49 protein-coding genes and 2 pseudogenes (1 of these 51 running past the window's edge) are annotated in these 57,671 nt (G+C 39.1%); 30 read left to right on the forward strand and 21 right to left on the reverse strand.

Annotated features, from left to right (window positions below; all coding sequences use genetic code 11):
* A pseudogene (locus tag ACWIX0_RS05185) lies at window positions 1-1,098 on the forward strand (hypothetical protein); the annotation flags it as partial.
* 174 nt (window positions 1,099-1,272) lie between these two features.
* Here the strand turns inward: ACWIX0_RS05185 and ACWIX0_RS05190 are convergent.
* The 3 genes from ACWIX0_RS05190 to rpsT all read right to left on the reverse strand — a co-directional run bounded on the left by ACWIX0_RS05190 (window position 1,273) and on the right by rpsT (window position 2,959).
* Entirely contained in the window at window positions 1,273-1,449 is a 177-nt protein-coding gene (locus ACWIX0_RS05190; RefSeq protein ID WP_454172546.1) for a hypothetical protein, read from the reverse strand.
* A gap of 112 nt (window positions 1,450-1,561) precedes the next feature.
* Complete coding sequence (prfA, locus tag ACWIX0_RS05195; protein ID WP_454172548.1) at window positions 1,562-2,623, reverse strand: peptide chain release factor 1; 1,062 nt, start codon at window positions 2,621-2,623, stop codon at window positions 1,562-1,564.
* Window positions 2,624-2,692: 69 nt separating this feature from the next.
* Window positions 2,693-2,959 carry a 30S ribosomal protein S20 gene (rpsT, locus tag ACWIX0_RS05200; RefSeq protein WP_454172550.1) on the reverse strand — a complete coding sequence of 89 codons (267 nt, stop codon included), beginning with the start codon at window positions 2,957-2,959 and terminating at the stop codon, window positions 2,693-2,695.
* Window positions 2,960-3,186: 227 nt separating this feature from the next.
* On the opposite strand from rpsT, the gene glmM reads away from it, so the two are divergent.
* The 9 genes from glmM (at window position 3,187) to ACWIX0_RS05245 (ending at window position 10,657) form a co-directional block, all read left to right on the forward strand.
* A complete protein-coding gene (gene glmM, locus ACWIX0_RS05205; protein WP_454172628.1) occupies window positions 3,187-4,581 on the forward strand; it encodes a phosphoglucosamine mutase in 1,395 nt (464 codons plus the stop codon).
* The gene (gene lspA / locus ACWIX0_RS05210) at window positions 4,578-5,120 is read left to right on the forward strand and encodes a signal peptidase II (RefSeq protein ID WP_454172551.1); all 543 of its coding nucleotides are present in this window, start codon (window positions 4,578-4,580) and stop codon (window positions 5,118-5,120) included. Before glmM ends, lspA begins: the two co-directional genes overlap by 4 nt.
* A gap of 5 nt (window positions 5,121-5,125) precedes the next feature.
* Window positions 5,126-6,343, forward strand: a complete 1,218-nt coding sequence (locus ACWIX0_RS05215) for a GDP-L-fucose synthase family protein (protein ID WP_454172552.1) — start codon at window positions 5,126-5,128, stop codon at window positions 6,341-6,343.
* Window positions 6,340-6,933 (forward strand): dTDP-4-dehydrorhamnose 3,5-epimerase family protein, encoded by a 594-nt coding sequence (locus tag ACWIX0_RS05220; protein WP_454172553.1) that lies wholly within the window; start codon window positions 6,340-6,342, stop codon window positions 6,931-6,933. The genes ACWIX0_RS05215 and ACWIX0_RS05220 overlap by 4 nt, the downstream gene beginning before the upstream one ends.
* Before the next feature lie 39 nt (window positions 6,934-6,972).
* Window positions 6,973-7,389 (forward strand): hypothetical protein, encoded by a 417-nt coding sequence (locus ACWIX0_RS05225; RefSeq protein ID WP_454172555.1) that lies wholly within the window; start codon window positions 6,973-6,975, stop codon window positions 7,387-7,389.
* The gene (locus ACWIX0_RS05230) at window positions 7,386-7,985 is read left to right on the forward strand and encodes a class I SAM-dependent methyltransferase (RefSeq protein ID WP_454172557.1); all 600 of its coding nucleotides are present in this window, start codon (window positions 7,386-7,388) and stop codon (window positions 7,983-7,985) included. The genes ACWIX0_RS05225 and ACWIX0_RS05230 overlap by 4 nt, the downstream gene beginning before the upstream one ends.
* A 50-nt stretch (window positions 7,986-8,035) precedes the next feature.
* Window positions 8,036-9,130, forward strand: coding sequence for a DegT/DnrJ/EryC1/StrS family aminotransferase (locus tag ACWIX0_RS05235; protein WP_454172559.1), 1,095 nt, complete (start codon window positions 8,036-8,038; stop codon window positions 9,128-9,130).
* A 108-nt stretch (window positions 9,131-9,238) separates the two neighbouring features.
* On the forward strand, window positions 9,239-9,472 hold the full coding sequence (locus tag ACWIX0_RS05240; RefSeq protein WP_454172561.1) for an antitoxin: 234 nt from the start codon (window positions 9,239-9,241) through the stop codon (window positions 9,470-9,472).
* A 9-nt stretch (window positions 9,473-9,481) separates the two neighbouring features.
* On the forward strand, window positions 9,482-10,657 hold the full coding sequence (locus ACWIX0_RS05245; RefSeq protein ID WP_454172563.1) for a glycosyltransferase family 10 domain-containing protein: 1,176 nt from the start codon (window positions 9,482-9,484) through the stop codon (window positions 10,655-10,657).
* A 31-nt stretch (window positions 10,658-10,688) separates the two neighbouring features.
* Here ACWIX0_RS05245 and gmd read toward each other — a convergent pair whose 3' ends face one another.
* Together gmd and ACWIX0_RS05255 are read right to left on the reverse strand one after the other, a co-directional pair.
* On the reverse strand, window positions 10,689-11,798 hold the full coding sequence (gmd, locus tag ACWIX0_RS05250; RefSeq protein ID WP_454172565.1) for a GDP-mannose 4,6-dehydratase: 1,110 nt from the start codon (window positions 11,796-11,798) through the stop codon (window positions 10,689-10,691).
* Between the two features lie 124 nt (window positions 11,799-11,922).
* A complete protein-coding gene (locus ACWIX0_RS05255) occupies window positions 11,923-13,401 on the reverse strand; it encodes a mannose-1-phosphate guanylyltransferase/mannose-6-phosphate isomerase (RefSeq protein WP_454172567.1) in 1,479 nt (492 codons plus the stop codon).
* A 417-nt stretch (window positions 13,402-13,818) separates the two neighbouring features.
* Here ACWIX0_RS05255 and purD point away from each other — a divergent pair, with 417 nt between their 5' ends.
* The 7 genes from purD (at window position 13,819) to ACWIX0_RS05290 (ending at window position 25,568) form a co-directional block, all read left to right on the forward strand.
* A complete protein-coding gene (gene purD, locus ACWIX0_RS05260) occupies window positions 13,819-15,219 on the forward strand; it encodes a phosphoribosylamine--glycine ligase (protein ID WP_454172568.1) in 1,401 nt (466 codons plus the stop codon).
* A 153-nt stretch (window positions 15,220-15,372) separates the two neighbouring features.
* A complete protein-coding gene (locus tag ACWIX0_RS05265; RefSeq protein ID WP_454172570.1) occupies window positions 15,373-15,849 on the forward strand; it encodes an RDD family protein in 477 nt (158 codons plus the stop codon).
* Window positions 15,850-15,869: 20 nt separating this feature from the next.
* Complete coding sequence (locus ACWIX0_RS05270; protein ID WP_454172572.1) at window positions 15,870-18,704, forward strand: LPS-assembly protein LptD; 2,835 nt, start codon at window positions 15,870-15,872, stop codon at window positions 18,702-18,704.
* Window positions 18,705-18,804: 100 nt separating this feature from the next.
* Window positions 18,805-19,887, forward strand: a complete 1,083-nt coding sequence (locus tag ACWIX0_RS05275) for a hypothetical protein (RefSeq protein ID WP_454172573.1) — start codon at window positions 18,805-18,807, stop codon at window positions 19,885-19,887.
* Between the two features lie 78 nt (window positions 19,888-19,965).
* Window positions 19,966-20,742: a flagellar biosynthetic protein FliR gene (gene fliR, locus ACWIX0_RS05280; RefSeq protein WP_454172575.1), complete on the forward strand. Its 777-nt coding sequence runs from the start codon at window positions 19,966-19,968 to the stop codon at window positions 20,740-20,742.
* 228 nt (window positions 20,743-20,970) lie between these two features.
* Entirely contained in the window at window positions 20,971-22,962 is a 1,992-nt protein-coding gene (locus ACWIX0_RS05285; RefSeq protein WP_454172577.1) for a methyl-accepting chemotaxis protein, read from the forward strand.
* Between the two features lie 614 nt (window positions 22,963-23,576).
* A complete protein-coding gene (locus tag ACWIX0_RS05290; RefSeq protein ID WP_454172578.1) occupies window positions 23,577-25,568 on the forward strand; it encodes a methyl-accepting chemotaxis protein in 1,992 nt (663 codons plus the stop codon).
* Between the two features lie 68 nt (window positions 25,569-25,636).
* Here ACWIX0_RS05290 and ACWIX0_RS05295 read toward each other — a convergent pair whose 3' ends face one another.
* The 3 genes and pseudogenes from ACWIX0_RS05295 to groES form a co-directional block, all read right to left on the reverse strand.
* Window positions 25,637-25,771, reverse strand: coding sequence for a hypothetical protein (locus ACWIX0_RS05295; RefSeq protein WP_454172580.1), 135 nt, complete (start codon window positions 25,769-25,771; stop codon window positions 25,637-25,639).
* Window positions 25,772-26,419: 648 nt separating this feature from the next.
* On the reverse strand, window positions 26,420-28,060 hold the full coding sequence (groL, locus tag ACWIX0_RS05300) for a chaperonin GroEL (protein ID WP_454172581.1): 1,641 nt from the start codon (window positions 28,058-28,060) through the stop codon (window positions 26,420-26,422).
* A gap of 30 nt (window positions 28,061-28,090) precedes the next feature.
* Window positions 28,091-28,357: pseudogene (groES, locus tag ACWIX0_RS05305) on the reverse strand (co-chaperone GroES); the annotation flags it as partial.
* Window positions 28,358-28,720: 363 nt separating this feature from the next.
* Here groES and ACWIX0_RS05310 point away from each other — a divergent pair.
* The 8 genes from ACWIX0_RS05310 to ACWIX0_RS05345 all read left to right on the forward strand — a co-directional run bounded on the left by ACWIX0_RS05310 (window position 28,721) and on the right by ACWIX0_RS05345 (window position 36,642).
* On the forward strand, window positions 28,721-29,863 hold the full coding sequence (locus ACWIX0_RS05310; RefSeq protein WP_454172583.1) for an Mrp/NBP35 family ATP-binding protein: 1,143 nt from the start codon (window positions 28,721-28,723) through the stop codon (window positions 29,861-29,863).
* A 345-nt stretch (window positions 29,864-30,208) separates the two neighbouring features.
* Window positions 30,209-31,282 (forward strand): ribonucleotide-diphosphate reductase subunit beta, encoded by a 1,074-nt coding sequence (locus ACWIX0_RS05315; RefSeq protein WP_454172584.1) that lies wholly within the window; start codon window positions 30,209-30,211, stop codon window positions 31,280-31,282.
* The gene (locus ACWIX0_RS05320) at window positions 31,272-32,003 is read left to right on the forward strand and encodes a carbon-nitrogen hydrolase family protein (RefSeq protein ID WP_454172586.1); all 732 of its coding nucleotides are present in this window, start codon (window positions 31,272-31,274) and stop codon (window positions 32,001-32,003) included. Before ACWIX0_RS05315 ends, ACWIX0_RS05320 begins: the two co-directional genes overlap by 11 nt.
* Before the next feature lie 35 nt (window positions 32,004-32,038).
* Window positions 32,039-32,686, forward strand: a complete 648-nt coding sequence (locus ACWIX0_RS05325) for a protein-L-isoaspartate(D-aspartate) O-methyltransferase (RefSeq protein WP_454172630.1) — start codon at window positions 32,039-32,041, stop codon at window positions 32,684-32,686.
* A 157-nt stretch (window positions 32,687-32,843) separates the two neighbouring features.
* The gene (locus tag ACWIX0_RS05330; protein ID WP_454172588.1) at window positions 32,844-33,623 is read left to right on the forward strand and encodes a hypothetical protein; all 780 of its coding nucleotides are present in this window, start codon (window positions 32,844-32,846) and stop codon (window positions 33,621-33,623) included.
* Between the two features lie 38 nt (window positions 33,624-33,661).
* Complete coding sequence (locus tag ACWIX0_RS05335; RefSeq protein ID WP_454172590.1) at window positions 33,662-34,792, forward strand: hypothetical protein; 1,131 nt, start codon at window positions 33,662-33,664, stop codon at window positions 34,790-34,792.
* Window positions 34,793-34,800: 8 nt separating this feature from the next.
* Window positions 34,801-35,817, forward strand: coding sequence for an LptF/LptG family permease (locus tag ACWIX0_RS05340; protein WP_454172591.1), 1,017 nt, complete (start codon window positions 34,801-34,803; stop codon window positions 35,815-35,817).
* A 24-nt stretch (window positions 35,818-35,841) separates the two neighbouring features.
* A complete protein-coding gene (locus ACWIX0_RS05345) occupies window positions 35,842-36,642 on the forward strand; it encodes a tRNA pseudouridine(38-40) synthase TruA (protein WP_454172593.1) in 801 nt (266 codons plus the stop codon).
* A gap of 121 nt (window positions 36,643-36,763) precedes the next feature.
* Here ACWIX0_RS05345 and ACWIX0_RS05350 read toward each other — a convergent pair whose 3' ends face one another.
* From ACWIX0_RS05350 to ACWIX0_RS05360, 3 genes are all read right to left on the reverse strand, one after another.
* Entirely contained in the window at window positions 36,764-38,182 is a 1,419-nt protein-coding gene (locus ACWIX0_RS05350) for an SAM-dependent methyltransferase (RefSeq protein WP_454172595.1), read from the reverse strand.
* 102 nt (window positions 38,183-38,284) lie between these two features.
* On the reverse strand, window positions 38,285-39,331 hold the full coding sequence (locus ACWIX0_RS05355) for a microcin C ABC transporter permease YejB (protein WP_454172596.1): 1,047 nt from the start codon (window positions 39,329-39,331) through the stop codon (window positions 38,285-38,287).
* A gap of 277 nt (window positions 39,332-39,608) precedes the next feature.
* Window positions 39,609-39,776, reverse strand: a complete 168-nt coding sequence (locus ACWIX0_RS05360) for a hypothetical protein (protein ID WP_454172597.1) — start codon at window positions 39,774-39,776, stop codon at window positions 39,609-39,611.
* A 143-nt stretch (window positions 39,777-39,919) separates the two neighbouring features.
* Here ACWIX0_RS05360 and ACWIX0_RS05365 point away from each other — a divergent pair, with 143 nt between their 5' ends.
* The 5 genes from ACWIX0_RS05365 (at window position 39,920) to ACWIX0_RS05385 (ending at window position 46,527) form a co-directional block, all read left to right on the forward strand.
* Window positions 39,920-40,084, forward strand: a complete 165-nt coding sequence (locus ACWIX0_RS05365; protein WP_454172599.1) for a hypothetical protein — start codon at window positions 39,920-39,922, stop codon at window positions 40,082-40,084.
* A 26-nt stretch (window positions 40,085-40,110) separates the two neighbouring features.
* Complete coding sequence (locus ACWIX0_RS05370; protein WP_454172600.1) at window positions 40,111-42,462, forward strand: TonB-dependent receptor domain-containing protein; 2,352 nt, start codon at window positions 40,111-40,113, stop codon at window positions 42,460-42,462.
* Between the two features lie 693 nt (window positions 42,463-43,155).
* Window positions 43,156-43,836: a homeostatic response regulator transcription factor HsrA gene (gene hsrA, locus ACWIX0_RS05375; protein ID WP_454172602.1), complete on the forward strand. Its 681-nt coding sequence runs from the start codon at window positions 43,156-43,158 to the stop codon at window positions 43,834-43,836.
* A gap of 235 nt (window positions 43,837-44,071) precedes the next feature.
* Complete coding sequence (locus tag ACWIX0_RS05380; protein ID WP_454172604.1) at window positions 44,072-44,491, forward strand: META domain-containing protein; 420 nt, start codon at window positions 44,072-44,074, stop codon at window positions 44,489-44,491.
* 197 nt (window positions 44,492-44,688) lie between these two features.
* Entirely contained in the window at window positions 44,689-46,527 is a 1,839-nt protein-coding gene (locus ACWIX0_RS05385) for an acetolactate synthase large subunit (RefSeq protein ID WP_454172606.1), read from the forward strand.
* 219 nt (window positions 46,528-46,746) lie between these two features.
* Here the strand turns inward: ACWIX0_RS05385 and ACWIX0_RS05390 are convergent, their stop codons facing one another.
* From ACWIX0_RS05390 to ACWIX0_RS05435, 10 genes are all read right to left on the reverse strand, one after another.
* Window positions 46,747-47,097 carry a WYL domain-containing protein gene (locus ACWIX0_RS05390; RefSeq protein ID WP_454172608.1) on the reverse strand — a complete coding sequence of 117 codons (351 nt, stop codon included), beginning with the start codon at window positions 47,095-47,097 and terminating at the stop codon, window positions 46,747-46,749.
* An 80-nt stretch (window positions 47,098-47,177) separates the two neighbouring features.
* Window positions 47,178-48,287, reverse strand: coding sequence for a M24 family metallopeptidase (locus ACWIX0_RS05395; RefSeq protein ID WP_454172609.1), 1,110 nt, complete (start codon window positions 48,285-48,287; stop codon window positions 47,178-47,180).
* A 41-nt stretch (window positions 48,288-48,328) separates the two neighbouring features.
* Window positions 48,329-48,823: a type II 3-dehydroquinate dehydratase gene (gene aroQ / locus ACWIX0_RS05400; RefSeq protein WP_454172611.1), complete on the reverse strand. Its 495-nt coding sequence runs from the start codon at window positions 48,821-48,823 to the stop codon at window positions 48,329-48,331.
* A gap of 82 nt (window positions 48,824-48,905) precedes the next feature.
* A complete protein-coding gene (locus tag ACWIX0_RS05405; protein ID WP_454172613.1) occupies window positions 48,906-49,652 on the reverse strand; it encodes a disulfide bond formation protein B in 747 nt (248 codons plus the stop codon).
* An 11-nt stretch (window positions 49,653-49,663) separates the two neighbouring features.
* On the reverse strand, window positions 49,664-50,467 hold the full coding sequence (locus ACWIX0_RS05410; RefSeq protein WP_454172615.1) for a thiol:disulfide interchange protein DsbA/DsbL: 804 nt from the start codon (window positions 50,465-50,467) through the stop codon (window positions 49,664-49,666).
* 154 nt (window positions 50,468-50,621) lie between these two features.
* Window positions 50,622-51,491, reverse strand: coding sequence for a serine O-acetyltransferase (cysE, locus tag ACWIX0_RS05415; RefSeq protein ID WP_454172631.1), 870 nt, complete (start codon window positions 51,489-51,491; stop codon window positions 50,622-50,624).
* Window positions 51,492-51,813: 322 nt separating this feature from the next.
* Window positions 51,814-53,667, reverse strand: coding sequence for an arginine decarboxylase (gene speA / locus ACWIX0_RS05420; protein ID WP_454172617.1), 1,854 nt, complete (start codon window positions 53,665-53,667; stop codon window positions 51,814-51,816).
* Window positions 53,668-53,822: 155 nt separating this feature from the next.
* On the reverse strand, window positions 53,823-54,716 hold the full coding sequence (locus tag ACWIX0_RS05425; protein ID WP_454172619.1) for a DUF2156 domain-containing protein: 894 nt from the start codon (window positions 54,714-54,716) through the stop codon (window positions 53,823-53,825).
* A gap of 45 nt (window positions 54,717-54,761) precedes the next feature.
* Window positions 54,762-55,964 (reverse strand): prephenate dehydratase, encoded by a 1,203-nt coding sequence (gene pheA, locus ACWIX0_RS05430; RefSeq protein WP_454172621.1) that lies wholly within the window; start codon window positions 55,962-55,964, stop codon window positions 54,762-54,764.
* 22 nt (window positions 55,965-55,986) lie between these two features.
* On the reverse strand, window positions 55,987-57,671 hold the 3' end of the coding sequence (locus tag ACWIX0_RS05435) for a type ISP restriction/modification enzyme (protein ID WP_454172622.1). It continues 2,650 nt past the right edge of the window; only the last 1,685 of its 4,335 coding nucleotides appear in the window; the start codon falls outside the window, past its right edge; its stop codon occupies window positions 55,987-55,989.

Raw genomic sequence — 57,671 nt, forward strand, 5'->3', positions numbered from 1 at the left:
GCCTATGCGTTAGCCGATGGCAAAAATAAGCTAAATATCCTTGCATATCGTGCAAGTGCGAGTGAGAGCTGGGATAGTGTGGTGGCACAGGGGAATCCTTGCCCGACAGCACAAGAATTAGGGGCGACAAATTCTTTTTTCAAATTATCTACATACAATAAAAGTTGCACAAACGCCACAGCCGCAAATGATACGAAGTTCAATCAACTAAAAGTCCCCTATGCTGATGAGTTTATGGGTGGAATCGCACAAAATATCAAAGATTTTGCGTTAAGTGTGAAATATATCTATCGCAAGGGCAAAGATGAGGTGCGCAGAACCACAAGAAGCGTTTTAGGATTAGAAGCGGATTCTACACGCACGGACGATTATTATGTCTATACAAATGGTGGGGCAAGCACGACAAATATCGTAACGCTAGCCTTGCAACACACAAAACCCATAATGACTTATGGCATAGCACATTTTTATTTACTTGCTTTAGACTACACGAAAGTAAATCGCAATTATGCTGATTATAATGCTTCGATGACTACACCTGAACTTGAAAATGAGCTAATCAGCTATCAGGGTAAAATAATGCGATACGCGGATAAACCTGCGGATAATTTTATCCGTCCTTTTACTTTGCGACTAAATACCACGCATACTTTTCAAATCAAACGCACAAAGATTTTGCTAAATAATCTTTTTCGCTGGCGCAGTGCATATCATACCGCTGTGAGTGTAAGCGGGACAAATGACTGCAAAGCTAACCCTACGGCTAATGGGTGCAATCAACGAGATGGAATCGATAGTAATGGCGATGGGATAATACAAGATGGTAAAAGAATCGATACTTTTAAGAAATTTAACATTGCTTATGCGTTTAATTGGGATATGCGATTAGGATTTGAAGTGGATATTTACAAGGGAAATACGCTGTATATGAATGTAGATATTTATAATGTGCTAAATAATAAAAATATCACCGTTTATAATGCCATAGCCACGAGCGGACCCACAAATGGGCAAGTTGCTACAAGTGCTAGTCAAGTTACAGTGCCAATCTATGAGCTGGGGCGACAATTTTGGCTACAAGTGGGGTATAAGTTTTAAAAAAGTTGTCATTGCGAGTAAGTGAAACGAGCGTGGCAATGACAAAAAACCATTGTCATACTGAGCGTAAGCGAAGTATCTCAAAACTTCAAAATGTAAAAGAGATATTTCGCTTACGCTCAATATGGTAAAGAAAACTCCGTCATTACGAGTGAGTGAAACGAGCGTGGCAATCTATGTTTTTGGATACTTTGGGCTAACGCGCTCAATATGACGAGGATTAAGATTTTGGATACTTTGGGTGTTGCCTTTAAATATGACAAATGTTTTTAGCATAGCAAACCCACCCCTAGCCACTTCTGCAAAGTGAGGGGAAATACTCGTCATTGCGAGATTTTTGCGCTTTGTCAAAAGTTGCAGATTTGTGGCAATCCACGCTTTTATCGTTATTACTAGATTTATGCGTCTGTGTTGTTTGTAAAATCGTATTAGATTTTGGGCTATTTTTGTAGCATATTAGCCTCTATTCTCCGCTCATTGCTTCGCTTTGGGCGTGGGTGATAAGCGGGTCGATTACAGAATCTAAATTGCCAGAGAGCATAATCTCTTCCAAACTATACAAAGTAAGGTTAATTCTATGGTCGGTTAGGCGGTTTTGCGGGTAGTTATAAGTGCGGATTCGCTCGCTCCTATCGCCACTACCCACTTGCTCTTTGCGGTTTGCGCCCTCCGCCTTTGCTTTGTTTTCTAGTTCCATTTCATAGATTCGCGCTTTTAAAATCTTTAACGCCTTATCTTTGTTTTTGTGCTGGGATTTTTCATCTTGCATAGAGACAGAAATGCCTGTGGGGATATGCGTTACGCGCACCGCTGAATCGGTGGTATTGACACTTTGCCCGCCGTGCCCACCGCTGCGAAACACATCGATTTTTAAGTCATTTGGGTTGATATTCACCTCCACATCATCGACTTCGGGCATTATGGCAATCGTTACGGCGGAGGTGTGGATACGCCCTTGAGATTCTGTCTCTGGGACGCGCTGGACGCGGTGCGTCCCGCCCTCAAATTTAAGCCGCGAATACACGCCATCGCCCTTGATAAGCGCGATGACTTCTTTGTAGCCACCCACGCTATTTTCGCTTGAGCTTATGATTTCGACTTTCCACTTGCGTAAATCCGCGTAGCGACAATACGCCTTAAACAAGTCGCCCACGAAGATTCCCGCTTCATCGCCCCCCGTGCCTGCGCGGATTTCTAAAAATACATTTTTATTGCCATTGGGGTCTTTGGGGATTAAGAGGATTTTGATTTGGGATTCTAGTTGCTCTTTGGTGCTTTCTAGCGATTTTAGCTCCTCTTTGGCAAGTTCGCCTAATTCTTTATCGTCCAAAAGTGCCTTGTTTTCGTCAATTTGGTGCAAAATCTCAATGTAGCGTTTCGCGCTTTGGGCGATTTCCTCTAAGTCGCTTTGCTCTTTGCTAAGTTCAGTTAGAAGTTTGACATCGCTTATGTTTGCAGAATCCGCTAACTTTTGGCTTATTTCCTCATAGCGATTGATGATGGGTTTTAGCTTGCTAAGTAGCATTTAGAATGTCTCTAAAGTAGATTCTGCGTTTTTGCACATCTGCGCTTTTAGCGATAAAAGTTGGAGGGCTTACGCGCTAAGTTTTTTAATTGCGCTATTTAGTCGGCTTACTTTTCTAGCGGCGGTATTTTTTTTCAAAATGCCTTTTGAGACAAATTTATGTAGCTCTTTGTTTGCTACTTTGAAGGCTTCTTGCGCTTTTGTGATGTCTTTGCTAGCTATGCCCTCTCGCACAGATTTTATGATATTTTTGATTCTAGTGCGATAGTAGCGATTGCGCAAGGTGCGTGTTTGTGTTTGACGGATTCGTTTTTCTGCGGATTTATGGTTTGCCATAATATTGTCCTTTTGGAGTGAAAATTAAGTCGCGTATTTTACAGCAGTTTTGATTAAAATGAGTTTAATTGCCTAAAAAACATTTTAAAAATCGTAGCAAAAATAGTGTAAGATTCTAAAGACAAATCACAAAAACACATAGCAATAAACAAAAAGGCAAAATCTAAGGAGCAAAAGTGGCAAAAATGACAAAGCAAGCAAATACTCTTAAAAACGATTCAAACGATATGGCTAGCAATGAGATTTTTCATAAAAAGGTATTTGGCACTGATGGCGTGAGGGGCGAAGCAGGAGGAGTCATCACACCTAGTCTTTGTCTGCGACTTGGGATAGCAGCGGGGCTATATTTTCATAATCAAAATTCCAAAGATTCTAAAGGGGAGTGCAAAATCCCTCTAAGCAATAAAATCCTAGTGGGAAAAGATACGCGCCGAAGTGGCTATATGATAGAAAATGCGCTAGTTAGCGCGCTAACTTCTGTGGGATATGATGTCATACAAGTAGGTCCTATGCCTACGCCTGCGGTTGCCTTTCTCACGGCTGATATGCGCTGTGATGCGGGGATAATGATTTCTGCAAGCCACAACCCTTATGAAGACAATGGAATCAAATTTTTTGATAGATTTGGGCATAAGCTAGATGAGAGGGCAGAATCTAAGATTGAAGAAATTTTCCATTCTCCAAACCTTGTAAATAATGCTTATAAAAAAGGCAAGCAAATCGGTAGCTCAAAGCGCATAGATGATGTCATCGGGCGATATATCGTGCATATAAAAAATGCCTTTCCAAAAGAGCTAACCCTGCAAGGGCTTAGAATCGTGCTAGATTGCGCTAATGGAGCGGCATACAAAGTCGCACCTACGATTTTCCGTGAGCTAGGCGCAGATGTCATCGTGCTAAATAATGAGCCAAATGGATTTAACATTAACGAGCAATGCGGGGCTATGCACCCACAAAATCTAGCAAAGGCGATTTTGCAATATCGTGGGGATATTGGCTTTGGGCTTGATGGCGATGCTGATAGGCTAGTGGTAGTCGATGACAAAGGAGGCATCATCGATGGGGACAACCTAATCGGTGCGCTTGCGTTTTATTTGCACTCTATAAACGAGCTAAATAGCCCTACGATAATCGCAACGCAAATGAGCAATCTAGCCCTAGAAGAATACTTAAAATCCCATAATATCGAGCTGAAGCGGTGCGGGGTAGGGGATAAATATGTGTTTGATGCGATGAAAAAATATCACACAAATTTTGGCGGGGAGCAAAGCGGGCATATTATTTTTAGTGATTATTCCACCACAGGAGATGGGCTACTAAGCGCGATACAAGTAATGGCACTTATTTTGCGCTCAAAAGGAAAATCTCACAAAATCTTGCGCCCCTTTGAGCTATATCCACAAAAATTGCTAAATATCAAAGTCGCTTCAAAACCACCGCTAGAATCATTAAATGGCTATAAACAATTATGTGAAAAAATCACAAAGGCAAATTTGCGTCCTCTTATCCGCTACTCTGGCACAGAAAATAAATTGCGCGTGCTACTAGAGGGCAAAAGCGTAGAATCAATAGACAATCTAAGCAATGAAGTAGAGAGTTTTTTCAAAGGAGCATTAGGGTGAAAAATCCTCAAAATACGACTTTTTTTTCATATATCCCACCAAAATCTCCGCATAAAAGCCCGATAAAAAGCAAAATCTATGCGTTTTTTAAGATTGTGTTGATTATTGCGGTGGTTATTTGTATTGATCAATTTGTAAAGGGGATTATTTTAGATGGATTTCGCTTTAGTAGTGAAGTGATTTCTATCGTGCTAGTGCATAATGATGGTGTGGCGTTTTCTATGCTAGCAAATCTAGGCGAATACCTAAAATGGCTTCAAGTGGGATTTTTGCTAGCGATTTTGTTATACTTGCTTTGCAATAGTGAGGCGATGAGGAGGTATTTTTTAGGATTAGGGTTGATAATGGGCGGGGGGATTTCAAATGTGATTGATAGGTTTATACACGGCGCGGTGGTGGATTTTGTGCATTGGCATTATGGATTTGAGTTTGCGATATTTAATGTCGCTGATGTCTGTATAGACGCGGGCGTAGCCGTGCTGATAGTCCAATGGCTATGGCTAGATAAAAAACAAAATCAACAAAATTCTATAAGGTAGGCAAAATGAATCTCAATTCACGCATTTTTGTAGCGGGGCATAGGGGATTAGTCGGCAGTGCGATTGTGAGAGAATTGCAAAGCAAAGGCTATACAAATCTCATCACAGCGGACAAAGGCAAGTTAGATTTGCGCGATTTTAGCGCGGTAGAGGCGTTTTTCAAAGCGCAAAATATTGAAACTATCTTTCTTTGTGCGGCAAAAGTGGGCGGGATTCTCGCAAATAGCACATATCGCGCGGATTTTATCTATGAAAATTTGGTGATTCAAAATAATGTCATTTTTAACGCACATCGATTTGGTGTCAAAAAACTGCTATTTTTAGGCTCATCGTGCATTTATCCACGCAATGCGCCCCAGCCGATTGGCGAATCCGCCTTGCTTACAAGTGAGTTAGAATACACAAATGAGCCTTATGCGATTGCCAAAATTGCGGGGCTGAAACTTGCCGAATCTTTTGCGCTTCAATATGGTTGCAATTTTATCGCTGTGATGCCGACAAATCTCTACGGCGAAAATGATAATTTTGACTTGCGCGATTCACATTGTCTCCCTGCGCTAATTCGCAAAATCTTTTTGGCAAAGTGCTTGGAGCGTGGCGAAATAACGCGCGTTAAGGCAAATCTTGGCGAAAATTACGAAGCGATTTTACGCGAATATAGCATAAGCGCAGAATCTGTGAATATTTGGGGCAGTGGCAATGTGCGCCGTGAGTTTATCCACAGCGAAGATATGGCTAGGGCGTGTGTGTTTCTAATGGAGCGCGTGGATTTTAGCGATTTGGCAAGGGAGCGCGAAAAAAGTGGCAAAGAAATTCGCAATACACACATAAATATCGGCAGTGGCGAGGACATAAGCATACGCGATTTAGCTGAACTGATTAAAAAAATCATCGGTTTTAGCGGGGAACTTGCCTTTGACAAAAGCAAACCCGATGGGACTAGGCAAAAACTACTAGACATTTCAAAGCTAAAAAATTTAGGCTTCACGCCCCAAATCAGCCTAAAATCAGGCATAAAAGCTGTGTATGAATCTTATGTAGCACAAAATGATATTTTAGATTCTCACTCTGTTATCGGGGTGGGGGGGGAACTCTCTAAATTTAAGAGTATATTTACTCAAACTTTTCCCACAAAAGATTTTACCGCAAATCACTTCGCATTCACAAAATCTACTAGATTCTATCCCAAATCTTGCTCCATTAGTGGCATAAAGGTGGCGTGATGATAGAGTTTAGTATTGTAGAATCCACCAAAATCAAAGGCGTGTATATCATCACACCAAGCATTGCTAGTGATAATCGTGGTAATATCTACACTTCGTTTTTACAAGAGCAAATTGACGCGCTTCTCCCAAAAGGGCTACATTTCAAGCACGATAAATTCTCGCACTCTACCCAAAATGTCCTGCGCGGAATCCACGGCGATAGCAAGTCGTATAAATTCGTATCTTGCGTGTATGGCGAGATTTTGCAAGTGGTGGTGGATTGCCGTAAGGATAGCCAGACATATTTGGCGTATGAGAAATTTTACATTAGCGCAAATACCACGAGCACAGATTCTAGCAAAAACGCGCAAAAATTTATTTTAATCCCGCCAAATATGGGCAATGCGTATTTTGTGCGAAGCAAAGAGGCGATTTATCACTACAAGTTAGCTTATGAGGGCGAGTATATAGACGCGCCTAAGCAGTTTTCACTCCCCTATAATGACGCAAAAATCGGCATTGATTGGGAGCTAAATGGCGTTACGCCCGTGCTTTCATCGCGGGATTTGCAAAGTGTAAATCGTGGCACAAGTGAGGGCGCAAAATAGGCGTAGATTTAGAATTTAAATTTTAAAAAAGGAGCAACAATGCGAGAAATAAAAGAAGGCGATTTAGTGTTAGCAAGGCATATTAGTGAGGCTGATTGCGTGGATTCTAAAAATGGTGGGCTAAACTTTTTTTCAAATGATGAGGAGTTTATCCAAGTGGGATTTTGGGGCTATGATAGTGGCAAAAAGCTCCTAGCACATATTCACAATGAGGTCGAGCGCAAGGTGTATTGGACGCAAGAAGTGCTATTTATCAAAAAAGGTCGCATAAAAGCGCGAATCTATGACACAAAAGAAAACTTTGTCGAGGAATTTGAAGCGGTGGCTGGAGATATTTTGATAATGCTTCGCGGGGCGCACGGCTATGACATACTTGAGAATGGCACACAAGTGCTAGAAGTAAAAAATGGTCCTTATGTGGGCGCAGAGCTTGATAGGAGGAGGATAGAGCAATGAAACTCCACCTTGGGTGTTGGCATAGAAATATTCCTGATTTTATCAATGTGGATTTATGCGATATGCCACATATTCACTACAAAAGTAGCATTGATGATTTATCGATGTTTGAAGATGAAAGCGCGGGGCTGATTTATAGCTCGCATAGCTTTGAGTATTTTGATAGATTTGAGGCAGTAAATGTCATTAAAGAATGGCATCGAGTGCTTAAAAAAGGCGGGACATTGCGCCTTGCCGTGCCAGACTTTGACAAACTTATCGAAGTGTATCATCTCACGGGCGATTTGACAAAGATTTTAGGACCGCTCTATGGCAGAATGAGCGTGAAAAATGCCAACGCGCAAAATCCTAATCGCAACGATTCTAATGCAAAAGATTCTGTCGGGGGGGATTTAATGATATATCATAAAACCGTGTGGAATTTTACGCTTTTAAGCGAATTTCTACAATCTAATGGCTTTAGCGATGTGCGGCGATATGATTGGCGAACAACAATTCACAAGGATTATGATGACCACTCACAAGCCTATTATCCGCATTTGGATAAAGAAAATGGGATTTTAATCTCACTTAATGTCGAAGCGACAAAAATCTAAGCAACATAACGCAAAAAGGGTTTAAATTTTAAAATGCAAAGGAGAGTGAAATGGAATTTATTATGCAAATGCGTCCGTGGTTTGGCGCGGAGGAAAAGCGTGCGTTAAGCGAATATATGGACGAAGATGGCTTTTTGACAGAATTTAAACGCACAGAGAAATTTGAGCAAATGATAGCCGATTTCACGGGTGCAAAGCATTGTATCGTGGTAAATAACGGCACGATAAGCCTAACCCTTGGGGCATTAGCACTTGGCATTGAGGCGGGTGATGAAGTCATCGTGCCAAATTACACGATGATAGCCACGCCAAATTCGGTGAAAATGATAGGCGCAAAGCCCGTGTTTGTCGATGTGGAGCGCGAAACTTTGTGTATGGATATAGAGCGGGCAAAGGAGGCTATCACGCCACGCACAAAGGCGATAATGCTAGTGAGTGCAAATGGACGCTATCCAAAAGCGGGGATTGAAGCCTTTGTAAATCTCTGCAAAGAGCGTAGTCTCGCTCTTATCGAGGATAGCGCACAATCGCTTGGCTCATTTTATCCAAATGGCAAACATATCGGCACGATGGGAGCGATTGGGAGCTTTTCTTTCTCCGCACCTAAAATTATCTCCACAGGGCAGGGCGGTGCGCTTATCACAAATGACGATAATCTAGCTTCTAAAATCCGCAAACTTAAAGATTTCGGGCGTAGCGGTGGAGGCAATGACATACACGACACCATAGGCTATAATTTTAAATTTACCGAACTTCAAGCCTGTGTGGGAATCGAGCAGATGAAAAAGCTAGAATCTAGAATTGCGCGTAAAAAAGAGATTTATAGGCTTTATGAAAAGGGGTTGCAAAATATCAAAGGCATAGAGCTTTTTAAGCAGGATTTAAGTTGCACGGTGCCGTGGTTTTATGATAGCTTGTGTGAGAGGCGAGAGGAACTCCAAGAGTTTCTAAAACGCAACAATATCGGCACGCGCATAATGTATCCGCCCATAAATAAACAAGTCGCCTACCAAGTAAATGGCGAACACAAAGTCTCAAACTTAGTAGGACAAAAAGGGCTATGGTTACCCTCAGCCACGCAACTAAGCAATGATGAAGTAGGGTATATCTGCGAGAAAATAGGGGAGTTTTATGGTGGGAAATAATTGCATTAAAGCAAAATATAATGATATTTTATATATAATTTCGCAATTCGCATTATTTAAGTATGTCAAACGATAAAAAAATGAGCAAAAACAATATGAGGAGTTTCTATGAAAAAAGAATATGACTTTTCTAAATCAACGCCAAATCCGTATTTTGAGGCGATTTCTGCGCAAAATAGCACAGCACAAAAAGTGCGAAAAAATCAGATTTCAATCAATCTAAATGTGGAAACGATTGATTACTTTAAAAATATGGTAAACAAGCAGGGCGTGTCCTATCAGACGCTAATGAATATTTTTCTTAATCAATGTGTTTCAAAAAAGTTAGAGATAAAAATTTAAGGAAATTCTATGAAATCTAAAAAGCAAATCGAATTAGCAATAACGGATTGGAGTGATAATTTTATTTTTTATAAATCAAATTTTCGTAGTAATTGGATTATTAAATTATTGCAAAAATATTTGGGCGATAAATATGAGTTTAAGTGGAGTGATAACCCAAAATATTTAATTTATGGCATATTTTGGGATTCGCATTTATATTATAGCAAGGATTGTGTGCGGATTTGTGTCGCTTGGGAAAACATAGCGATAGATTGGAATCTCGCGGATTATGGCATCAGCACTTATCTTATGGATTTTGGTGAGCGTTGTTTGTCGTATCCGTATTATTTTTTATATAAAGATGATTTAAGATTCGCGCTAAAAAAGCATTTGATTTGCGACAAAAAAGAAAAATTTTGCTCATTTATGGTAACAAATGGCAATGCCGATAAAATCCGCGATGAATTTTTTGAAGCGTTATGCGAATATAAAAAAGTCGATTCTGGTGGCAGGTGGAAAAACAATATCGGCGGGACTATCGGCGATAGTTGGGGCGATTTTAGCACAAGCAAAAGAGAGTGGCAAAAGGGATATAAATTTAACCTTTGCTTTGAAAATTCATCTCAAAAAGGCTATGTAACCGAAAAGTTGATTCAAGCCTTTGCGGCGGGGTGTGTGCCGATTTATTGGGGCGATGAGAGTTTGTGTGATGAAAAATACGCAAGATTTCGCCCTATTTTTAATCCCAAAGCCTTTATCAATGTGCATAATTTTGATAGTATCGAATCCGCGATACGCGAGATAGAGCGCATTGATAACGATGATAGTGCGTTTGAAGCGATGCGAAAAGAGCCTATTTTCCGTGCGGAATGTTTGGAGGAATTTTTGGGCGTGAAATTTGCAAACTGGGGGAGGCAAAATGATATTTGGAGTGCGGAAAATATCGAGCAAACCACACAAACCATTATCTATAAAAGTGAAAAAATGTTTGTTGATTTTTTTGATAATATTTTCACAAAAGAGGAAAAACAAATCAAATATGGGCAAAGATTAAACGGCTATTTTAATGAGCGCAAAGCACAGGCAAAAAAGAACAAACAAAACGAAAGCCTTAGAGAAAAACGGCGCAAAATCGAAAGAATAATTGAATATCCTTTTAAATTATTGCGTAATTACATTCGTGATAAATTCATTTCACGCTAATGTGCTAAGTTGCTAACTCTGAACGAAGATTTTACTCAAAATATCGCAAAATTTTATAGCCATTGTCTTGCAAAAATTTATCTTTTTGCATTAGCTTCAAATCACTTTGCATCATATCTTTGATAAGCGAATCTAAATCATATTTGGGCTTCCAGCCGAGCTTCTCACGCGCTTTGGTAGAGTCGCCTAGCAATAAATCCACTTCTGTGGGGCGAAAATATCCGCTATCTACTTCGACTACGACTTTGCCTTTTTCTAGCTTGTAATCGCCACGACACGCCTTTATGATGCCTTTTTCATTTACGCCTTCACCGATAAATTCGATTTCGATACCAACAATTTCAAATGCCTTTCGCACAAACTCACGCACTTCGGTAGTAACGCCTGTGGCGATGACAAAGTCCTCTGCCACCTCTTGTTGCAAAATCAAATACATAGCCTCGATATAGTCCTTTGCGTGTCCCCAATCGCGCTTTGAGCTTAGATTCCCAAGATAGAGTTTTTCTTGCAAGCCAAGCGCGATTTTTGCCACTGCGCGTGTGATTTTACGCGTTACGAATGTCTCGCCACGAATGGGGCTTTCGTGGTTAAACAAAATGCCATTGCTTGCAAAAATATTATACGCCTCGCGGTAGTTTATCGTAATCCAATACGCATAGAGCTTCGCGCACGCATACGGGGAGCGCGGATAAAATGGCGTTTTTTCATTTTGCGGACAGCCTTGAATAAGCCCATAAAGCTCACTTGTGGAGGCTTGATAGATTTTAGTTTTGTCTGTCAATCCTAAAAGCCGCACCGCTTCTAAAATCCGCAAAGTTCCTATGCCATCGGCGTTTGCGGTGTATTCTGGCGTCTCAAAGGATACGGCTACATGGCTCATCGCAGCAAGGTTATAAATCTCATCGGGTTGCACTTCTTGGATAATGCGGGTAAGATTCATAGAATCCGTCAAATCGCCATAATGCAGGAAAAAATTGCAATTTTGCTCGTGGTAGTCTTGATAAATATGGTCGATTCTATCGGTGTTAAAGAGCGAAGCTCTGCGCTTAATGCCGTGAATCTCATAGCCCTTATTGAGTAAAAATTCCGCCAAATACGCGCCGTCTTGCCCTGTAATCCCTGTGATAAGTGCTTTTTTCATCTATGCTCCTTTTTAAATTTTAAAATTTAAAGCCAAATTCAAGCCCATTTAAGATTTTGCACGCGCTTTATCAAACTAATCTTTTCACAAAGCCACGCATTTTGCAAACTTCTATTTTTTCGCTCTAGCCCCGCGCAAAGTCATCTTCTATCCGCACGATGTCATCTTCGCCCGTGTATTGCCCCACTTGGATTTCTACGATGACAAGGGGGATTTTGCCCTCGTTTGCGAGGCGATGAACCTGCCCCATTTGTATGTATGCGCTTTCATTTGCCCGCACTAGCTGGGTTTTGCCCTCTATGGTTACGGTTGCACTCCCGCTTAGCACTATCCAATGCTCGCTTCGGTGGTAGTGCTTTTGCAGGCTTAGACGCTTGTTTGGCTTGACTTCGATTCGTTTGAGTTTGTAGCCATTTGCGACTTCTAGGACGGTGTAGTTGCCCCAAGGGCGCGTTATGGTGTGGTAGCACTCATCGTTATTTTGCATTTTTTGCGTGATTTGGGCGATTTGCTTTACTTGTTGGGATTCCCCTCTTTTGCAAAGCAAAAGTGTGTCAGGCGAATCTATGGCGATGAGATTTTCTACGCCCACTGCGCAAACGCGCTTGTTTTGGCTACTGCTTACAAAGAGATTTGCCTTTGATTGCAATAAAATAGAATCCTGCGGGGCGACATTGGCATTTTCATCGGCATTTGTCTTTGCGAGTTCATCATAGAGGCTATCAAAGCTCCCCAAATCGCTCCAGCCCATATCTACGCTTACGCATTTTAGGGCTTTGCATTTTTCCATTAGCGCGTAGTCGATGCTATCTGTGGGGATTGCGCTCATATCAGCGATTTTTATCGTGCGAGATTGCGCGTTTTCATCGCCTTGTTTGTTTTTATTATTTGCCCCCCCCCCCCTAATTTGGTTTGTGTTACTTTGTAGCGTGTGGTTTAGTGCTTTTTGGCATTCTTGCAAAATCTTTGGGGCGTGAATTTTCATCTGCTCTAAAAACGCGCTGATTTTGAAGCAAAAAATCCCCGCGTTAAAGAAAAATTCTCCAGATTCTATAAATTCCTTTGCCTGCTTGTAGCTTGGCTTTTCATAAAATCCTTTCACTTCATCATTTGCGCCAGCGTGGATATAGCCAAAGCCCGTTTCTATTGCTTTTGGCGTAATGCCAAAGCACACGAGAAAATCTTGCTGTGCGTAGTCTTTAGCTTTTTGAATGGCTTGTTTGTAGGCATTTTCATCGCGGATTAAGTGGTCGCTTGGCGTGATTAGCACGATTTGGTCTTGGGAAATGCTAGTTTCTAGTAGGCTAAGGATTGATAGCGTTATCGCAGGGGCAGTGTTGCAACTTTTTGATTCTACGAGGAAATGCGCATTTGGCGTGATTTTTTCGCCCTCACAGAGATTTTCATAAAGATTTTGGGCTAAAAAATACTGCTCATTATTTACCGCGATAATCGTGTGTTGGCAGATTTTGGCATTGCGCTTGAGGGTGAGCTCATAGAGGCTTTGCTTCTCAAAAAGGGGCAAAAATTGTTTAGGGAAATTGCCACGCGAGAGCGGATAAAGCCTCGTCCCACTACCACCACAAAGGATAAGATTTGTCATTATTTGCCTTTTTCTAAACTTGTTTTTTATGTTTTTGTAATCAATAAAACGCAAGATTTTACCAAAATCTAATGAACTTAGATATGTTTGTAGTCCAAAATTAAACCAAACAAGCCTATAATTAGACAATCAAAATAAAATGGCAAATGAAATGATTTTGTATGCGCCTAGATAATTCGTGTTTCTTTTTTGGTGAGTCCGTTAATCAAAGTATTTTAGGTTTTGGTAGCGGTTTTTGTGTGTCGGTATTCGCGTTTGGAGCTTTTTTAAGTGAGTGTCTGCCGCCTGATAAAATCCTCCGACCTTATTTGTAGCTTGTATAAAGTGGGCTGCGCAAAGTTTAAGTAACGATTATTTGGGTGCGTTTTATATTTTGCATAAAAACTACAACATAAAATCAACCACAAAAGGCTAAAAATGTCAAATATAGATTCTACAAATCCTGCGAATGTATCTACTTCATCTAATCCCGCGAAGCAAACAAATCCCACAAAACAAACAACCAAAAATCCACATAAAAAATCTAGCTTAAAATCTATTCTCATAGTCGGCAATGGTGGCAGAGAATATGCGCTAGGAGAGCATTTGGCAAAAGATTCTCGTGTGGGAAAAATCTATTTTGCGCAAGGAAATGCAGGCACGCAAAATCTAGGGCAAAATTTGGATTTAAAAGATAATTTACAAATTGTGAATTTTTGTGAAAAAGAGCAAATCGATTGGGTTATCATCGGCGGGGAAAATGCTCTAGTAGCGGGGCTAAGCGATGATTTACGCTCGCGGGGTATAAAGGCTTTTGGACCTAGCAAGGAGGCTGCAAAGTTAGAGGGCTCAAAAGCGTTTATGAAAGATTTTTTAAGCGAGTTTGGAATCCCAACTGCGCGATATATCCAAACAAACGAAGTGCAAAAAGCACTAGATTTTGCACGCACGCTAAATCCACCAATCGTAATCAAAGCTAGCGGGCTATGCGCGGGCAAAGGCGTGATAATCGCTCAAAGCTATGATGAGGCAAGGCACACGATAGAATCTATGCTAAGCGGGGAAAGCTTTGGAGAGGCTGGCAAATGCGTGGTGGTGGAGGAATATTTAGAGGGCTATGAATTATCTGTATTTGGGATTTGTGATGGGGAGGATTTTATCTTGCTGCCGCCTTGTCAAGATCATAAACAGCTTTATGATGATGACAAAGGGGTAAATACAGGCGGTATGGGCGCATACACGCCCACGCCACTTTGTGATGAAAATCTAATGCAAAAAATCGCTAAAAAAATCTTTGCCCCCACGCTAGAAGGTATGCAAAAAAGAGGCACGCCTTTTTGTGGCGTGCTTTTTGCAGGCATAATGGTAGTAAAGCAAAGTGGAAAGCTAGAGCCATATCTGTTAGAATTTAATGTCCGCTTTGGAGATCCAGAATGTGAAGTGCTTATGCCATTGCTAGAAACGCCATTGCTTGATATTTGCCAAGCTATAGAATCAAAAAATTTGAAAAACTTGCAAGTAAAATTTAGCGACAAACATTGTGTAGCTGTCGTGCTAGCAAGCCATAATTATCCCTTTGGAAATAGCACTCCACACCCTATCAAAATCCTGCCATTTGATACAAATCTAGGAAGCGTGTGCTATGCAGGTGTAAGCCAAGAAGCAACTTCTACCCAAATGCTAGCAAGCGGGGGACGCGTAGCCCTAGCCATAGGCATAGCAGATACTTTAAGCAAAGCCCAACAAAATGCGTATAAAATCGCAGAATCTATCAAATTTAAAGGCGCAATCTATCGCAAAGACATAGCCAATAAGGCGTTAAAAGGCATTGCAAAATAGCGATAAGCACGAAATCTAGTAGATTTTGCAACATAAAAAAAACCAAATCAACAACCAAAAACACGCAAAAGCAAAATCTACAATCTAATAGATTTTGTAAAATCAACATTTTTGCAACAAAAAAACCCACAAAAACCACCACAAAGGACAATAATGAACGATGAGCAAATCCAAGATATACTTGATAGAGAGGATATACAGCTAGCAAGCATTGATAAGCGTTTTATAGCGTTTTTGCTAGATAGTTTGATAGTTAGTTTGGTAGTGTGCTTGCTAAATTTTGATAATTTGGAGCGAGTTAGCCAAAGTATGCAAACAAAGGATATAGAGCAAGTCATACTTGCGATGGGTTCTATGCTATGGCAGATAATCGTGCTAGATATTATGTATCAGTGGATTTTTGTGGCGTGGTATGGAGCGAGTGTGGGCAAAATCTTATGTAAAATCGAAGTGGTAAGCATAGATTTGCTAGATTCGCCGAGCGTGGCAAAGTCGCTTTTGAGGGCGATTTTGCGTGAGATTTCGCAGGCTGTGTATTATATCCCCTTTGTGTTTGCGCTAGGCGATAGCTTTAAGCGCACGCTTTATGATAGACTTTGCCAAAGTATCGTTATCCAAAAAAAGCAATAGATTTTGTAGCGTGGCGTTTGATGATGGGATTTTGTGCGTTTGGTAGTAGGGGGTTTTGTAGTAGGTGGTGCGGGCTTAGATTGTTTATTTTGTGTGGTGTTTTTTTTGTAGCAAACGCGCTAGCAGATAGCTTTGATACGACAAATATGCGAGGGCTTAATATGGAAGATGATAGCCTAGCCCAAAGCCTAAAATCCCAAAGAAATGCGCAATGGGAAATAAAAAACGCTACCCAAGAAAAAACACAGCAAATAACGCAAGCTAAACCACAGCGCACAAAAAAATCTAAAAAATCCAAAACAGCATATACAAAGCCACAACGATACCCAAAGCTAATCAAATCCAAAAAAAAGCAAAAAATGTTTAATGAGGATTTTAGCGATTTGGGAGAATCTAGGCTAGATTTTGGAGAGGTTGCGCTAGAAAATACAAAAAATGCGACAAACCAAAATCCACAAAATCCACAAGATACAAAATCTACCCCACCGCTACCTATCTCGCCCTCTTCTAAAACCGCAGCAGCAAAGTATGACAAAGACAATCAGCGCATTTTTGAACTCCTAGCTGATGAAGTAAAAAGCGAAAATAATATCGTATATGCCATCAATAATGCTGTGATGATAAACCCTGATTTATACACCATAGCCGATGTCATCAAATACGACATAGAGCGCAAAAAAGTCTATGCAAGCGGAGATGTGAGAATCTATCGAGGTGGAAATCTGCTTGTAAGGACGCATTCTGCTAGTTTTGAGCTAGATGAAAAATACGGAATCATAGAGCCGCTATACTTGCAAGACACCACTAGCGGAATGTGGGTAAATGCTACAAGCGCGACTAGCAAGCAAAATCTATATAGTTTCAAAAAAGCGACTATTTCAGGCTGTCAAGTGCAAAGCCCGATATGGCGTATGGAGGCTAGCTCTGGCTCATACAATGTTGATAAACAACGAATCTCTATGTGGAATCCGCGCGTATATATTGGCGATGTGCCGATTTTTTATTTTCCATTTTTTACGATAGATACCAACCTAAATCGCAAGGCAGGGCTTTTGATGCCCTATTTTATATCATCTAGCACGGAGGGGTTTATCTATGCCCAGCCGTTTTTTGTCCCTGCAAAATCGTGGTTTGATATGACATTCACGCCACAGATTAGGACTTCGCGCGGTGTGGGAGGGCAGTTTGAAATGAGGTTTGTAGATAGCGCAAATGATAGGACTTATGCCGAAGCGGGCTATATGTATAATTTTGATTCTTACAAAGATAGATATGATGTCAAAAACCGCGAAGTTTATGGATTTAGATTTTATCATCTAGGCAGGCAACCATTTCAAAAGTATTTTAAACTAAAAAATGAGCTAGATAATGGAATCTATGTCAATATGGTGCATATGAATGATTTAGATTATTATCGTTTCGATAAAGCAAATAAACGAATCTATGACGCTACTTATGCTTCTAAGGCAAATTTTTACCTCCAAAGCGACAATCACTATTTTGGGATAAATATCAAATATTTTCTAAACCTCTCAAAGCTAAACAACGCTAGCACTTTTCAGTCTGTCCCAAACATTCAATACCACAAATACACAAATTCGCTTTTTTGGAATTGGTTGCTTTATTCTATCGATTATCAAATGAAAAACACCATAAGGACGCGTGGCTATGGCTATGTAGAAAACGCGCTAAAAATCCCCATCGGTTTTCAATTTTCGCTATTTAAAAAATATTTATCCATTGGATTTTGGAATGAGTTTTATGCAGAAAATCTCACATTGCATTCTACAAAAAATAGCTATATGGGCGGAAGTGCACTCGCAAATACAGCCGTATCTAGCGATGTTAGCCAAATCCCAAATGAACTAAAATATGGCAATATTTTTTCGGCTAATTATTCATTATCGTTAAATACAGATTTATCGCGTAGTTTTAACAAAATCTTTCACACGGTGCAGTTTGAAGCACTTTTTAGCGGACCATATCCAAATATCGCTTATACCGATGGGCTTTTTGATAGAAATATTAGCGGGGCTTTTTCTAACATAAAAGCCGCAGGGCTAGCAAATCGTAGCAATGCTAATTTACTTGAAAATACAAATACAGATTTTGCAAACACTTTTCCATTTATCATAAATGGTGTGTGGAGGTATTATGATGATATTTGGGATCCTAGCGGGATAAGCGCGTATAGTATTTTGGCAAATACGCTAGATATGAAGCTAACGCAATATTTTATCACTAATAATGGCAGGCCTATTTTTGATTGGAGAATCTTTCAGAGGCTAAATTTTGATGAGCTAGAGCTAGAATCAAACCGCGTAAATGGCAAAATAGAGCCAAAAAATATCGCCAAACGCCCTCTAGAAAATCGTTTTAGCTTCTCTTTTATAGATGGGCTAAATATCTCTACTAGCTTTTTTTATTCGTTTTATTATAATGCCCTTAGCGAAGTATCAGCAAGCCTTAGTTACAATGCAGGCTCTTTTAGCTCATTGCTGTCGTATTATTATAAAGATGGGGGGATAAATCGCGGATATGATTTGACTTCTAGCACGCTTACGACAAATACAGGAGCGCATTATTTGCGAGGGGTGCTATCAAAAGATTTTGGTATTTTTGCACTATCAGCGCAAGTAGGCTATGATATAGAAAAAAACTTCTTGCTTGATTGGGATATTGGAATCTATAAAAATGTGCGTTGCTTTGGGATAGGATTGCGCTTTGTGAATCGTAGGCGTCCTATTTTGACAAACAATGAGAAAGAACCATTTTTTATTCAAAATGATTATTTTGTCCGCGTAGTGTTTAACTTTGTCCCGCTAGGTGGCAGTGGGCTATCGATGAGATTTTAGATTTTGGTATAATTTTTGGCAAAATTTTAAGTTAGCAAAAAGTTGGCAAAAACTAAAAATCTATCAAAATCTTCAAACTTCTAAAAAAGGAGCAATAACAATGCCAAGCAAAATCGCTCAAAAACACGCAAAATCTACTATCAAATCCGCCCCAAAACCAGCCCAAAAAGCACTAGATTCTAGCGTGGATTTTGCGCTAGAATCTAGTCAAAATCTTAGTAGGGATTTTAGGCAGGATTTTAGTGAAAAAGCAAGCAAGCAATCTAGCCTAAGCGAATCAAAAAGCGACAAAAGCGACAAAAATATCACGCTAAATGACACTGCCTTGCTAGATAAAAACCCAAAAAATGCAAAATCTATCAACACCAAAATTTCTACCAAAGACACCATAAAGCAGCTAAACAAGCAAGGTGCAAACTCGCTAGGAAATCTCCCTAGCACAAATTTTTCTAATCAAAGTTTTATCCATCCGCATTTAGCCACAAAAAATCAAAAACCATTTCTTTTTGCAAATCGCCAAGAAGCGTTTGACAAGCTATATGATTGCTTTATCAATCAGCATATTGATTCTAAGCAAAATCTTATTTTAGCTACGAGTTTTGATGGATTGTTTTTTGCGCATTCTCTCGCGCACAAGCTAGAATCCAAACTTGATTTGCTGTTTAGCGCGCCTATTTTTGCCCCGATGAATGATGAGTGTGAAATCGCAAGCGTGAGCGAAAATATGGACATCGTGCTAAATGAAGAATTGATTGATAGTTTTGATATTACGCTTGATTATGTTTATGGCGAGGCTAGACGCACTTATGAGGAAGTGCTTTTGCCTAGAATCTATAAATTCCGCAAAGGAACTACGCTTAGCGATTTGTCCCAAAAAGATATTTTTCTAATCGACCAAGGCGTGCAAAGCGGAATCACTATGAGTCTAGCGATAAAAACTTGTATCCAAAAAAAAGCAAAAAGCATATTTGTGCTAACGCCTATCATCGCAAAAGATGTCGCAGAACTGCTAAAAAGACATTGCGATACGCTAATTTGCGTGGAAAGTATGGATTATTTTGTAAGCACGGAGCATTATTATGAAAACTTAGAGCATTTGAGTGAAGAAGAGGTGCTAAACATTATGAGTGCGCATACAAAAATCGAAAAACAAAGCAATGCAAAAGAATCTAAAAGAATCTAAGTTTATTTAGTTTTTTGATTTTGTGGCGGATTTTTGATTGAAGTAGATTTTGGTGCAAATCTTACATAAAGGGATTTTATGGAATTTTTAGCTTACTTAACTGATGGCAATGTAACGACATTTTTTTTATTGCTGTTGCGATTTAGCGCGATACTAGCGTTTTTCCCTTTTTTTGATTCACAGCTTGTGCCTGTGAGCGTGCGTGGAGGCTTAGCATTTTTTCTTACAATCGTATTTTTGCCGCTAGCGCATTCCCCTGCGGTGATTACCAATCTACCTGACTTGCTTTATGCAGCGTTTATGGAAGTCGCGCTAGGATTTATGGCGTCTTTGTTGCTTCAAGTGGTGTTTAGCTCGCTTGCTATCGCAGGGGACACGATAAGTTTTTCTATGGGTATGACGATGGCAAGTGCTTATGACCCAAGCAGTGGCAACACTCGCCCAATCATTGCCCAAGTGCTTATTATTGCCGCGCTAACTCTTGCTTTGGTGCTAAATTTTCATCATTTAGTCTTGCAGTTTGTGGCGTATTCGCTAAAGATTTTGCCACTAGGCGAGGTGGCTTTTTCGCCAAATGTCATAAACTACATTATTCGCGCATTTGGAGGAATGTTTGCGCTAGGGTTTGCTATGGCATTCCCCGTGCTAGGCATTATTTTATTATCAGATATTGTCTTTGGTATGATTATGAAAACGCATTCGCAATTTAATCTTTTTTCCTTTGGATTCCCTATCAAAATCGGCATAGCACTTTGCGTGATAATCCTAATCGTCCCGGGGATTTTGTATCATTTCCGCACGGATTTATATCAGGCATTTCAAGCAATGTCGCTTATTTTTGATTTAGAGAGATAGTTTGATATTTTTGCAAAATCGCATTTTTTAATGCGCTTAAAAAGCACTTTTAAAAAACTTCAAGGATTTAGCAAAATCATATTTTATATAACGCATTTTTACTAACCATTTTTCATAACACCATTCACGCTATTTTTACAACACTTGAAAAATTCATATTTTTATTTAAAAAAAATCAAAGAAAACGATTTTACTACATTAAGCAACCGATTTACAAGGAGGTTGAAAATGTTGAAAAGTTTTTCAAGCAAGATTTTGGGGATTGTTATTGGGATTTTTGTGTTTGTGATATGTATCACAAGCGCGATAAACTACAAACTTACTTCCACAGATACCATTGAAGTCTATGAGGGTTTGCAACAACTTGCGTTAAACTCATCTTACACCACCATAAATATCACAATGGGAATCGAAGCTAAACAGCACTTAAGCGAACTCCAAAAGTTTTTAAGCAATGCCGATAGAGATGATATTATCGCTCATCGTAGGATTTTAGGACATTTAACCAAATTTGTCCAATATGACGCGGCGTTTATCGTGTATGATGATATGGGTGGGAAAATGATTTCTGAAACCCTGCGAAGCGGTATCACGCATTATACAAACGCCCCTGATGCGACAGATTTTGATTTTAGCAAAAGGGGTTATTATCAAGCGACAAAATCTACCAAAGATTTTTATGTAACCACGCCTTATGAAAGCGCGGTAGTGGGGATGGAAAAAACCATTTCAGCCACCGCTGCTATGCCTTTTTATCGCAATGACAAATTTGCAGGCGTAATCGCGGTGGATATTTCAGTAGGTGGATTTCAAGATAGGTTTAAAAACTTTGAGCGCAAAGAATTGCCAAGTCTTAGGATATTTTTAAGCGATGCAAATGGCGAGGTGTTTTCTCATAGCGATTTAGAAAAAATAGGCAAAGATGGGCTAAAACCGCTAGGGGAGGCGATAGCAAAAGCTGTAAAAAATAACAAAGATGGCAAAATCTCGCTTAAATTTCAAGGCAAACAAAAAGTGATTTATTATCGGCAAATGCCTTTTGGCTGGATAATCGCCGCAGAAGCAAATGAAGAAGATTTCACAAAAGCAATCAATGAAAATTTTATCGCCTCCGCAGGTTTTGCGTTTTTTTTATTGATATTTGGCGTAGCGGGATTGTCTTTTGCGATAAAGACGCTTTTTACGCCATTAAGTGTGATTCAAAAACGGCTTGATGATTTTTTTGCTTTTCTTAACCACAAGACACAAAAAGCCCCCAAACTGCTTGGGATAAAAAGCCACGATGAATTTGGCATTATAGGCAGGGCGATAGATGATAATATATTGCAAACAGAGGATATGCTAAAGCAAGATTCCGCGCTTGTCCAAGAGGTGGTAAATGTCGTAGGGGAGGCAAAGCAGGGGCGATTTGGAAAATCTATCACGCTAAATAGCCCAAATCCTCAAACAAACAAACTAAAAGACGCGCTAAATGAAATGAGTAGCGCATTGTCTCAATTAGTAGGAAGCGATTTGACTCGCCCTGCAAAAGTGTTTGCCTCATACCAAAAAAACGACTTTTTGCCACGCATACAAAATCCGCAAGGGCTAGAAAAAGGCGTAAATCAGCTAGGGGATTCTATCGCGCAAATGCTTAAAGTAAGCGAGGGCTATGCAAAAGAGCTAGGAGAGCAAAGCCAAAAACTAGAATCCCAAATGCAAAAACTTATCAGCGGCTCACAATGTCAAGCTAGCTCTTTGGAGCAGTCTGCATCATCGGTGGAGGAAATAAGCAGTGCTATGCAAAAAGTGAGCGAAAGGACAGAGGAATGCACAAAACAAGCCCAAGACATAAAAAATATCGTAGAAATGATACGCGATATAGCTGAACAGACAAATTTGCTAGCCCTAAATGCCGCTATCGAAGCAGCGCGGGCAGGGGAGCACGGGAGAGGCTTTGCCGTAGTGGCAGATGAAGTGCGAAAACTCGCAGAAAACACAGGGCATTCACTAGGCGAAATCGAGGCAAGTATCAATATATTAGCGCAATCTGTAAATGAGATGAGCGAAGCGGTAAATGAGCAAACGCAGGATTTATCTCAAATCAACGAAGCATTATCACAGCTAGAATCCACCACCCAAGAAAATGTCGAAGTCGTCCATACTACAAGCGAAATCACCAAACGCGTAAATGATATAGCCGATGAAATCTTAAAAGATGTCGATAAAAAGAAATTCTAGGCAAAATCTCTAGACGCAAGTTTTAATCAAAATTTTATGCAAGTATTTATGCAAAAATTTAAGCGGAGATTTTATGCAAATATTTACGCAAAGATTTTACTCAAAGCGGGATAAAATCTAGTTTGTATTTTTTAGATTTTGTTTAGCATTTTTATCAAAATCAAAATGCTTCAAAATATTTTAAAATATTTCAAAATACTTCAAAATGCGTGGCAAAATCTAGCAAAAAAATGGCGTCTTTAAAATGTGGTTTTAAAATTTTTGCGTTGATGTTTGTTAGATTTTGATTTTTTGTGATTTTTTGCTATGTCAAATCATCATTATCAAAAAACATACTCATTTTATCAAGTAGAAAATTTCTATAAAAAATCCATAAAATTTTGTTTTTTTCGTTGATTATTGATTTTTTGTTTTTAATATTTTATTCTATTTTTTGCATTTTTTAATTTCGTTTATTAAAATCAAAAATCCCCATACAAACTTCTACAAATCCCAAAAATACGCAAGCTAACTTATATCAAAATCTACCAATAAGTCAAATCCTTTACGCGTTTTTTTTTTTTTTTTTTGTTATAATTTTTTTTAACCAAAAATCAAACTTCAAGGGGTAAAAAATGTTTAAAACGGTCGCTTCTAAGATTCTAACCTTAGTCATTGGCATTTTTGTTGTGCTTATTGGGATTGTAAGCGTGGTAAATTATGTCCGCACTTCAAAATCCACCACGGATATTTTTAATGGCTTACAACAGCTTATGCTCCACTCATCTTTCACTACCATAAATATCACTATGGGTATCGAAGCAAAACAACACTTAGTCGAGCTATCAGCCCTGCTAGCAAATGTCGATAGAAATGACATCGTAGCCCAGCGCAAGATTTTGGCAAATCTAGCGAAATTTGTCCAATATGACGCGGCGTTTATCGTGTATGAAAATAGCGATGGAAAAATGATTTCAGGTATGCCAAAAAGCGATATAAACAAACTATCATCATTCCCAGATGATGGGGATTTTGACTTCCGCACGCGAGGGTGGTATCAAGCCGCAAAAAACACAAAAGAATTTTTTGTAACCGCTCCGTATGAATCAAAAGTCGCAGGAATGGAAGCGACAATCTCTGCCACTGCGGCAATGCCATTTTTTCGCAATGGTAAGTTTGAAGGGGTAATCGCGGTGGATATTTCAGTGGGAGGATTTCAAGATAGGTTTAAAAATTTCTATCGAAAAGAATTGCCAAGTCTAAGAATCTTACTTATAGATTCTACGGGAGAGGTGTTTTCACACGCGGATTTAGACGCCATAGGCAAGGATAAATTTAAGCCACTAGGGGAAAAAATCATAAATCAAGCTAGCAAAAAACCAACAGGAGAATTTCATACGAAATTTTTAGGCGTTGATAAAATCGTTTTTTATGAGCAAATGCCTTTTGGCTGGATAATCGCCGCAGAGGCAAACGAATCAGACTTGACAAAAGCAATCAATGAAAATTTTATCGCCTCTAGTGTGCTTGCATTGCTTTTGCTAGGTTTTGGTGGGGCAGGGCTATTTTTTGCTATCAAACATTTTTTCAAGCCACTTAGTGCGATACAGCAGGGCTTGCATAGATTTTTTGCGTTTTTAAACTACGAGACAAAAGACGCACCAAAATCGCTAAATCTAACAAGCCACGATGAATTTGGCATAATGAGTAGGGAAATCGATGAGGGTATAAAGCGCACGGAAAATATCATCAACAAAGATTCCGCGCTTGTCAAAGAAGTCGCAAATGTGGTAAATGAAGCAAAGCAGGGGAGGTTTGGCAAGACTATCACTCTAAGCAGTCCAAATCCACAAACTGATTCCTTAAAAGATAGGCTAAATGAGATGAGTCAAACTCTCTCACAACTCGTGGGGCACAAGCTATCAAACGCCACGCAAGCCTTTGCAGCATATCGTAGAAATGACTTTAGCACGCGCATAGAAAATCCGCAAGGAATCGAAAGAGATATAAATCAGCTAGGGGATTCTATCACGGAGATGTTGAAGCATTCGGCTAGCTTTGCTAAAGAGCTAGGAGGAAAATCTAGCGAGCTAGAATCCTCAATGCAATCGCTAACAGACCGTTCACAAAAACAAGCCTCATCACTTGAAGAATCTGCTAGCGCAGTAGAGCAGATAAGCTCATCTATGCAAGTAGTAAGCGAAAAAACTGATGAATGCACTCGCCAAGCAGAAGACATAAAAAATATCGTAAGCGTGATAAAAGATATAGCTGAGCAAACAAACCTTTTGGCTTTGAATGCAGCTATTGAAGCAGCAAGGGCAGGGGAGCACGGGAGAGGTTTTGCCGTAGTGGCAGATGAAGTGCGAAAACTCGCCGAGCGCACGGGGCACTCACTCGGCGAAATCGAGGCAAATGTCAATATCCTCGTGCAGTCCGTAAATGAAATGAGCGAATCGATAAGCGAGCAAGCCACAGGCTTAAGTCAAATCAATGAAACAATCGCCCAACTAGAATCCGTAACGCAAGAAAATGTCGAAGTAGTCCATACTACCAACGAAATCGCTAAACGCGTAAATGACATAGCTGATGAAATCTTAGAAGATGTCAATAGTAAGAAATTTTAATATGGGTTTTGTTATTTGTTGCTGGGTGGATTTTGTATTTGTTATTTGTGGTTGTGATTTGTGAGTGATTAGAACTTGCTTAAAATCCGTTTAGATTTTGTGTGAAATCTGCTGTGTAAAATCGATTTTAATGCGTGGTAATTATAGAGGTAGAATCCTTTTTGAAATGACTGAAGTTTTGTCGTATTTAGGTTTTGTAGCAAGACAAAAATATATCCTTATTTTTAATTGTAGAGATATTTTACTTGTCATTAGGTATGAAAATTTGTAGTGTGTGGATTGCCACGCGTGGCATAAACCACGCTCGTAATGACTGAGCGTTTGTTGTGCTTATGTTTTGAAAAAACAGAAGTGTCCAAATGTTTATGTGAAAGAACATTAGATTTCAAAGTCGCATTATTTGCAAAAATTTAGTTTTTTATATTTTAGTTTTTTTGCAAAAAATCAGTATGATAGAAAATCACTTAAGATGCCTTGTTTGCTTTGTAATTTTAGTATGACAAATCCTACTCTTTTTATCTACGCATTGCGAAATAGCGGAAAATCTGTCATTGCAAAAAAAAAAAAAAACATTAGATTTTTGCGCTAGAAACTATCATTTATGATTTTTAGAAAAAGATTTTAGAAAATGATTTTGCACAAAAATTTTTAAAAAGCTATTTATGTGATTTTGTTTGCACAAAAAACAACTTGTGATATGAAAAATTATTAAAAATCTATTGAAATTTTTTGATTGAAATTGTTTTAGATGGATTTTGGAGTCAAGGCTAGGATTTTAGATTCCTAGCCTTGTGTGAGAGTAAAAAAGCAAGATATAAAAAAAGGTTTATAAGGCATTTTGGGCTATGATACTACATCATTCCCATACCGCCCATTCCTCCCATACCACCCATATCAGGCATTGCAGGGGCTGGCTTATCCTCTTTTATTTCGTTGATTGTCGCTTCTGTGGTAAGCATTAGGCTAGATACAGATACGGCATTTTGCAAAGCGATTCGCTCGACTTTTAGCGGATCTATGATACCTGCTTTAAACATATTGCCATACTTGCCACTGCTAGCGTCAAATCCATAGCCGTCCTCTTTTGATTCTTCGATTTTGTTTGCTACTACGCCCGCGTCAAATCCTGCATTTAGCGCGATTTGTGCAAGAGGGGCTTTGATAGCTCGTTTGATGATTTCATAGCCGATTAGCTCATCGCCTGATAGTTTTAGATTTACTTTTTGAGAGGCTTGGATAAGTGCTACGCCACCGCCTGCGACTATGCCCTCTTCTACGGCAGCTTTTGTCGCGCTTAGTGCGTCATCTACTCTATCTTTTTTCTCTTTCATTTCTACTTCGCTAGCTGCACCAACCTTGATAACCGCTACGCCACCGCTAAGTTTTGCTAGTCTCTCTTGGAGTTTTTCTCTGTCATAGTCGCTTGTAGTTTCTGCGATTTGGGTTTTGATTTGGGCTACGCGAGATTTTACTTCTGTGGCTTTGCCTTTGCCATCGACTATGGTGGTATTGTCTTTATCAACTACGATTCTAGCTGCTTGCCCTAAGTCAGAGATTTCAGCTCCTTCTAGGCTTTTTCCTAGCTCTTCGCTTATGACTTCGCCACCTGTTAGGATTGCGATGTCTTTTAGCATTTCTTTTCTTCTATCGCCAAAGCCCGGAGCTTTTACCGCTGCGACATTTAGCACGCCCCGAAGTTTATTTACCACAAGCGTAGTAAGTGCCTCTCCCTCGATGTCTTCTGCGATGATAAGCAATGGTTTGCCACTTTTCATCGTGGATTCTAGTAGGGGTAGAATATCTTTCATAGAAGAGATTTTTTTATCTGTAAGTAAGATATATGGATTTTCTAGTTGGATATTCATTTTGTCTGCGTTGGTTACAAAATATGGGCTTAGATAGCCTCTGTCAAATTGCATTCCCTCTACTACGGTTAGCTCATCATTGATTCCCTTTGCTTCCTCTACGGTGATTACGCCGTCTTTGCCGACTTTTTCCATAGCTTCTGCGATTAGGTTGCCGATGCTTTCATCAGAGTTTGCAGAGATGGTCGCTACTTGTGCAATTTCGCCTTTGCCACCGACTTTTTTGCTCCCTTTTTTTAGCTCTTCAATGATAGCTTGTGCGGCTTTATCCATTCCGCGTTTGACTTCGATGGGATTTGCACCTGCTGTGATATTTCGCAAGCCCTCTTTGAAAATGCTATACGCAAGCACTGTCGCTGTCGTAGTCCCATCGCCTGCTGCATCAGCAGTCTTGCTAGCGACTTCTTTGACAAGCTGTGCGCCCATATTCATTATAGGGTCTGCTAGCTCGATTTCTTTTGCCACCGTTACGCCATCTTTGGTGATAGTTGGTGCACCATAGCTTTTTTGGATAAGCACATTTCGCCCGCGTGGTCCCATTGTTACTTTCACAGCGTCATTTAGTTGTTTTACGCCCTCATATAGTTTGTTTCTAGCGTTATCGCTAAATTTAATTTCTTTTGCCATTTGTTGCTCCTTAATGTAAGTTTTGATTTAGGCTAAAACGCCTAGAATGTCTTTAGATTCTAGCACGATGTATTCGACATTGTCTAGTTTGATTTCAGTCCCTGAATATTTGCCAAAAACGATTGTATCGCCATCTTTTAGTGTTTTTTCTTCTGCGACTTTTGCGCTTATGGCTTTGACTTTGCCCATAAGTGGTTTTTCTTTTGCATTATCAGGTATGATGATACCAGAGCTAGTCTTGCTTTCTTCTTCTAGTCTTTCGACTAGGACGCGTTCGCCAAGTGGTTTGAATTTCATTTGGTTCTCCTTTTGGAATGTAAAATCTATACTTAAATTACAACACTAATCATAATGTTTAAACGATTAAAAATTAGCACTTAAATAATTTAAGTGCGATATTTTAGAAAAATTTTGGTTAATAAGTCAAGGTTTTATATAAAAATTAGTAAGAAACTTTAGTCTATAAAGCTAAAGAATTATTATACTATTACTATCAAATTAGCGGTTTCAAACACATTTGGCATAAAAATACTTGCAAAATCTATTTATAAAATCTATGATAAAATCTTGCTTTGCAAAAATTTACGCAAAAATATTTTTTACAAAATCCACTCAATGCAAACGCAAATAAGTCATATAAAAACACCAAAAGGAACACAAATGCAACCCACACAACAGCAAATAAAAGAGATTCTATCAAAAGTGATTTATCCCCAATTTAGCGAGAATATCATCAGCTATGGATTTGTCAAAAATATCAGCATAGATGAAAAAGGTAGCCCAACAATCACCCTGCATATCCCATCACGCGATGAACTTGTAGCAAAGGCTTTGCGTGATAATATCGAGCGCAAACTAGATGAAGCGGGCATAAAATCTAGCCAAATACATATAAACACCCCTGTAACTAAAGTAGATTCTGCCTCGCAAAATCCACAAGCGCCGCAAAATTTTTCACAAAATCCACATAACTCTAAAAATCCTCAATCTATGCAAAATCCTCAAAATTCGCAAAATCCATTGCAAAAAAATCTCCTCCCTCAAGCAAAGTCTTTTGTAATGGTAAGCTCAGGCAAAGGTGGCGTAGGAAAATCCACCGTCGCCACAAATCTAGCCATAGCCCTTGCTATGCAGGGGCAAAAAGTCGGCTTGCTTGATGTGGATATTTATGGACCAAATATCCCTAGAATGTTTGGCGTGAGTGATAAAAAGCCAGATTTAGATGAAAGTGGCAAAAAGTTAATCCCTATAAATGCCTATGGCGTGGATATTATGAGCATTGGGCTGCTTTTTTCTCAAGGCGAGAGTTTGATTTGGCGAGGACCGATTCTAATGCGTGCTATCGCGCAACTTTTTAGCGATGTGGCGTGGGGGGAAATGGATATAATGGTGCTAGATATGCCACCGGGCACAGGCGATGCACAGCTATCAATAGCACAAAGCGTGCCTGTGAGTGTCGGCATAGCCGTATCTACCCCCCAACTTGTAAGCCTAGATGATGGGGCGCGTTGCCTTGATATGTTTGCTAAGCTATCTATCCCAACTCTTGGAATCATCGAAAATATGAGTGGTTATATCTGCCCCTGCTGTGGCGAAAAAAGCGATATTTTTAGCGCAAATGGCACAGAAAAATTAGCCCAAAAATACAACACAAAAGTGCTATCCAAAATCCCCATAGACAATGCAATAGGCAAAGGCGGAGATGAGGGCAAACCTGTGGTGTATTTTTCGCCAGATTCTAGCGTGGCAAAAGCATATATGCAATGCGCGATTGAAGTAGTAGATTTTTTAGGACAAAAATAGGTAAAATGTAGCATTGTTTTTGCTATAAAGGCAAATATGTGGTTTTTGCAACATAAAATCTATTAAAAATTCATTTAGAATTTATTTAGAATATGACAAGAAGCATTGTCTAAAAAACGCAAAAAAATCGCATAATCTCTTAAAATATATCAACAGGATTTTTTAAGTTGATTATTGTTGGATTTCGATAGCTTATATGCCAAATCTTTATAGTGTTTGCGTATAATCCAAATTTTAAAACTGCTCATAAATTATCAAACAAGCCACACATAAAATCACACAAAAACACGCATAAAACGCGCAAAAACACAAAAACGCACACATAAAACGCAAAGGATAGCCAAAATGACAACTTCTACCACCCCAAATAACACACAAGACGCCACAAGCATAGTCAAACGCAAAAAAATCTACAATCCAAATTCGACTGAAAGAAATATCAATGAGAGACGGATTTTTGGTGGGGACCCTACGAGTATTTTTGATTTAAACAAAATCAAATATCAATGGGCTTATAATCTATGGAAAACAATGCTTGCAAACACTTGGTTTCCCGAAGAAGTCAATATGAATACGGACAAAAGAGACTATGAGGGCGTGCTAACGCCACAAGAAAAAATTGGCTATGATAGGGCATTAGCCCAGCTGATTTTTATGGATTCTTTGCAGACAAATAACCTAATCGATAATGTAAATCCATACATCACAAGCCCTGAAATCAATCTAATCTTAGTGCGTCAAGCCTACGAAGAGGCGTTGCACTCTCAAAGCTACGCCGTAATGGTAGAATCCATAAGCGCAAACACCGATGAAATCTATGATATGTGGCGCGTGGATATGCGACTAAGAAGTAAAAATGACCATATTGCGGGGGTTTATATGGATTTAGCTTCAAATCCCACAGAGAGAAATATCCTAAAAGCGATGTTTGCAAATCAGATTTTGGAGGGGATTTATTTTTATAGTGGATTTTGCTATTTTTATACGCTCGCTAGAAGTGGCAAAATGCTAGGAAGCGCACAGATGATTCGGTTTATCCAACGAGATGAAGTTACGCATTTATATTTATTTCAACAGCTGATAAATTCTCTCAAACGGGAGAGAGCGGATTTATTTACGCCGAGTTTGCAAGAAGAAGTCATTGAGATGTTTAAAAAAGCCGTAGAGGTAGAATCTGCGTGGGGGGATTATATCACTCAAGGACAGATTTTAGGGCTTACAAGCGATATTATCGCGCAATATATTCAGTTTTTGGCTGATGAGAGGCTAAGCAAAGTAGGCTTTGGTCCTATCTATAATGTCCAAAATCCTATAAAATGGGTAAATGATTTTGCAAGTTTTAATGAGCAAAAAACGAATTTTTTTGAAGCAAAAGTGTCAAATTATCAAAAAGGGAGCGTAAATTTCGATGATTTCTAAAAAAATCTATTCTTTACAAATCAAAACCAAGCAGGATTTTAGCGAGAATCTACAAGCGATTTTGCAAGTGGCAAAATCTAGCGAGGAAGGAAGCGTGATTTTGACGCCTGAGCTAGCGTTGAGTGGATTTTGCTACCAAAAGATGGACAAAGCAGATGAGTTTAGCAAAATCGCTACGCAAGAATTGCTAGAGGCAAGCATAGAATGGCGCACCATCATCACCACAATGATAGAGAAAAAAAATCACAAATTCTACAATAACCTAAAAGTTTTTCACAATGGAGAGCTTATCCACAAGCAAGCAAAACACGAGCTTTTTTTGCTAGGCGAGGAGCATTTGCATTTTGCAAGTGGCGGGCTAAATGAGATGATTCCATTTAAAATCGGCGATATGACTTGTGGCGCGCTTATTTGCTTTGAATTGCGCTTTATTGATTTGTGGAAGCGACTTAGCGGGGTTGAAGTGATTTTTGTCCCTGCGCAATGGGGCAAGGCTAGAAAAGAGCATTTTGAGACATTGTGCAAAGCCCTAGCCATAGCAAATCAATGCTTTGTTATCGCAAGCGGTGGGGCAAATTTGCAAATGGCAAAATCTAGCGCGATTATCACGCCTTATGGCAAAGTCTATGCTGATGATGAAGCAGAAGTCATAAGCCATACTATCGAGCTAGATGAAGTCGAAAAAATGCGAAAATATATCAACATAAGGCTTACGCAGTGATAGAAAAGCTAGGGCAGATACGCCAACTAGAATCAATGTGTGAGGAAATCGCCAAAGCCTTTGCCCTGCAAAATCTAACCTTAGAATCTTGGGTAAAAAAAGCACTTCTTAGTGTGAATCGACTTGATTTTGTGAGTGAATTTAGCCACCTTGCGTATGATTTGCATCCCTTAGATATCCAAGGAGCGCAGTTTATCAGCTCTCCTCTCACAGTGGCGAAAATGACGCAATATCTAGGGCAGGGCGATAGCGTGCTAGAGATAGGGCTAGGCAGTGGCTATCAAGCTATGGTGCTTGCAAAAGCTGGTTTTAGACGCGTTTTTAGCATTGAGCGCATTGAACGACTTTTATTGCAAGCGCGGGACAGAATCCGCGCAAGTGGCACGCTAAATATCAATACAAAATTTGCCGATGGGCAAAATGGCTGGGGAGAATATGCGCCTTATGATAGGGTTTTATTTTCTGCGTGTTTGGATTCTAGCATTCCTAGCGCGATTATTGAGCAATTAGAAGAGGGTGGCGTGCTAGTTGCGCCTATGCTAGAAAAACGCATTGCACCAAATGGCAAAGAGGAGCAACGCCAAGTCATTAAGCGATTTAGCAAAGCTAATGGCAGGCTCGCAAATGAAGAGGTGCTAGAGGATTGCCTTTTTGTGCCGATAGTGGAGGGGACTACGCGCTAAAAGATTTTGTAGATTTTGGTATTTTTGGTTAATGTAGTATGGCATTGTTTTTGTTTGCTTATAATGCAATGAAAAAAGCCCAAAATTACAAAATCTAGTTTGTTTTATGCAAAAAATTACAATTTGATTTGTCAAATATCAGCCAAAAGGAGTTTTTATGTCGTTTTTGCCTACGCTTTTGATTTCTTGTTTATTGCAAGGTGGCGGTGAGTATTGCGAAATGGCAGGGGAAAATCTCCGCTTTGGTGGAGGTGGATTTTATTATCCACATTTATCTTCAAAAATCAGCAATCAAAATGCGGGGGGATTTATCACACTTCACGGCAGAATCGCTCCTCCAAAAGGCAATATCCAACTTGTAGGCGATATAGATTTTGGCTTTGGCAGGGGCAATCTTACAGATAAAATGATGGCAGATTTTCTCCCAAATGACATAAAATCTAATAGCGCAAATTTTTCTACCCAAATGCGCATAAAATTTGGCGCAAACACTTACAAAGCGACTTCGCCTATCTATCTAAACGCGGTTTATAGCTTAGATTCTTACCTTAGTGATATTACGAACAAAAGTGGCTATTCGCGCACTTTGCAGCAACTAGGACTAGAAGTAGAGGGCAGGAAGGCACTCTCGCGCAAGATTCGCTTAGAATATGGCGTTGGCTATGATGTCGTGGTGGGTGGGTATTATCGCTTTATTGCTGATACAAGTAGGCAAGATTCTAGCGTTAGCTCATATAGCTATTCACTGCGTGGGTATGTGGGGTTTTCTTATCGTATCGCAAAGCGATTTCACTACTATATGCGGACAAATCTGCGCTATGAGTCATTAGCAAAATCCCAAAATATCAGCGTTACTCAAGGAAGCATTACAAAATCGTGGCATTACCCAAAAAGCGATAATTTTTTAGCAGGCTTAGAATTTGGCTTTGGTTTTTAGATTTTTATCACATAGATTTTGCTAGCTTAGAGTTTTTAATGGGGATTTTAGAAGCGATTTTAGATAATGTGATTTTAAGGGCGTTTTTTAGCTGTTTTGGTGGAGGGATTGTTTTTGTCATTGTGTATATTTTAAGCAAAAGGCTTTTTGATGGCTCGCTAGATTTTAGTTTATTAGAATCTAGCGAGAAAAAATCTAGTTTGCAAAAATCCAACTCTTTAGAATCCAACTCGCAAAAATTTAATTTTCAAAAATTTCCCTTTTTAGATTTTACTTTATCAAAATCTAATCCACAAAAATCTAATCCCACAAAATCCCGCGCAATAAATGCAACAAATGCATCAAATGCTATCGCACGATTTTTTAAAGATTCTCGTTTTTTGCTCGCATTTTTGGCAAGTTTGATATTTTTGCTACTTACCGTTTTTGTGCTAGATTTTGATATGGTTTTTTCGCTTATTTTTTATCCACCTAGTTTTGTTACAAATTTTTCTGCAAATTTTGTTGCAAGTCCTTTTGCACATCATTTTGGCGATTTTTTTGAAAATCCTTTTAAAAACCTTGTATTTCCACTAGATTTTTTACTTTTTTTGCGCAATGATTTTGTAGCATTCGCGCTTATTTTATCGCTTTTTTATGTGTGGGTTTGTGCTATGTTTGGGCTAGCGTTTGTGCTTTGTGCGTTTGATTGTAGGTATTTTGCCATTTTGGATAGTCATAATGTAGCGTTTTTGGCATTGTGTGCGTGCAAAATCGTTTTTGTAATGCTTTTTGGGGTTTTTAGCACCACCCAAAACATAGCAGAATCCATAGAAGTAGTAAAAGATATATTGCTAGGGGCGGGGCTTCTTTGCCTGCCGCTACTTTTTGGGAAAATCTTTTTAGACAAAGAGATTTTAGGCGAGGGGGATATTATTTTTTGTGCTGGATTTAGTGGATTATTTGGGTGTTATTTTTTGATTTTAAGCATTTTTTGGGGTTGTGTGCTAGCTAGCGTGGGGTTTATTGTTGTATTTATTTATGCTAAAATATCGCCTAAAATTTTTAAAACAAAATACCAAAAAAGCGTAAAATCCCCCACATATCCAAGCATATTTATGCGCATTCCCTTTATCCCTTTTATCGTGCTAGGTGCTTTTGTTGCGATATGCTTAAATTTCCTTACATAAGGCAGATGATGACAAGTCGGTATATTTTTTATACTATTTCACAGATTTTTATTCCTTTTTTTGTGGTGTTATTTTTTGTCGCTTCTGTCGTGCTACTTATCTCGCTTTCAGCTGCGACCCAAGCTATCAAAATCAACATTTTTGATTTATTGCAGCTTTTTTCTTATGCGATTCCAAATGCGATTTTTTTTGTTATCCCTATCACTTTTTTTTGCGCGTGTGTGCTGGGGCTATCAAGGCTCTCTTATGATTATGAATTGCTCGTGTTTTTTTCTCTAGGCATTGCCCCGCGCAAGATTTTGCGCGCTTTTGTGTGGATAAGCGGATTTGTTAGCGTTGTCTTGCTCGTGTTTTCGCTAGCCCTTATCCCTATCACTCGCAGTGCATATACTAGCTTTGCAAATCAAAAAAAAGCCGAAGTCAATATCAACATAAAAGCTGGCGAATTTGGGCAAAGGCTTGGGGATTGGCTAATTTATGCAGATGAGGCAAATAACCGCCATTATAAAGGTTTGGTGCTTTTTTCTAGCGGAATCGAAAATAACGAGATTTTTATCACCGCAAAAGAGGGCGAGCTAAGCAATAAAGATGGCGTTTTTAGTTTGTCTCTCATTGAGGGTAGTGCGTATTTTGCTAAATCCGATGAAGTGCAAAAAGCAGATTTTGCCACGATGAAGCTAAACTCAAAAACTGATGATATAAACCTTAGTTCGTATGATTTGTTAGAGTATTGGAGTAGTGCATTTGAGGGTAGCCATACGCAGGCTAGGCGTTTATCTCAAGCAATCATTGCTTCGCTTTTTCCTATTGCTAGCATATTTTTAGTCCTGCTTTTTGGTGTGGCAAATCCTAGATTTCAAAAAAATCTTAGCTATGTATATTTGCTTGTAAGCGTGTCGATTTATTTTATCGCTATGCACATTTTAAGTCAAAATGCGCCATTTGTGGGGATTTTTGCATTGCCTTTGGTGTGGTTTGCGCTATCTTATGTGCTTTATCGGCGATTTGTTGCCACTAGGTATTAGATTTTGCTTCTAAGGCAAGAATCTATGTCGCCTGCGACAAACACCGATACAAAATCTATCACAAACACTGCCATAAATTTGGATTATAAAACATTCGCGCTAAAAATCGCTTATAACGGCGGGGCTTTTAGCGGGTTTGCCCCGCAAAAATCACGCAAGATTTTAAGCGTGAGCGAGGCTATAAGCGATGCCCTGCAAAGCATAGGCATAAAATCTAGCGTGCTAGGAGCTGGGAGGACTGATAAGGGCGTGCATTCATTAGGAATGGTGGTGCGCTTTTTTGCGCCTAGATTTTGGGAGGCAAAAAAGCTAGAAAAAATCCTAGCCCCCAAAATCTATCCGCATATCAAAATCCGCGCATTAAAAGAAATAGATTTTAGTTTTTGCCCGATAAAAGATGCTAAAAAACGCGCATATTTGTATCTTTTTTCGCCACATTTGCAAAGCCCATTTGTATCGCCATTTGTGGCATTTGAGCGTGTAGGCGATATGAAAATATTACAAAAATGTTTGCAGGCTTTTATAGGGGAGCATAATTTCGCGCTATTTAGGAAATCTAAATCAAGTGCTAAAACCACAAATCGCATCATTTATGACGCTAGATTAAAGATTTTTCAGCGTTTTGGGCAAAAAATATGTGGAATCTACATTGAGGGAAATGGCTTTTTGCGCGCACAAGTGCGGCTAATGATAGGGGCTAGCCTAGCGGTGTCTAGGGGGGAAGTGGATTTTAGCGATTTTATTTTGCAATTAGAGGCTAAAAAAAGCGCGTGGAGAGAGCCTGTGAGCGCAAATGGGCTATACTTTGCAAAAGTGTGGTATTAGATTTTACGCATTGCTTTTTGCACATTGATTGTTGCAAGATATTTTTTAGATTTGTTTCAAATTTGTGTTTGTCCCAAAAATCTAAAAATAAATAAAAAAGGCAAAATCTTACTTAAATTTGTTACTTAAATTTGTTGCCAAATTCTACGCAAAAAAATCGCTCTCCCATTCCATTTGGGCTTAGCAATTCTCGCACTTTTAGGGATTCTTGTTGGTAAAGCTGCATATTTTGATTTTGCGTTTTTTGTGGATTTTGATTTTGTAGATTTTGAGTATTTTGTAGATTTTGCGCGTTTGAGTGTTGTTGATTTTCTCCACTTTGACAAAACACAAAAAAATCTTGCAATAACCTATCTATCCCAAAATCCACAAGCGCAGCATTTAAGCGCGATTTTTTACATAGCTTTGCGCCAAAGTGCTTAAAAAGTGAAATAATTATCCCAAAATCCACTTCATAAGTCAAATCACTCACCCCAAAAAGCCCGCTCAAATCCGCGCAAATCTCTTCAAAACTAAGCACCCTATGGGATTTGTATCCGCGCAGAGTTATGCGATTTTGCTCCATATTTTGTCCCTCTTTTTGTTCTTTTTGTTGCCAACTTCCATAATCAAAACTTAAAAATCGCCACGATTTTATCAAATCTTGCGTATTTGCAAAACGACAAATTTCGCGTATAAAATCCTCCAAACCAACCGCTATTTCGCCATTTTTTATGCCTAGTTTTTGCTTTTGACATAGCATTGTTTGTAAATGCTTTATTTTAGATTTTAGGCATATTCTTGCCACACCTTGCGTAAAATATTGCGTATCAAAATCCTGTTTAATAAAATCTTGCGTGGCAAAATCTTGCGCAATAAAATCCCCTGCCTTCAAATCTTTTTTGGCAAAATCTTGTAAATTGATTTTAGATTCTAGCCTTTGTATTTCTTGTGTTATTTCCTCATCGCTACGCCATAAAATCCGCCTTGCAAGCACGCTAGAATCATTGCAATTTTTAACAAAACCAAGATGATTATCACGCACCACTTCGCACGCAAACGCATCAAAAAGCTCATTACTTAGCATAAAAACACTTTTTTTAGAAGCATTTTTAGATTCTTGTCTAAGCAAATCTTGCAGGGCGTTTATATGTTGCAATGGCGTTATGCGTGGATTTTGCGCTTGCAAATCGCGCAAAGAAGCTAATGGCTCAATGGTGTAAAATCTAGTTTTATCAACCACCCCTTCGCTTAAAACCTCCAAAAACTCGATAATATCACCAAGTAGCCTGCCACTATGTGCGCCAAACTCCACAACCACCAAAGGCAAATCTAGCTCGCTAGATTCTAGCAAATCAATGATATGCCTAGCTATCGCGCCACCAAAAAAGCGCGACACGCTAACAGCGGTATAAAAATCCCCCTCTTTGCCGACTTTTTCATCGCCACTTTTTGCGCGTGAATAATACCCGCGTTCCCCATAAAGCCACTCTTGCATATATTGCCCAAAGCTAATGCCAAAATCTTTTTCCAAATCTTGTGCTAAATCAATATCTAACATTTTGTTCTTTTCGCTTTTTTGCCAAACGCCTAAAATCCGTCTAAAATCTGCCTAAAGTCTGCCTTAAAACTTCGCAAAATCGCCAAACAAAATCACTAAAATCTAGCTTTTTTCAAAATGGATTCTAGGATCAATAAGCGTATAAACCAAATCGCTTATGATACCTACCACAAGGCTAAGAAGCGTGAAAATATATAGCGTGCCAAACACCACAGGATAATCCCTGCTTAATATACTCTCATATCCCAAAAGCCCAAGCCCATCAAGGCTAAAAATAATCTCAATCATCAAACTTCCGCTAAAAAAAATCCCCATAAACGCCGCAGGAAACGATGAAATGACAAGCAACATAGCATTGCGAAAAATATGCCGATATAGCACGCGATTTTGGTTAGCACCTTTTGCATAGGCGGTTAGGACATATTGCTTGTGTAGTTCTTCTAAAAAAGAATTTTTGCTAAGCAGGGTAAGCCACGCAAAACCGCCGATAGATAGGCATAGCACAGGCAATGTAATATGCCATAGATAATCTTTGATTTTTTCAAACGCGCTTAGAGAATCAAAATCCTCGCTTGTAAGTCCTCGCAAAGGAAAAATATCCAAATACGCCCCGCTAGCAAACAGCATAATAAGCAAAATCCCAAACAAAAACGCAGGGATAGCATTGCCAGCTACGATGATAAGAGAGCTAAGAGAATCTAGCATAGTCCCGTTTTTGCGTGCTTTGTAAATGCCTAGCGGAATGGATATAAGATAAATCAAAATCGTGCTAAAAAGTCCTAGTGAAATGGATACAGGGAGCTTTTCTACTACCAAATCCCACACGCTGATTTTGCGATAATAGCTCTGCCCCAAATCAAACACCGCATAATTTTTTAGCAAAATAAAAAATCGCTCCAAAATCCCCTTATCAAAGCCATATTGTTTTTTTAGCTCTTCGATTAGCTCGTTTGGCAAACCTTTGCTAGCTTTGTAATCGCTTATTTTTATGCCAGCACTCGCCTCGCCTTTTGCGCTCATTTCTAGCTTGGCACTCATATACTCCACAGGTCCTCCGGGTGCAAGCTGGATAATAAAAAAATTTATCGTAATAATGCCTAAAAGTGTGGGGACAATCAGCAACAATCGTTTGCAAAGGTAGGAAAACATTTGGGGTAAAATCCTTGCTTTGAAGTCAAAATATTTGCAATTTAAGTGGCGTAAAAAAAACATATTTTAAAACGGATAAAATCAAAAATTGTAGCATAGTTTTAAAAATGTCAATTTGTTTGGGGAATTTTGTTTGGTGGATTTTAATAGTGTTTAGGCGTGCTATGGCTATGTTTGATAATGGCAAAAATATAGCAAAAATAGGGCAAAAAATAGAAATAAAAAAAGAGGCAAAAATAGTTCGCTAGATTTTAGGTTTTTTACAAAAATCTAAAATCTAGCAATGACAAATCACGGTATTTGGACTATAAATGCAGATTTTTATCCATTTTTTATCCACTTGCAATGACGATAAAAGGTGATAAAAAAATCTAAAATCTAAAAAACAAAATCCAAAAACTTTTTTTATTTTTATCATTTTTGTAGTTAAATGATATTTTCTCATTATTTTAGCATTTTTGATAATTTATAGAAATAATTACCACTTTGTAAGATTTATTAAAATATTTTTATTATGATTGCGATTCGCTTTTGTATTTATATGCTTTTTTTTTACAAAAGCCATTTTTTATTTTGAAAGGATTTCAAATGAGATTTTCTAAGCACAAAAACAGCACAAAGCACCATAAAAGAGGCAAGATTGCCTTATCACTTGCGAGCATTTTAGCTATTTCTAATATGCTAGTAGCCACTCCAAATAAGCCACATTCTAATGATACTAACGGGGGGGGGGAGGCGATAATAACGCCATAATCACTCCTAGTGATAATCCCAATATTTTGCAAGAATCTAGCACGGATTTTGCCACTTCACAATCCGCCTCACAATCAAGCTCGCAATCCAACTCTTTTGTTGATTCTACTTCGATAGATTCCGCCTCGATAGATTCTTTGCAAAATCCACAAAGCAACTCACTAGATTTAGCAGAATCAAAACATAATAATTCTACTAAATCTAAAAAATCCAAACGATACAACAAACTAACCAAAAACACTGATAAATATGATAGCAAATATGACAATATGGAGGCAAAGCAGCTAGATAAAGTCGTGGTAACTGCTAGCGGATATGAGCAGGATATAAAAAATGCCCCAGCCACTATTAGCATTATCCCAAAAGAAGAGATTATGAGCCGTCCGATTCGCGACTTGGGCGATGCGGTGCAAGATGTGCCCGGTGTGTCGGTGGAAATGCAAAAAACAGGTGGCAATTCTATCTCTATGCGCGGGCTTGGCTCTAACTACACACTGATTTTGATTGATGGCAAACGACAAAATGTCGCGCAAGGATTTAGCACAAATGGTTTTGGCGAGGCGTTAAATGCAAATATGCCACCGCCTAGTATGATTGAGCGAATCGAAGTCATTCGCGGACCCGCTTCTACGATTTATGGTAGCGATGCAATGGGTGGCGTGATAAATATCATCACCAAAAAGCACACGGACAAAGTAACCGCAGGTGTGCAATTTGATATGAGATTTAGCGAAAATCCCGATGTATTTGGCAATATTTACGGCGCAAATGGCTATGTAACCACGCCATTAGTCAAAAAAATACTCTCCCTAAACTTGCGCGGTGGATTTAAAGTAGGCGAACAAAATAACTTTTTAAAACCTGCGGGGCTAACAACCACTAACGGAACAAGTGCTTACACAAACCCCTATGCCACGCACTCTGCTACGGGCTTTACAAATTGGAATGCTGGATTTCGATTTAACTACACGCCCGAATCGCACAATAGCCTTTATTTTGACGCAGAAGCATATTTCGCCCGTGTAGGCTCACTAAACACTTCTGGCAATCAAATCACAGGAATCCGCGATTTTTACAAAGTAAATTCTGTGCTAAATCACGATGCGGATTATGATTGGGGCAAATTAAACACTTATTTGCAATACTCTGCCACGCTTTGGGCTTCGCACTATGGATACAACGCAACTACGGGGCAACCTGACACAAACGCAGGTGTAGCGATAGGTGCAAGTAGAGGTGCTGGTGTGAATTGGGACGCAGCAAGTATCAATCAAGACGCGGTTTTTCAAACCACTTATAACAAAGCCTTTGATTTGGATTGGGCGGGGGCTATCATCTTTAATGGTGGGCTATACTATCTCTATGAAAATCTATGGCGCAAATCTAATGGCGTAAAAATGGATATGCACCAAGTCGCACTTTTTGGCGAGGGCGAATATCTTATCAATGAATATGTCTCCACGACTTTGGGATTGCGACTAAATTATAGTGATAAATTTAAATCCATAGCCGTGCCAAATCCGCGCTTTTATGTCAATGTATTTCCCACAAAATGGCTGACATTTAAGGCTGGAATCTCAAGCGGTGTGCTTGTCCCGCAACTAAGCTATCTCTATGATGGGTGGCAATTTACCACAAGTCGTGGCACTCAAACAGGTGTGCTAGGCAACAAAGACTTAAAGCCCGAGCAAAGCTGGAATTACGAATTAAGCGCGATTTTTGATTTTGAATCCACAAATCTAACGCTTACAGGTTACTACACAGATTTTCGAGACAAAGTCTCTACGCAACCATATACAGATGGCACTTGCGCGAACATAGAATCTTGCTCAAGGGTGCTAAATGTCGATAAATCGCTTGTAACGGGCGCAGAACTTGCATTTAAGCTAAAACCGATTTATTATGGAATCGGGCTTGATATGAGCTATGCTTTCACTTACACGGAGATTTTAAGCTCTTCGGCAAGAAGTGGGAATACTTCGTATGCGGATTATTACAAAGGCGAACCGCTAAATCTAATCCCCCGTCATAGCTTTGTAATCAAGCCTAGCTATAAAATCGGTGGCTTTGAGGCGTTTTTGCGATGGAGCGGGAAGTTTCAAACGCCTACACCTATCCCTGCGCCAAATAATCAAACCGCAGGAAATAACCTCGTGCGCGGGGCGATTGGCAAGTTTTACAAAGATTATCAAATATTGGATTTGTCATTAAGCTATAAATTTGATTTTGGTTTGGCTGCGACATTTGCTATCAACAACTTGCTAGATACGAACTTTTGGGACCCGATTATATTTAATAACAACCAAAACTATACAAATCAATATCAGCGAATATTGCCTAGTAGAAACTATTGGCTAACGCTAAGGTATGATTTTTAGGGGGTAAGTTTTTGGGGGGATTATGTAGATTTTAGTGATTTAGAAATAGATTTGCTTGCAAAAAGCTAATAAAATGGCATAAAAAAGGCTTTCTTGCTAGTGCTTGAGAGAGAAAACAACTAGCAAAGAAAGTCTAAACGGAGTAAAAAACAACAAGGAAAAACAACGCATAAAGATAGATTTAAGATATATACGCTTATATCAAAAACAACTTAAATGCGCTAGCCAAACTTTTTAGCCGTTTGGCTGGGGTGGATTTTGCCACAAAAAAGATAAACAAAATCTAAAAACTAGCGCAATAGATTCTAAAACTAGCGTATAAACAAAATTTATGTGTTTTCTAGGCTAAAACTAGGCTTAAAAAACGCTCATTTTTGAAAAAATAGCTACTTAAAATGCTGTTTTGGAATCTATTTTATGTTTATTTAAGCGGGGCATTTATGTTTGTTTGTATATTTTTGACAAATTTCGTAACTTATTTAAACTTTAAAAAATTATAAAATTTTCATAAAAATTAGCTGAAAAATTCCTAAAACTTTGTTATAATCCACCGATTAAATTCAACATAAACGCCACAAAAAAGCCACGATGTTTTGCTAGCACAATAGCCAAAAACTACGCAAAATCAACCAAAAACAACAAAGGGCAAAAAGGCGAAAAAGATAAACTCAACAAAAGAAAGGAAGGTTTCAAATGCGGATTTTGGTAGTAGAAGATGATGCGACACTTAGCAAGACACTAAGCGATTCACTCAATACAAACGGGTATCAAACAGACATAGCAGAGAGCCTAAAAGATGGCGTGTATTATATAAGTATTCGCAATTATGACTTGGTGCTTGCTAACTATAAACTAAAAGATGGCAATGCCATAGAGCTACTCACAGAAGTCAAAGCACGCTATCCACGCGTGCCTGTCATCATCATAGCAAGCAAGGCAAAGCCTGAGCAAGAAGTCGCTGTGTTTAGCCACGGAGGAGATGATTTTCTATCAAAACCTTTTGATTTTTCTGTGCTTTTAGCGAGGATTCAAGCTAGGCTTAGATTTTTTGGGACAAGCGTGATAGAGATAGAGGATTTAGTAATAAACCCCGATGAAGAGCGCGTAACTTACAAAGGAGAGGAAATCGAAGTTAAAGGCAAGCCTTTTGAAGTGCTAACTCACCTTGCAAGACAGCGCGACCAAATCGTCTCAAAAGAACAGCTTTTAGATGCGATATGGGAAGAGCCAGAGCTTGTTACTCCAAATGTCATTGAAGTGGCGATAAACCAAATCCGTCAAAAAATGGATAAAGTGCTAAATATCTCTACGATAGAGACGGTGCGTAGGAGAGGGTATCGCTTCTGCTATCCTAGAAAACCTATCGGCGAGTAGTCGCACCTAGCAACTATCAAAAGCAAGTAGATTTTGATAGTTTCTCATTTTTGTGTTATTTTGTGCTATATGTTTTTTTTGTTGCAAAATCTAAGATTTTATAGTTTTGCTTAAAATCTTAACTTGTGGCAAAAATAAGCAAATATAGGCATATCAAACGCGCAAAATACACATAAAAAAACAACTTGCAAACAAAAAGCAGATAATAAACAAACTTAAAAAAAGGAAACACATTATGAAAAAAATATTTTTTACCCTCACAAGTATCGTGCTATGTGGGCTACTAATGAGTGCTTGTGAGGAAGAAAGTAGCAAAATCTATAATACTTGGAATCTAATAACCCTAAGCGTAGATGACAATCCTATCGACCCCACAAATAGCGAAAAACAAGTCTTTATCACCGTAGAAGACCAAAAGTTTAATGGATATGCGGGGTGCAATTTGTTTTTTGGCAACCTAAAAGTCCAAAAAAACAAAATCCAAACTTCCTCCACAGGCTCTACAAAAATGCTTTGCGAACCCTCTGCTATGGAAATAGAAACAACTTTGCTAAGACTTTTTGCTGATAGTGTTGTGGATTTTGTCATCAAAGATAAAAATCTAGTCTTAGAAAAAGACGGCATAAAAGCGATTTTTGAAGCAAAAAAACAATAGCGTAAAATCCGCTTAAAAAGCCTTTTTGTTAGAATTTGCAAAGTTTGAAAAAAAAAAAAACTTGCCACGCGTTTATAGCAGATTTTGCAACACAAAATCTACAAACTTTAATATGACGGCTTTGCAAAGATTTGCAAGCAAAACGACTTAAAAAACATACAAAAAACGCGCAAAAACACAACACCTAAGGATAAAAAATGGCAAAAACACTAAATGGCTCACAAATGTTAATACAAGCCTTGCACTTGGAGGGCGTGGAAGTTATCTTTGGTTATCCGGGTGGTGCGGTGCTAAATATCTATGATGAAATCTACAAACAGCAATATTTTCGCCATATCTTAACGCGCCACGAGCAAGCCGCTATCCACGCAGCAGATGGCTATGCTCGCGCTAGTGGAAATGTAGGTGTAGCGATTATCACTTCGGGTCCGGGCTTTACAAACGCCGTTACAGGAATCGCTACGGCGTATATGGATTCTATCCCGTTAGTAGTTATTAGCGGGCAAGTTCCCACAAGTCAAATCGGCACAGACGCATTCCAAGAAATCGATGCGGTTGGCATCTCTCGCCCCTGCACCAAACATAATTACCTAGTCCAAGATATAAAAGATTTACCTAGAATCATAAAAGAAGCCTTTTATATCGCAAAAAGCGGGCGATTTGGTCCTGTGCTAATAGACATTCCTAAAGACATTTCGGCAAAATTTGGCGATTTTGCTTACCCAAAAGAAGTTTCTTTGCGCTCGTATAAACCAACGCTAAAACCAAATTCTAGGCAGGTAAAAAAGCTACTAGACGCGCTAAGAGAGGCAAAAAAACCGCTTGCCTACATAGGTGGGGGTGCAGTGCTAGGAGGAGCGCATAGCGAGATAAAGCAAATCATATCAATGCTAGGGATTCCAGCCGTTGAGACATTGATGGCGCGTGGTTGCCTAGAATCTAGCAATCCATTTTTGCTAGGAATGGTAGGAATGCACGGAAGCTATGCGGCAAATATGGCAATGTGTGAGTGTGATTTGCTAATTTCGCTAGGGGCTAGATTTGATGATAGGGTTACGGGCAAGGTTAGCGAGTTTGCGCGCAATGCAAAAATCGCCCACATAGACATAGATCCTAGCTCTATTGGCAAAATCATAGACATAGATTTTCCCATAGTTGGGGACATAAAGCTAGCGTGCAAAGAGATTTTGGCAGAGATTTTGGCATTGTTAGATTCTAAAGATTTGGGAGAAAAAGAGGACAAAGAAAAGCAACTACATTCTTCAAATTATGATGAATGGCGAGCGCATTTGGCAAAATACGCAAAGCAAAATCCGCTGTTTTTTAATGATTGCGCCACTACGATAAAACCTCAATGGATAATCAAAGAGCTAGGCAAGCATTTTTATAGCAAGGCTATCATTTCTACTGATGTGGGACAGCACCAAATGTGGGTAGCGCAATTTTATCCTTTTAGTGCGCCTAGAGAGTTGCTTACAAGCGGTGGGCTAGGGACTATGGGCTTTGGTTTGCCCTCTGCGATGGGTGCGTATTTTGCTAACCCAAAAAAGCATATTTTTAACATTAGTGGCGATGGCAGCATTTTGATGAATATCCAAGAGCTAATGACTTGCGTAGAAAATCAAATCCCCGTGATAAATATCGTGCTAAATAACAACTACTTGGGTATGGTGCGACAATGGCAGACATTTTTTTATGAGGATAGATTTTCGCATACGGATTTAAGTTTGCAGCCCAATTTTGTAGCCCTAGCAGAATCTTTTGGGGCGGTAGGATTTCGCATAGAGCGCAAAGAGGACTTTATCCCCACTTTGCAAAAAGCGATAGATTCTAAAAAAGTTTGCATTATTGATGTGGTAATAGATAGGTTTGAAAATGTATTGCCTATGGTGCCGACAAATGCCCCACTTGATAGAATGATACTCCCACAAAAGGCATTAGATTCTGCCTCTATCATCGAAGTAAAGCCAAACAGCATAGAAACACCAAACAATAAAAAACCAAAGATTCGCGCTCTTGCAAAAAAATCTCATTGATTTGAGTGAAAAACTTCGCTTATGGAGTTTTTTTGCATTTAGATTTTGTCAAATGCAAAATCTAATCTTTTTACAAATGCGTTTTTATGTGTTTTTTTAGATTTTTTAGTTTTTGATGAAAAATTTGCTATCGATAAAAGATAAAAAAAGATTATCAATAAAAAGTTTTCATAAGATTTTGCGCTTAAAAACGCGCTAAAAACTACTTCAAACTGAAATCTATGAAATTTCGCTTAAATATTGTTGCACGATTTCTTTTATAGATTCGCGCAAATGCTGTGGCTCTAGCACTTTTATATGGGGAATGTAATAAAGTATTAGCGGGATTATTTCCATTTTGTTTGTGATATTTAGGGTGATTTCTAGCGAGCCATCGGGATTTATGCCAAGATTTTGTTGCCCTTTTAGCGGTTTTCGCAAAAAATACTTTGCCACTTCTTTGTTTATGAATAGTTGGATAGGGTAGGGGTTTTCTAGGCTAATACAAAAGCGCAAAGTTTGGAAAATTTTTTGGGAAGTTTTGGGGAGTTTTTTTAAACGAGTTTTTATGAGAATGTAGAAAACAAACAATGCAAAAAAGCATAAAAAGAGCAGTTTTTAAACATTACAAAATCTAAAAACTACAAAATCAAAACTAAAAAATCTAAAAACTACAAAATCTCAGCCCTGCCGTTTTGGACTACGACTAGATCTTCAATCCTTACTCCATAACATTGTGGGATATAGATTCCGGGTTCGATAGAAAACACCATATTGTCTTCTATGATAGTCTCGCTTCTAGCGGATATAAAAGGCTGTTCGTGTATGTCAAGCCCTATGCCGTGTCCTGTGCTGTGTGCGAAATATTTGCCAAAGCCAGCTTTTTCTATTACCCCTCTTGCAAGCGCGTCTATTTGCTTGCCACTCATTCCAGCGCGTAGATTTTGTATGCAAAATTCTTGCGCTTTTTTCACAATATCATAGATTTTTTGCATTTCTTTATTGTCAAAATATTGCATCTTGCTAAAATTTGTGCCTTTAGAATCCATATTAGATTTTGTATCAAAATCAATCTTTGCCGTGCGCGTCATATCTGAGCAATATCGCTTGTATTTTATCCCCGCATCAAAAAGTAGCAAATCCCCATTTTGCAATATTTTATCGCTTGGCAGGGCGTGAGGTTTGGCAGCATTTTCATTGATAGCCACTATGGGCGAGAAGCTTAAATCATATTCTCCGCCATTTTCTAGCACGATTTTAGCGAGCGAAAAAAGCTCTTTTTCGCATAGATTTTGCTCTTTTTGCACAAATTTATACGCGCTATTTTTGCCACTTAAAATCTCATTTATAATGTTTGCAAATCTCTTATATGCGTCTTTATTTCGTGTTTGGGATTCTTTTATGAGGGCGATTTCTTGCGCGGTTTTTTTGATTCTCAAACGCTGATGAAAGTTTGGAGTAGATTTTAGCTCTATTTGCAGATTAGATTTTAGCTTCTCAAACGCGCTAACGCTAAGTTGATTGCTATCAAAGCTAAGGGTTTTTATGTTTGATTTTACTAAAATCTCTATGGCAGATTCTAGCAAATTATTGCTTGTGATTAGCTCTACGCCACTTGCTAGATATTCTCTAGCTTCTGTGGTGTAGCGCGAATCCGTGATAAAAACGCACTCTTTGCCTAGTCGCAACAATATCGCATTATCACAGCTATACCCCACCTCAAAATATTGCGCGCTTTCATCTTGTGTGATGAAGTATTGTGGGGGAGTTTTTTTTGACATAGATTTTACTTGCTTTAGATTTTAGCTATTTTAGATTTTAGTTATTTTGGGTTTGCAGAGGCTTTGGCTTGGGCTTCTTGCTGTGCTTTGAAAGCCTCTAGCTCACTTATGATTTGCCCTAGCGCAATAAGCCCGATATGATACCCATACGCTCCAAACCCCGTTATCACCCCTGCGCAAACCCCACCGCTATAACTCACTTTGCGATAATCCTCTCTAGCAAAAATATTGCTAATATGCACTTCTACCACAGGCACGCCACACGACATTATCGCATCGGCTATGCCTATGGAAGTGTGCGCATAAGCGGCTGGATTTATAAGCACTCCGCTATATTCGCCACCTACGCATTCTTGGAGTTTGTCGATGATTTCGCCCTCAAAATTGCTTTGGAAAAATTCTAACTCAAAGTTGTTTTGCTTAGCAAAGCCACGCATATTTTCGTGGATTTGCTCTAAAGTGAGTGGTCCATAGATTCTAGGATCGCGGTGTCCTAGTAAGTTTAGATTTGGTCCTTGTATGACTAAGATTTTCATTGAAGTCTCCTTTTTGTAGATTTTGAAGTGTTTTTTGGGTTGGGTAAAATGCCATAAAAAACGCCAAAGAATTGTGTGGATTTTAGCATATTTTTGCGTTTTTATAGAAAAATATACGCGCTAGCAATGCGCGAACAAACGCCACGCAAAAAATCAAAAACCCCACCCCAAAAGCTAGCAAACAACACTCTGCCATAGAGCCAAACTTTGCGCTTGGCAATAAATACCAGCCCTGCGAATATAGCTCTACAAAATACGCTTGTAGATAAGATAGCGCAATATCGCTAGGTGGCAATGCAAAATCCTGCCCACAATCCCCTGTGGGAGCAAAAACGCTAGGTAGCCACCTATCAAGTGGCAACCCAAAATCAAAACTAGGCTGCATAGAGCAACCTTGCAATCCAAAGAAATTAGGCAAATCAAAAAGATTTTCTTGGCTAAAATCCACCTCACTAGAATCCATATCAAAATCATTTAACGCACGATGAATCTTTAGCAACACCCACGCAAAAAAAATCCCCCTAACACTTCCATAAAATCCTAAAACAAAGCCTAAAATCTTGCTTAGAAAGCTAAGTTTATGCGCGATATTATTTTTATTAAAAGTATGAGATTTTTGCATATTATTGCTAGATTTTCGCAGGGCTAAACAATCGCTAACCCCCAAAAAAATCCCACCAAATCCCATAACAATAAACGCATAGCGGATATATACGCACTGCTCGCAAGGCTGCATAAACAAATAGCCTTGAAAAAATAAATGCGAAATCCCCACAAGAAAAAAGCTACAAAATGCGCAAAAAAACCAAAAATAAGCCCCAAAAGCCATTTTTTATCGCTTTATTTTTTTAGCAATTCAATGATTTTGTATTTTAAATCTTCTAGCGAATGAATGGACTTGGTATAAATCAAATATTTGCCATTTACCACAAATGCTGGTATGCCCTGAATCCTAGCAACTTCGTAGCTATCCTCCCACGAGGCTAAAATCTCTTGGACAGCTTTTTCTTGCAATGTTGCGTAAAAATCATCTAGTTTTATCCCCGCAGAATCTAGCCCCGTGTGCAAAAAGGCTTGTGGATTTTTGCCCCCTCCCCACCGCTCTTTATTGATATTATAGGCATTAAAATATGCTTTTTGTGCTTTGTAAAAATGGGATTTTTCCGCATCTGTGATGGGGATATTTGCTTTTTTGTCTTTAAACACTAGCACCGCAAAGACTTGCGAAGCGAGCTGTCCATAATCGCCTTTTTTGCTTAAATGATAGGGCTTAAACTCGACATTTTCAGGGAGTGATTTTATGAGATTTGGCAAATGTTTGGAATACCGATAGCAAAATGGACAAGAATAGCTAAACACTTCTATGATTGTATTTTTGGCATTTGGGATAGGATTTTCTAGCACGATAAAATCTCTGCCCTCTTTTAAATCGCTATTTATTTTGTTGTTTGTGTTTGGCACTTGCTGTGGATTTTGGGCGTGCGCTATGTGGATAGTGGCAAGCATACAAAACCCTGCTAGCAAAAAAGATTTTATACATTTGGCTAGCGCGTTTGTTATGCGCTTGTTTATGTGATTGCGCGTGTGTTTATTTATGTGTGTGCCTAGATTTTGGGCATTGTTGATTTTAGTTTTTTTGTGCATTTTGGACTCCTTGTTTGTGTTTAAAAACTAATCTTTAGGTTTAGACATTTCTATGCCATTTTTTAAACCTATCGCAGTGATAGCTAATACCACCAAAAACCCTACACATTGAAACAGAACTTCCATAAATCCTCCTTATATATTTGAGAAGTTTTTAATCCCTAAAAGCAGCGATATATTTTTCATATCGTTTTTCTAGGTTTTCGCGCATTTTTGCTAACTCTTCTAATGCCTCCTCACAATCGCTTCCATCACCACTATGCCCACCCTCTTTTTGGGCTTCTCTCAATGCTTTTTCTTGCTCCAAAATCTCAATGCGCTCTAGCAAGTATAAAAACGCACTTTTGCTTACATCGGGTAGTTTTGTGCGCGTATCTATCTCTAAAATCTCACTAGAATCTAGCCCAAAATCTACACTAGATTTCGCGCTAGATTTTGCATTTTTTGAGAGATTTTGGGATAGATTTTGGCTTTGTGGCGCGAGATTTTCATTTTTGTCTTGTGGTGTCAAAATCCTAGCAGGTATCCCAACCGCCGTGCAACCGCGTGGCACATCTTTGACTACCACAGAATTTGCGCCGATTTTGGCATTTGCGCCGATAGTGATGTCTCCTAGCACTTTTGCGCCAGCTCCCACCACCACGCCAGATTCTAGGGTAGGGTGGCGTTTGGTGCGCTTTAGGCTTACTCCGCCTAGACTTACGCCTTGATAAATCGTTACTTCATCGCCGATGATTGCCGTCTCGCCTATGACTACGCCTATGCCGTGGTCGATAAACACGCGTCTTCCGATACGCGCAGCAGGGTGAATGTCGATATTTGTGAGAAATTGCGCAAATCCCATAATGATTCTTGCCAAGATTTTCCAATCTCGCATATAAAGAAAATGCGCAAATCGATAATGAAACAACGCCACAACCCCCGGATAATTAAAAAATAATTCGATAGGATTTTTTAAGGCGGGGTCTTTTTGCTCAGGGGTGGCAAAATCCTCTTTGATGATGTCCCAAAATCCCGCTTGCATAGTCGCAGGGGAAGTGATAGCAAAATCTGTGTTGTTTGCGTGGCTTGTTTGATTATTTTGTGTTGGATTTTTCTCGGCAAGATTTTGTTTTGCAAGATTTTTTTTCTCGGCAAGATTTTGGGTATTTTGCAAGTCATTTTGCAAATCTTTGTTTTGCGATAAGTTGCTAGATTTTTGATTAAGATTTTGCTTTTTTTGTTTTTGTGTTTTTGGCATTGGTATTTCCTTAAATTTTCCTCAAATTGTTCTTAGATTTTGTGATTTTGGATTTTGATTTTTTTTGTGCTTTTATCGCATTCTAAATGTTGCATTTTGCCTACCGTTATTCATTTTCATCAGTGTTTTTTATCGTGCGCAAGTAGCCATTTTCACTAAGCATTACATAGAGTTGCCCTAGCACTTCTTTTTTGTCCTCATCGCTGATTTTTGCCTCATCGATTCTTTGTTTTAGTAGTCGCTCGATTTCTTTTGTGTCATAGTCCAAATCATCAAGCACATCAAGCACATTTTGGGCTTCAAGTAGGTTTTGGATTTCATAGCCTTTGTTTAAATCCTCATCAAAAATCACGCTAAATTCCGTAGGGTGCGTGAAAAGATTATGACGCATTCCTAGCACTTCTTGATACGCCCCCACGAGAAAAAATCCCAAAAAATACTCCTCACGCGTAACATCAACATCGTGCAAATACAGTGGCTTTTTCGCATCAAAAGCGATTTCGCCATCGCTATCGCAAGTAATATCCCACAAACTAGCACTTCTTGTAGGACGGCGATTTAGCCTATCTAGCGGCATTACAGGGAAATTTTGCCCCAGCCCCCAATAATCAGGCAGGCTCTGAAAAAAGCTACAATTTAGTAAATAACGCTCTTGGATTTGCTCTTGGATTCTAATGATTTCATTATGATTTTTGTGTTTGAGAAGTTTTATGACTTTTTTGATGATTAGATGGACTAAAATCTCGGTATTTGAGCGGTCTGTCAAATCAATATAGCCCAAATCAAATAGCGTAAGCAATGATTCTAAATGATCAAGACTATCGTGCAAATATTCTATGGCATTTTTTTCGCTCATCGTTTTGTATAAATCAAGCATTTCAGCGATAAGTGGCGGGTTTTTTTCTTTTAATCGTAACGCTTTTTCATCATACTCTTGGCTAAAAAGTTCTAGCACAGGAGCGATTAGCACGGCGTGATTTGCGCTTACAAATCGCCCTGATTCGATAAAAATATCAGGCTCTTTTTCCTGTTTGTTTTTTACGATTTCTTTGAGTGAAAAAACCACATCTCCGCTAAATTCATTTAGCGTGTAGTTGCGATTGTTTGCACCCTCGTGTTGGGTATATTCCACAGCTAGCCCGCCTCCGATATTTACGCAAGTGAGATTTTTTGCTCCCATTTTTCGCAATTCCGCATAGATATTGCCTACTTCTCTTATGGCTTTTTTTAGTGGCGAAATATCGCTTATTTGGCTACCTATGTGAAAATGAATCATACTAAATTGATTTAGCAAATTTGATTGCTCTAATAATTTGATTGCTTCTAGCAATTCCGTAGAAGTAAGCCCAAATTTTGCATTTATCCCGCCAGATTTGCCCCATACTCCCGTGCCTGTGCTATGCAGGCGGATTCTAAGTCCGATATAAGGATAGGGCGAACCCATTTCTTTTGCGACTTCGATTATGGATTTTAGCTCGTTTAGTCCCTCGATGGTTAGCGTGATATTATGTCCCATTTTTGCCGCGATAAATCCTAGCGCAGTCATTTCTTTGTCTTTAAAGCCATTTACGGTGATGGGGCATTCATCATTTGTGTAAGCCATAGCGATGATTAGCTCAGATTTTGAGCCTGCTTCTAGCCCGTAGCACCGCCCTTGAGCGCAATCAACAAGTGGCAGAATAAAATTTGGCATTTGATTTACTTTGAGAGGGAAAACTGCTTTAAATTTACCTTTGTAAGAATACTCTTTTATCGCGTTTTTAAAAGAGCCAAAAAGTTCTCGTATTTGTTTGTCTATGAGGTGGGGGAATCGCACTAGCAAAGGACCTTTGTAGCCTTGTGTGCGGACTTCTTGGACGATTTCAAGTAGGGTAGGTTTGCTTTGATGATTTACTTTGACAAAGCCATCTTCTATGATAAAGTCATCATTTGACCAAAATTTTATACCATAATCAATCACAAAAACTCCTTATTTGCTAAAAGCGGTTTTAGTGTAAGATTTAAGCATTTTTTGTTCTTGCTTTTTGTCATATTTTTTTGCACTTGGTATGCAAATCTTTTTTTCAAATCGCACAAAATCCACGCATTATAACACAAAATCATTGATATATTTTGCTAGATTTTGCTTGCGTATTTTTCTACCATTTTGATAGGATTGTAGCTTTTTTTTGCCCTCCTTAGCCCTTCAATCCCCAAATCCTCCTCCCGATTTATCAATTCTAGCTCGCTAAATTCATTGACTAAAAGTTGCTGATTTATGATTTGATATGCACCTGCTATTTGTGGATTTGCTTTTTCTATGTGTGCTAGTGCCATTTTTTCATTCATCACTTCGCCAAAGCTAAAAGCCACGATTTCGCCACCTAATCGTATCGCCCCGCCTTTTAGCCCTAGATTTTCATACACTTGTAGCGCGTTTTTTATGCCGATAAATTCTATTTCTAACGCCTCATTTTTATTTGGATTTGCATCTAACCATTCTTTACATTTTGTCATTATTTCATCGGCATTTTGCGCGCTTATCTTTTCATAGTCCCATTTTCCTCCGCGCTCGCCATTATTTTGCAAAAACTGATTTAGATGATTTTTTTTCTTGTGAAATTTTCGCCCCTCAAGCCTAATTAGTTCATCTATGCTATACACATAATCAAACCGCTCTTCACGCGCTATAAACTCTAGCCCGCTAAACACGGATTTGATAGAATCGATATTTTTTGATTCTATGGATTCAAAGCGTGGAGGTAAATTTTGCTTTTTTAAAAATTCGCGCAAATCCTGCAAAGCGCGGATTTTATCGCCATTACCAAATGGATAGAAAAAATAGGGCAGGGCGTTTGTGTATTGGGTTTTTATGACTACACAATCGTGCAAAATCTCATACGCAATATCTCTAGCGTGTTTCCAAATATAGAGATTCCCAAAGACAATATCTGAAATTTCATAATCCTCTTTATCTAAAAAAGGCTCTAAAATCTGCTTAGATTCTAGTGCGATTGGCTTAAATTCCATTGTTTTATCCTTTGATTTTATTTAGTTTTTTTATTGTATTTGTGGCTAGTCCATTTTAGGATAGCTTCCTAGCCACTTTACTTGCTCTCCCCATTTTGAGAGGATTTTAGCCACTTTTGTATCATCTCTATGCCCATCAAAATCGATATAAAACCCCGAGCTAAAATCCCCTCCACTTTTTACGCGAATGGGACGAGAATCGATTTTTGTAAGGTTGATTTTAGCATCTTCAAAATCTTGCAAAAACCTAAGAAGCGTGCCAGATTGTTCAAACCCCTTTAGCGTGGCAAAAATCGAAGTCTTGTCATTGCCACTTTTTGCATTGCAAAAATCACTAACAATCACAAATCGCGTCTTATTTCCGCTGTGATTTTGCACATTTTCAAACATTATAGGAATCTCATAAATCTTTGCCGCTATGCTAGAGCAAATCGCCGCACTTTGCTTGTCAGCTTTGGCAAGTTGTGCGGCTTTGGCAGTGGATTCTGTGGGGATTTGCTCTAGGGCTAGCAAGTTATGCGCATTTAGGAAATTATCACATTGTCCAAACGCAATATCTTTTGAATAAATGCGCTTAATATCGCCTAGATTTTCGCTTAGAGAAGCAAAGCTATGATGAATGGGCAGGATAATTTCTGCGATGATTTTTTGTGCAGAGTTTGTGGGGTTTGCTAGGTTGTCGATAGTCTCGCCTACGATGCCATTTGTGTTGTTTTCGATAGGCACTACGGCGTATTTTGCTTGATTTGATTGCAATGCCTTAAAGATTGCGCTAATGGTGTTTATCGGCAGATACTCGCTAAGCGCACCAAATCGCAATGCTGCTGCTTGATGCGTGTAGCTCCCTAGCGGTCCAAGGTAGGCGACTTTTTGGGGTAGCTCTAGATTACGCGAAATGGCAAAAATCTCGTGGTAAATGGCTTCTATGGCGTTTATGTTTAGGTATTTTAGAGGTTTTGCGCTAAGTCGTTTGATGATTTCTCTCTCGCGCTCTGGGCGATATATGCTAGCGTTGTTTTTTAGTTTATTTTCCCCGATTTTTTTTACAATGCTAAGCCTAGATTCTAGCAAATCTAGCATTTGCTCATCGATTTTGTCGATTTGCGTGCGCAAAGATTGCAAATTTGTATCGTGTGAATTTGTGTCGCGCAAAGTTTTATCGTGTGGGATTTTAGCGTGTGAATTTGTGTCGTTTTTTTGTGGCTTGGCATTTTTGTTTTTGTGTTTTTGTTGGCTGTTTTTTGGCATTTTTGTCCTTTGTTGCAAGGTTTTATTTGATATTTGCTAGCTCGGCTTGAATCGTTATCGTGGCTTTTAGGATTTTGGCGACATTTAGGATATGCGTAAAGTCGCTTTGTTCTAGCATTATTGCACCATTTTTATCATTAGCGCGATATTTTAGCCATTTTTCAAGCACCTTGTAACCGCCGATTGTGTAGTCCCACACTTCCGCGCTCACTCCCACTATCTCTAAATCCGCGTTTAAAATAATCTTGTTTTGATTTTGCTCATATTTTGGCTTATCAAGCGTGAAATTTGGGTTTGATTTATTTGCATTTGCGCGGAAAACTAAATCTATGCTTTTGTCCTGCGGGATTGTTTTCATCAAATGCAAATCGATGAGATTTTGCCCGAGATTTGCAAATCGTTCAAATTGCGATTGGCTTACTTCAAAGTCGACTCTAGGGAAGCCGATTTTTAGATACTCCAAATATTTTGCGCGATATGCGGGATTGTAAAGATTGCCATAAATAAATGCCAAAATCTGCTCTGGACTTTTGGATTTTAAAACCTTGTGCTTTGCGATAAAGTCGCTAAATTCTTGCGTGAAATTAGGGGTTTTGTCGCCTTGCAAAAATTCATCGGGGTAAGTATAAAGTGGCGCAATATAGGTTTGTCCGCCGTTGTAGTGAATATCCGTAGGCTTATTACTTATGATTGCGTTGTCATACACGCTTAATTCGCAATCTTTGGTAAAGCAAATTCCTAAATTTTCGCCCATTAAAAAATGCTTCATTGTTTCAAATCGTGGATAGCCTAAAAATCCTTTTGTTTTGCCACTTGTAAAGGTGTAGCGAATATCAAAGGGACGATAGGCGATTTTTTGGATTTTCTCTACCCACCCCCTAACCCCCTCCGCAAGGGAGGGGGAAGATTTAAGAGAATCCACACGCGCAAGGGAGGGGGAAACAGAAAAAGCCCCTCCCCTTGCGGGAGGGGTTTGGGGTGGGGTATTTTTATGGATTGCCGCGTTCGCTTCGCTCTCTCGCAATGACGGATTACCCACCCCTAAATCCCCTCCGCAAGGGAAGGGACTTTTGGATTTGCCATTTTGCTCCCCCTCCCTTGCGAATGGATTCGCCCTTTGTTCCCCCTCCATTGCGAAGTCGCACCTCTCTTGTTCCCCCTCCCTTGCGGAGGGGGCTAGGGGGTGGGTAGATTTTGGTAAAACAAAATCAGCTTCCAAAGCCTCTTTAATCACACACAAAACGCCCTCCAAATTTTCTAAAATCTCATTATTCCAAAATCTTAAAATCCTAAAATTTTGCGATTCTAAATAAAAATCTCTTTGAATGTCGGAGTGGTTTATTTTTTCATACCCACCCCCTTTATCCCCCTCCGCAAGGGAGGGGGAATCAAATGTAAGCCCCTCCCCTTGCGGGAGGGGTTTGGGGTGGGGTAATTCGGTTTGATTGTGTTGTCCGCCATCGCATTCGATAATGAGCCGTTTTTCTAGGCATACAAAATTTGCGATATATTTAGAATCAATCACAAATTGCCGTCTAAATCCAAAACCTAATTTTTTACCGCGCAATTCTTGCCAAAGTTTATTTTCTGCGTCAGTTGGATTTTTGCGCATTTGTCGGCTAAAATCTTTCATATATGGTGCAAGTGTGCGGTGTTTAAGATTTTCATACCCACCCCCTAGCCCCCTCCGCAAGGGAGGGGGAACAA

It is taken from the genome of Helicobacter sp. T3_23-1059 (assembly GCF_053654515.1).

Bases quoted from the DNA above. Each gene is read 5' to 3' on its own strand.
- prfA (WP_454172548.1), bottom strand. From the start codon at position 2,623: ATGCTACTTAGCAAGCTAAAACCCATCATCAATCGCTATGAGGAAATA.
- rpsT (WP_454172550.1), bottom strand. From the start codon at position 2,959: ATGGCAAACCATAAATCCGCAGAAAAACGAATCCGTCAAACACAAACA.
- glmM (WP_454172628.1), top strand. From the start codon at position 3,187: ATGGCTAGCAATGAGATTTTTCATAAAAAGGTATTTGGCACTGATGGC.
- ACWIX0_RS05215 (WP_454172552.1), top strand. From the start codon at position 5,126: ATGAATCTCAATTCACGCATTTTTGTAGCGGGGCATAGGGGATTAGTC.
- ACWIX0_RS05225 (WP_454172555.1), top strand. From the start codon at position 6,973: ATGCGAGAAATAAAAGAAGGCGATTTAGTGTTAGCAAGGCATATTAGT.
- ACWIX0_RS05230 (WP_454172557.1), top strand. From the start codon at position 7,386: ATGAAACTCCACCTTGGGTGTTGGCATAGAAATATTCCTGATTTTATC.
- ACWIX0_RS05235 (WP_454172559.1), top strand. From the start codon at position 8,036: ATGGAATTTATTATGCAAATGCGTCCGTGGTTTGGCGCGGAGGAAAAG.
- ACWIX0_RS05240 (WP_454172561.1), top strand. From the start codon at position 9,239: ATGAAAAAAGAATATGACTTTTCTAAATCAACGCCAAATCCGTATTTT.
- ACWIX0_RS05245 (WP_454172563.1), top strand. From the start codon at position 9,482: ATGAAATCTAAAAAGCAAATCGAATTAGCAATAACGGATTGGAGTGAT.
- gmd (WP_454172565.1), bottom strand. From the start codon at position 11,798: ATGAAAAAAGCACTTATCACAGGGATTACAGGGCAAGACGGCGCGTAT.
- ACWIX0_RS05255 (WP_454172567.1), bottom strand. From the start codon at position 13,401: ATGACAAATCTTATCCTTTGTGGTGGTAGTGGGACGAGGCTTTATCCG.
- purD (WP_454172568.1), top strand. From the start codon at position 13,819: ATGTCAAATATAGATTCTACAAATCCTGCGAATGTATCTACTTCATCT.
- ACWIX0_RS05265 (WP_454172570.1), top strand. From the start codon at position 15,373: ATGAACGATGAGCAAATCCAAGATATACTTGATAGAGAGGATATACAG.
- ACWIX0_RS05270 (WP_454172572.1), top strand. From the start codon at position 15,870: ATGATGGGATTTTGTGCGTTTGGTAGTAGGGGGTTTTGTAGTAGGTGG.
- ACWIX0_RS05275 (WP_454172573.1), top strand. From the start codon at position 18,805: ATGCCAAGCAAAATCGCTCAAAAACACGCAAAATCTACTATCAAATCC.
- fliR (WP_454172575.1), top strand. From the start codon at position 19,966: ATGGAATTTTTAGCTTACTTAACTGATGGCAATGTAACGACATTTTTT.
- ACWIX0_RS05285 (WP_454172577.1), top strand. From the start codon at position 20,971: ATGTTGAAAAGTTTTTCAAGCAAGATTTTGGGGATTGTTATTGGGATT.
- ACWIX0_RS05290 (WP_454172578.1), top strand. From the start codon at position 23,577: ATGTTTAAAACGGTCGCTTCTAAGATTCTAACCTTAGTCATTGGCATT.
- groL (WP_454172581.1), bottom strand. From the start codon at position 28,060: ATGGCAAAAGAAATTAAATTTAGCGATAACGCTAGAAACAAACTATAT.
- ACWIX0_RS05310 (WP_454172583.1), top strand. From the start codon at position 28,721: ATGCAACCCACACAACAGCAAATAAAAGAGATTCTATCAAAAGTGATT.
- ACWIX0_RS05315 (WP_454172584.1), top strand. From the start codon at position 30,209: ATGACAACTTCTACCACCCCAAATAACACACAAGACGCCACAAGCATA.
- ACWIX0_RS05320 (WP_454172586.1), top strand. From the start codon at position 31,272: ATGATTTCTAAAAAAATCTATTCTTTACAAATCAAAACCAAGCAGGAT.
- ACWIX0_RS05325 (WP_454172630.1), top strand. From the start codon at position 32,039: ATGTGTGAGGAAATCGCCAAAGCCTTTGCCCTGCAAAATCTAACCTTA.
- ACWIX0_RS05330 (WP_454172588.1), top strand. From the start codon at position 32,844: ATGTCGTTTTTGCCTACGCTTTTGATTTCTTGTTTATTGCAAGGTGGC.
- ACWIX0_RS05335 (WP_454172590.1), top strand. From the start codon at position 33,662: ATGGGGATTTTAGAAGCGATTTTAGATAATGTGATTTTAAGGGCGTTT.
- ACWIX0_RS05340 (WP_454172591.1), top strand. From the start codon at position 34,801: ATGACAAGTCGGTATATTTTTTATACTATTTCACAGATTTTTATTCCT.
- ACWIX0_RS05345 (WP_454172593.1), top strand. From the start codon at position 35,842: ATGTCGCCTGCGACAAACACCGATACAAAATCTATCACAAACACTGCC.
- ACWIX0_RS05350 (WP_454172595.1), bottom strand. From the start codon at position 38,182: ATGTTAGATATTGATTTAGCACAAGATTTGGAAAAAGATTTTGGCATT.
- ACWIX0_RS05355 (WP_454172596.1), bottom strand. From the start codon at position 39,331: ATGTTTTCCTACCTTTGCAAACGATTGTTGCTGATTGTCCCCACACTT.
- ACWIX0_RS05360 (WP_454172597.1), bottom strand. From the start codon at position 39,776: ATGAGAAAATATCATTTAACTACAAAAATGATAAAAATAAAAAAAGTT.
- ACWIX0_RS05365 (WP_454172599.1), top strand. From the start codon at position 39,920: ATGAGATTTTCTAAGCACAAAAACAGCACAAAGCACCATAAAAGAGGC.
- hsrA (WP_454172602.1), top strand. From the start codon at position 43,156: ATGCGGATTTTGGTAGTAGAAGATGATGCGACACTTAGCAAGACACTA.
- ACWIX0_RS05380 (WP_454172604.1), top strand. From the start codon at position 44,072: ATGAAAAAAATATTTTTTACCCTCACAAGTATCGTGCTATGTGGGCTA.
- ACWIX0_RS05385 (WP_454172606.1), top strand. From the start codon at position 44,689: ATGGCAAAAACACTAAATGGCTCACAAATGTTAATACAAGCCTTGCAC.
- ACWIX0_RS05395 (WP_454172609.1), bottom strand. From the start codon at position 48,287: ATGTCAAAAAAAACTCCCCCACAATACTTCATCACACAAGATGAAAGC.
- aroQ (WP_454172611.1), bottom strand. From the start codon at position 48,823: ATGAAAATCTTAGTCATACAAGGACCAAATCTAAACTTACTAGGACAC.
- ACWIX0_RS05405 (WP_454172613.1), bottom strand. From the start codon at position 49,652: ATGGCTTTTGGGGCTTATTTTTGGTTTTTTTGCGCATTTTGTAGCTTT.
- ACWIX0_RS05410 (WP_454172615.1), bottom strand. From the start codon at position 50,467: ATGCACAAAAAAACTAAAATCAACAATGCCCAAAATCTAGGCACACAC.
- cysE (WP_454172631.1), bottom strand. From the start codon at position 51,491: ATGCAAGCGGGATTTTGGGACATCATCAAAGAGGATTTTGCCACCCCT.
- ACWIX0_RS05425 (WP_454172619.1), bottom strand. From the start codon at position 54,716: ATGGAATTTAAGCCAATCGCACTAGAATCTAAGCAGATTTTAGAGCCT.
- pheA (WP_454172621.1), bottom strand. From the start codon at position 55,964: ATGCCAAAAAACAGCCAACAAAAACACAAAAACAAAAATGCCAAGCCA.